This window comes from Streptomyces sp. 2131.1, from assembly GCF_900105515.1.
GTDB lineage: Bacteria > Actinomycetota > Actinomycetes > Streptomycetales > Streptomycetaceae > Streptomyces > Streptomyces drozdowiczii.
In genome coordinates, this window is the sequence record NZ_FNSY01000001.1 from 2,962,055 (window position 1) to 3,017,553 (window position 55,499).

The window sequence follows — 55,499 nt, forward strand, 5'->3', positions numbered from 1 at the left end:
TCGGAGCGCGCGCCCAGCGCGGGGCGCACCACGGGGGCGTCCGGCTCGGACGGCGCCCGCCCCACACCGGCGGGCGGGCCCGGCCGGCCGGCTCCGGGCAGCAGTTCGCCCGGGGGCGGCCCTGGGGCAGGGCCTACCGCAGGAGCGGCGGGCGCGGGCGCGGGCGCGTCCGACTGTGGCCGGACCATCGGGAGGTCCGGCCCGGAGGGCGTCGGCCGGGTGGCCGGGGCCGTCGCGGTGGGAGGTTCGTCGGTGCGCGCGCCCAGCGCGGGACGTACCACGGACGCGGCGGACGCGGACGCGTCCGGCAGCCGCTGGGCGACCGGGCGGCCGGCCTCCGGCCCCGCCCCGGCGGCAGACCCCGACGGGCCTGCCCCGGCGGGCCGTTCGCCCGCACGCGTGGTGCCGGACGCCTCCTGCTGTCGCTGGACCACCGGCAGCTCCGGCCCCGCCGGGCCCGCACCGGCGGGCAGTTCGCCCGGGCTCGCGCCTCGCGAGGGGCGCACCACCGCGGCGCCGGACGCGGGCGCGTCCGCCTGCCGCTGGACCGTCGGCCGACCGGGCCCGGCGTCAGGGCCTGACGGGCGCGCCCGGTGGGGCAGTTCACCCAGGGGATCGCCCAGCGCAGGGCGTACCGCAGGAGCATCGGACGCATCCGCCTGCCGCTGCACCACCGGCAGCCCCGACCCCGACGGGGTTCCCCCGGAGGGCAGGTCACCCAGGGGTTCACCCGGCGCAGGCCGTATCGGAGGAGCATCGGAGACGTCCGGCTGCCGCTGCACCACCGGCAGCTCGGACCCCGACGGAGCAACCCTGGCACCGGGCTCCGGCCCCGACGGGGTTCCCCCGGAGGGCAGGTCACCCAGGGGTTCACCCGGCGCAGGCCGTACCGCAGGAGCGGTGGCCGCACCCGCCCGTCGCTGCACCACCGGCAGCCCCGCCCCCGCGAGCTCCCCGTCCGAGGCGGGCGTCGGACCCGTCCCCGGCGGCGGCGCTCCCCGCGACTCGCCCCGCCCGGTGCGCACCGCACCCGCCCCCGCGACCGGCGCGGGCACCCCGGACGACGGGACGGCGGCCACGGTGCGCGGGGCCGCCTTCGCCGGGCGGCGGGCGATGATCAGCGGGGGCGCCGTGCGGCGGGCCCGTACCGGCGTCGAACCCGGCTCCGGGGATGCCGTCGGCTCGGCGGCCCGCGCCGAGGCGGACACCACCCGGACCGCGCGCCTGGGCGCGCTCGCGCCCCGACCCGTGCGGGGAGCCGGGCTCGTCCCCGTAACCCCGCCGGAAGGCGCGGCGTCGTCCTCCGGGGACGCGGCGGCGGACACCGCGCGGAGCACCAGCGGGGCGCCCTCGGGCGTCCTGCGCGGGGTGCCGGGTGTGCGGGTCACGCCCTGGATGCGGCCCACCGGGGCGGACGGCAGCACCGCGTGGCCCAGGTCGCCGTCGCTGTAGGCCATGTTCTGCCAGGACGCCAGGCGGGAGCGGAAGCGCAGGCCGTCGCTGACGCCGATCGAGGAGCGGGCGACGGTCACCGTCGGCGGCGCGACCCGGCGCCACCCGCCGTCCCAGTCCGCCCCGGGCCCGGCGGCGGACGCCGCTGCCGCGGCGCCCCCGGGCTCGCGGCCCGCGCCGGAACGCGCGCCACTCGGCGCAGCACCGTCCCCGGCCCCCGGGGTACCGTCGGCACCACGGGGCGAAGGACCGCCCGACGCGTCTCCGGCCCCGGGCGCCGGCGAAGGATCACCCGACGCCTCCCCGCCCCCCGGCCCGCTCGCGGGACCCCGACGGAACCAGCCCCTCAACTCCACGCCCTCACCCGCTCTCGTTGACGCGGGTGTTGATCCGCGCTATCTCCCTCACCCACTCCTGTCGCTCACCGTGGGTGAGGTCGAGGATCTCCTCGCGCTGCCAGTGGAAGTGGTAGGCGATGTACGCGAGCTCCTCCCGCAGCCGGGCAGGCGCGTACGTCACTATTCCCCCAGGCGCTCACCCGACAGGTCCACCTCGAACGAGCCGTGGCACAGCGGGCAGGTCACCGCCGCGTGGGTGTGGCCCTCGCTGTTGATCCGGCGGTAGAAGTCCTGGAGGAACGCCACGTCGGTGGCGTACATCCGCTCCACGACCCCCGCGTGCACGTCGGTGATCGTGCCGAGGCGGGTGATCACCTGGCTGAGGAGCACCACGCTCAGGTACGCGGGGTTCTCCTTGACCCGGAGGTCGATCTGCGGGCGCAATTCGTCCCGGGCGGTGGCCAGCCGCATGGACCCGGTCCGGTGGACCCGGCCCTCGTCGTCGACGTACCCGCGCGGCAGCTCGAACTCGAACTCCGTCCGGAGGCCCCCCGGTTCGGGCCGGGGCGAGGGAGCCGGCGCGGGCGCGGGCTCCGCGGGTGCCTCGCGCCGGGCGGGCGCGGCGGCGGCCAGGTCGTCGAGGACCTGGTCGAGGTCGCCGCCGGATACGGTCCTGCGCCTCATTCGACCACGATCTCCTCGAAGGTGATGGTCACCGTCTCGGTCGCCGCGCTGGACTCGCCGGCCTTCAGCGAGGGGCCCTCCCAGCGGCTGGCCCAGCCCTGCATCAGCTGGATGCGGCGGACGGTGTCACCCTTCGAGTCCTTGATCTCGATGGTGAGGTTCTGCCGGGCGGTGTCGACGGCGCCGTTGTTCAGCGTCTCCTTGATCCACTTGGTGAACTCGCTGCTCTTGTCGAGTCCCCGGGTGATCGTGACCTCGCCGGCCTGCCGCGCGCCGGGCTGCTTGCGGATGATCTGCTTGCCGGTGGAGGTCACCTGCCGTACCTCCACCACCTCCTCCTCGACGGTCAGACCGCTGATCTCCTGGATGGACTCCACGAGATAGCCGCCGAGCTGCACGCCGAAGACGTGGGTGGAAAGAGCGTCGCCCTCTGCCATGACTCTGTGTCACCTGTTCCGTTCGCTGTCTGCTGCCTGCTGGGTCACTGCGCGAGAGGGACCGGCGGTCACTCGTCCACGAGGCTGGTGCTGTCGGAGAACTGCGAGAGGCGGAAGACGACGAACTCCGCCGGCTTCACCGGCGCGACGCCGATCTCGCAGACGACCTGGCCCAGGTCGATGGACTCCTGCGGATTGTTGTCCCGGTCGCACTTGACGTAGAACGCCTCCTCGGCCGTGCGGCCGAAGAGCGCGCCCCGGCGCCACTCCTCGGAGAGGAACGCGGTGACGTTGCGCCGGATGCTCGACCAGAGGCGGTCGTCGTTGGGCTCGAAGACGACCCACTGGGTGCCCAGGAGGATGGACTCCTCCAGGTAGTTGAAGAGGCGGCGGACGTTGAGGTAACGCCAGGCCGGGTCGGAGGAGAGGGTGCGGGCGCCCCAGATCCGGATGCCCCGGCCCGGGAAGGCGCGCACGCAGTTGACGCCGATCGGGTTGAGCAGGTCCTGCTCGCCCCGGCTCAGGCGCAGTTCGAGGTCGAGGGCTCCCCGGATGACCTCGTTGGCGGGGGCCTTGTGCACGCCGCGCTCGCCGTCGCTGCGGGCCCAGACACCGGCGACGTGACCGCTCGGCGGCATCAGGGTCTGCCGGCCGGTGGCCGGGTCGAGGACCTTGAGCCAGGGGTAGTACACGGTCGCGTAGCGCGAGTCGTAGCCGGCGTCGTCGTTGCGCCAGGTGCGGACGCGCTGGGCGTTCATCGCGGGCGGGGTGTCCAGGACGGCGACCCGGTCGCCCATCTGCTCGCAGTGCGCGATGAGGGCGAGCTGCACGGCGCGCACGCCCTCGTCGTCGATGTCGCCGCGCTGGTGGGCGCCCATCAGGTCGGGGACGGCGACCATGGTGATCTCGTCGATCGCCTCCAGGGCCGCGATGCCGGTACGGGCCGACGCGTCGCCGACGTACTCGGTGGCCCCGGTGCGGCCGGTGGCAGCCGCGTCCGGGGCGGCCGGCGCGAGGGTCAGGCTCTGCTTCTCGGGGCGGGTCTGGGCGGCGCCGGGCTGCTCGGTGACCTCGATGAGCTTGGACTGGCGGGCCTGGGTGACCAGGTAGCCCTTGACGTTCTTGCGTACGGAAGTGTCGAAGGTCTCCGCGACCTTGCCGCCCTGCCGGACGAGGAGGCGGAAGCGGTCCTCCGGCGGGTTCTCGCCCTCGGCGTCGGCGACCTCGATGGAGATGCCCTCGCCGGCGCCGGGGCGGGCGGAGACCAGGAAGCCGCCGATGGCCACGGAGGGGGCCGTCGCGGGCGCGGAGTCCCGCGGCGCGTCCTCGGCGGGGCCGCCGATCCGCACGATGTACGCGGCGCCGCCGCCGTTGCTGAAGAACCCGTGGACGGCGAGCGTGAGGTACGTGTCCGGGGTGAACGTGCCGAAGGCCGCCACGTACTGGTCCCAGCTCGTCACCAGCGTCGGCCGGTGGAAGGGGCCGGTCTCGGCGAAGCCGACGAAGGCGGCGACCGCGGTGCCGACACCCTCGATGGGCCGGGCTCCGGACTGCACCTCCTCCACGTATACACCTGGGGTGAGGTACGACGGCATGCTCGCTCCTTCGGCTGGTCAGTCGTTCGACCTCCCAGTCTTGCCAGCCGGTGGGCGGGGGCAGTAGGTCTCAAAGTCCTGGCCGGGGGGCAGGGCGAGTGCCTTTCCGGGCCTGTGCGCCCCGTCACACGGCGCGAGGGATTAATTTCAGCCAGAAGCTACTGAACCGCCCTCGCGGGATCGGCTGAATTTGCCCGGTGGTACACGGGAACCGAATGGCGCACAAACCGATCCGGCGCGCACGGCGTCGAGTGGTCCAGTCCATTCACCGCACACGGAAATGACCGGGAATCACCCGGGAAAGGCGCCCGATTCACCCACTGCCCGCACTCCGCGTAATTACGCGTCCAGCCCTTGCGGGTGTGTCCGGGTGTGTGAAGGGACACACCCGGATGAACACTCGGTGGCGCATCCCCGCAGGTGGGAAACCCGTCTGTTCACATGGTCGGAACAGAAGGACAGGAATCCGGCGCTATCGTTCTTCTCGCGCTGCATCGCTCAGCACACCGCTCACATTGAGCACTTGGTGACACCCGGAAGCCTGCGTACCGGTGGCCGGAGTCCCAGGCTTGGAACAGGTCACGGAAACGGTGACCGCCGCCTTCTCCGGAATCTGAATGGGGGTGACCCAGTGATAGTCCTGGTTCCTGAACGTCTCCAGGGCAATCGTGGTGATCTTCCGCTTGCCGAAGGAGATGGTCAGCAGCCCCTCGTCGCCCTGGAAATTGGCCACGACGATGTCCGTGACACCGAAAGTCTTGCCTTCCGGGACCACATACGTGCCGGTCTTCCGGGCCCCCGCGCCCGTCTGGACGTCGATGGTCTCGGAGCTCTGCTCGGGGTTCGCCCCCGCGCCGCCGGTGCCGCCGGTCGAGCCGGAACCGCCCGAGCCGCCGCCGGAGCCGCTCGCGCCGGCCGACGCGTCCTGACCGCCCTGCCCCTCCGGCTGCCCCTGGCCGCCGTCCGCGGTGCCACCGGATGCCGAACCGCCCTGCCGGGGCTGCCGGTTCTCCTCCTGCGCCGCCTTGGCGCCCGCCTCCTTGGCGGTACTGCGGACGGCCGGGCGCACCAGCGCGAACCAGGCCAGCAGCAGCGCGAGGATCGCCGCCAGCAGGATCAGCAGCCACTTCGGGAACAGCGGGAGCTGGGCGAACTCGCCCTGGAGGGGTTCCGGCCGTCCGGCCCTGGCGTCCTCGACACCGGCACCCTCGGTCTCCGGCTCGGCGACGACCACCTCGAACGGCCAGGCGGCGGGCGCGCCGAACCAGATCAGCTTCCGGGCGCGGACCTTCAGGCCCGCCTCCGCGGACTCGCCGGGCTCCAGCCGGCGGCGTTCCGGCGTGAAGGCGAGGCGCAGTTCCTCCCCCTGCTGCCGGCCACTGAGCACCACGTCCGTGGGAGCGTTCCCGCGGTTCTGCACCGCGGTCCTGAACCTGGCCCCCAGCCAGCCCCTGCGCCGGCCCGGCTCCAGCGTGGCCCGCAGCTCGCGGAACGGCTCGACGACCACCGTCATCTCGGGGACGGCCACCGACTCGGGGTGCTCGGCGGGCAGCACCCGTATCCCCAGGGGCATTTCACCTGCCCGGACCTCGTGCGACCGGGGCGGCGCGAAACGCACCGTGACGGTCTCGGAGGTGCCGGGGTAGAGGGAGACCCGCGCCGGCTCGACCGTGGTCCACGCCGCACAGTCGCCGACCACGTCGAGGGTGTACGCCTCGACGATGTCGCCGTCGTTGCGCACGGTCAGCGTGGTCGTCGCTTCGGCGCCGGGCGACACCGTCACCGTGGGCATGTCGAGTTCGGCAGATGTGGTCACGCTGCGACGTTAGGCCGCGCCGCGTCCCCGGCAGCAGGGGCGCGAGGGCAATGTGCGGGCACCGCGAGTGCCCCGGGGGCACACCGGCGCCGGGTGCCCGCACCGCATACCGGCCCGACCCGGACGACACGCCCCAAGGCCAGGTCGCCCTGCCCGCGCGCCCCGTACGCGTACGGCACCGGACGTAACGGAATTCGGCGGAAGCGGCCCAGAAGGACGAGCACATGACGATGACCACGACAGACATGACGACGACCGGTGCGGACGTCCGCACCCTCCCGCCGCCCGGGAGCGCCACGCCCGCCCGGGCGCTCGGACGGATCTCGGTGGCGGTGTACGCGGAGGACCTGATCCTGCGGACCGGGGTGGTCCAACAGCTGCGCCTGCGCCCCGAGATCGAGCTGATACCCGAGGAGGAGGCGGACAGCGCGCAGGTCTCGCTGGTGGTGGTGGACATGGTGAACGAACCCGCCGTCCAGCTCCTGCACCGCCTCCAGCGCAACACCGCCACCCGCACCGGCCTGGTCGTCGGCTACTTCGAGGCGGGCGCCCTGCAGACCCTCATCGAGTACGGGGTCGCGGCCGTGCTGCGGCGCGGGGAGGCCGACCAGGACCGGCTGGTCCACCTCGTCACGGCGGTCGCGAAGGGCGAGGGGGTCCTTCCCGGGGACCTCCTCGGCAAGCTCATCGACCACGTCAGCAGCCTGCACCGCTCGGTGCTGGACCCGAGGGGGCTCTCGCTGTCCACGCTCACTACGCGTGAGGCGGAGATGATCCGGCTGGTCTCGGAGGGCTACGGCACCGCGGAGATCGCCCAGAAGACCTCGTACTCCGAACGCACCGTCAAGAACGTGCTGCACGAGGTCGCGACACGGCTGAACCTGCGCAACCGGGCACACGCGGTGGGTTACGCGATGCGGCACGGGCTCATCTGACGGGCGCGGGCACCGAGGGGCGGTGCCGGGTGAGGGGGCCTGTGCCCGGCCGCCCCCTCGGCGCCCCGGCCGCAAAGGGCACCCGCTCTTCCCCGTCCCGGGTACTCCCGGCCCTGTTGCGCCGCCCCCAGGGGACCGATGCTCGTGGTGGAGAACCATCGACCAGACTGTGAGGTGGACCGTGGGCGGTCCGAGGGGTCCCCGTCTGCGCCGGCTCGGCGGTGCCGTTCTGCTGCTGACGCCGTTGCTGGTGGCGGGGTCCGTGTCCGGGCCACAGGCGCGGCCCGCGGCGGAGCCGGTGGCCGCGGCGGTGTCGGACACCGGACGCATCGCGTTCGCCGGGACGGGGCACCGCAGTCTGGGCCGGGTCACCTCGGAGACCACCACCGAGGACGTGTTCGGCGGCGGCGTGCCCGCCCACTACGACCAGGACGCCTTCGGGCGCGGCCAGGTGCTCGTCTTCACCAGCCTCCGCGACGAGATACGCCCGCAGGTGTACCTGCGCGGCGCCGACGGCACCGTACGCAAGCTGACCAGCGGCATGGACGCGGCGCACCCCGAACTCTCCGTCGACGGAGGGACGGTGGTCTTCGACTCCCCCGGGAACGGCGGCCGCCGTGACCTGTGGTCGGTGGGCCTCGACGGCTCCCCGGCACGGCAGTTGACGGACACGCCCGCCGAGGAGACCTCCCCGACGCTCTCGCCGGACGGCAAGCGCATCGCGTACGCGAGCGACGGCGGGCCCGAGCCGGGTACGCAGGTCTACGAACGGGCCCTGGACGGCGGCCCGGTGACGTGCCTGAGCGACAGCGCCGAGGGCGACGCGGACGAGCCGGAGTGGAACCCGCTGGGCGACTCGGACCACCGCACCCGCGTCTCGTACACGCTGCACGTCGAGCCGACGTCCGACACGGACACCGGGCACCGGCTGCGGGTCACCGACGGGCCCGGCACCGCCCGGCCCGTGCTCACCGGGCTCGGCAACGACTGGGGCAGCCGCTCGTCGGCCTGGCTGCCCGACGGCGAGGGCCTGCTCTTCCTCAGCCCCAACACGGACTGCGGCTGCTCCGTCTACGACCACGTCTACCGGATCGTGTCCCTCGACGACCCGGCCCCGCACATGGTGCTCACCGAGGACCGCGAGGTGGAGACCCCGGCGGTGCTCGGGCCCCCGGGCTCCTGGACCACCGTCGTCACCCGCCGGACCACGAAGGACGCCGCCCTCGTCACGCTCCAGGACATGCGGCGGGACGGCTCCGACCCGCGCGACCTGAGGCTCGACGTGCTGCGCGAGGACCCCAGGGCGAAGACCAACACCAGCGACGACCCCGCCGACGACCCGCTGTTCCACCCGGCCGACGGCTACGACCCGTGGACCGAGCGGCAGACGTACACGCCCGACGGGCGCCGCATCGCCGTGACCCGGTTCGAGACGATCGACGGGCAGCGGGTGCAGCGGATCTGGCTCGCCGACACCGAGGGGACACGCCCGGAGGCGATGAAGCTGGACGGGCGCGGCCCCCGGGACCGTGACACCGACCCCTCCTTCTCGCCGGACGGCACCCGGCTGGCCTTCACCCGCTCCACGCCCGGCGAGAACGGCACCTGGACGAGCCAGGTGCTCGTCGCCGACGCGTCCTCCGGGCGGATCACCGGCAGGATCGTCCCGCCGGCGGGCGAGGTCGTGGGCGCCGACGCGCAGCCCGCCTGGTCCTCGGACGGCACCACGCTCGCGTTCACCCGCGCCGAGGTGATCCGGGGCCTCGGCGGCATCAAGCACGTGTGGACCGCCCCGGTGGCCGCGCTCACCCAGCAGAACGACCTCAGCGTCACCGGCTGCCCCGGCGAGTGCAAGGTCATCGACGACAGCCCCGCGTTCTCGCCCGACGGCAGGTCCATCGCCTTCAACCGCAAGGACCGGGCCGACCAGATCAACCAGCGCGCCAGTGTCGTCGTCACCTCGCCGAAGGGCGAGAACTGCCGGGTCGTCCTGCCCTCCGGCCGGCGCGACGACCCCACCGCGTGCGGCGCGCGGATCCCGGACGTCGAGGCGACCGGCCCGTACCAGCCGCGTGACGTGGCCTGGTCGCCGGACGCCTCCCGGCTGGTGCTCAGCCACCGCCGGGACCGCGCGCCCAGCTCGCCGGAGCAGCTCTCCCAGCTCGACCTGGCCACCGGCACCCTGACCCCGCTCACCTCGGAACTGCCGGGCCGCCAGAAGGAGCCCGCCTTCCAGCAGCAGGTGGACCTGACCGTCACCGCGCCGCCCACCGCCCCGACCGTGGAGACCGGCTCCTCGGTCTCCGTCACCGTCACGGTGACGAACCACGGCCCGGCGCCCTCGCCCGGCACCACGCTCACCGCCGACCTCCCGCCGGGCGTCCGCCTGGAGGACATGACCACCCCCGAGGGCCCGTGCGCCGCCGGGTCGCCGGCATGCGACCTCGGCCTGCTGGCGCCCGGCGCCGAGGTGCCGGTCACCGTGCGGCTGACCGGTGTCACGGACGGGCCCTGGCAGCTCGGCTGGTCGGTCACCGGGGCCGTCGTCGACCCCAACCCCACGGACAACGCCACCGGCACGTCCGTACAGGTCCGCACCACGCCCGCACAGCCCACCCCGACACCCACACCCACCCCGACACCCGCACCGCCCCCGGCCCCGCAGCCGCCCGCGCCCGAGGCCGGTCCCGGCGTCGTCGTCCGCGCGCAGCCGAGCCCCGGCTATGTCGGCGGCCGGGTCGTGGTCACGTACACCGTCCGCAACGGGAAGAACGCCCTGGCCACCGGCCTGCGGCTGCGGCTCGGGCTGCCCGCCCGCATCCCCGTGGCCACGCTCCCGCCCGGCTGCACCGGCGGGGTGTGCGCGGTCTCCGACCTGGCGCCGGGCGCCTCATCGGTCCTGCGCGTCGTTCTCGCCCCCGACCGCGCGCTGCGGACCACGATCACCGGCACGCTGACGACCACCGGCACCGACGCGGACAGGGGCGACAACGTCTCCCGCATCCCGCTGCGCATCCTCCAGCCCCGGATCATCTCGGTGCCGGAGATCGGCAAGCCCGGCTTCGTCACCTCGGTGCGCGGCAAGGACTTCCCGCCCGGCGCGCCGGTGAAGCTCACCTGGCACCCCGGGATCACGGCCGCCGCCGCGCCCACCCTGCCGGGCCGTGACGGCACGTTCACCGCCCAGCTGCTGATCATGGTGAAGGACCGGACCGGACCGCGCACCATCACCGCCTCCGGGCCCGGCTTCTCGCCGGTGAGGACCGACTTCCTGGTGGTGACGGGCAACCTGGTGCCGCCGGACGAGATGGGACGCCGGTGATCCACGAAGTCGACGAGGGCCTGCGGCTGTTGCTGGTCGACGCGGGCCTGGAGGACAGCGGCGTCGAGCTGGTCTTCGACGCCCCGACGAAGGACTGGTCGGCCCGCCGCAACGCGCCCACGGTGAGCGTCTTCCTGTACGGCATCCGCGAGGACGCGACGCGCCGCCGCAGCGGCACGGCCGAGGAGTACGACGCCGAGGGCGTGGTCACCGGCCGCCGGACGCCGCCGCGCTGGTTCGAGCTGACGTACCTGGTCACCGCGTGGACCAACCGTCCGCAGGACGAACACCGCCTGCTCTCCGAGGTGTTGCGCTGCCTGATCCGCACGCGCGCGCTGCCCGCCCGCATGCTCACGGGCAGCCTCGCCGGCCTCGGCCTGACGGTAGAGATGGAGGCGGCCTCGGCGGGCACCGGCGACCGCCCGTCCACGGTGGACGTGTGGTCCGCGCTGGGCGGCGAGCTGAAGGCCGCGATCGACGTACGCGTCTGGGCCCCGCTCTCCGGCGAGGTGGAGCCGGCCGGGCCGCCGGTCACGGAGGGCCTTCTCGTACGGACCTCGCCCGCCGTGGACGGCGGGGCGACGGAGCCGGGGCGGCGGCTGCGGTACGAGGACGGCGCGACGGACCCGGCGGGCGAGGGCTTCGCGGCGGAACGGGAACGGCAGCTGCCGCCGGGGCGGCGCAGGCGCGGGGGCGGGGTGCGATGACGGCCGTACGCGCGCACCGGAGCATGGCGGGCCGCCTCCGGAACGCCCCGACCGCCCCCGGGCGCCCGCGCGGGGGTGCGCCCCGGTGACCACCGCACAGCAGCTGCCGGACACCGCCCTCGCCGACCTGTGGGAGCGGCTCGGGCACATCGAGCACCGGGTACGGCTGGCCGTCGCGCTGCGGCGCGAGGACGACCCGGAGCCGGACGACCCGTTCCGGGGGCAGTACCTCACGCCCGCCGCCGCCGAACGGGTCCTGGACTCGCGCGACGCGTTCCACCCGGTACCGGACCTCGGCCCCGACGCCCCGCCCGAGCGCGGCAGGCTCGCGGAGCTGGCCGCGCGGTTCGGGCTGGCCTCGCCCGACCTCGACCTCCTGCTCGTCGCCATGGCGCCGGACATCGACGCCCGGTTCGAGCGGCTGTACGGGTATCTCAACGACGACCTGACCCGGCGCCGCGCCACGATCGGCCTCGCGCTCGAACTGTGCGGCCTGCCCGGCGCGGGCCCCGGCCGGTTCCGGTTCTCGCCGTCCGCGCCGCTCGTCGCCTCCGGTCTGGTGGAGGTGCTGGAGCCCGAACGCCCCCTGCTCTCCCGGATCCTGCGCGTCCCGGACCGGATCACCGCGCATCTGCTCGGCGACGACGAGGTGGACGCGCGGGTGCACGGCCTGGTCCGGGTGGCCGGGCGGCGGGAGGAGCCGGACACCGGCCAGGTCACCCTGCGCATCGCGGCGGCGGCCGGCACCGGCAGCGGTCTCGTGCACCTGCTGGACCGGGGCGGCGACCCGGCCCGCCTCGCCACTGCCGCGCTCGCCTCGGCCGGGCTGCGCCCGCTCGTCGTGGAACCTGCGGCCCTGGCGGCGGCGCCCGAACCGGAGCGCGCCGTCCGCATCCTGGCGACCGAGGCCCGGCTGAGCGGCGGCGGTCTCGTCCTCGGCCCGCTGGAGACCCTGACCCCGGAGCAGCCCAAGGGCGCCGCCCTGCTCGGGGCGCTGTGCGCGGCGGTCGGCGGCGGCTCGCCCCTGATCCTGTACGGCAGGAAGCACTGGGACCCGCTGTGGGCCGCCGAGAGCCCGGTGACGGTCCGGGTGCGCCCGCCGGACCCGGCCGACGCGGTACGGCGGTGGCGCGGCGCGCTCGCCGATGCGGGGGCGTCCGACGCGCCGGAGGCCGACGACCGCCTCGCGGAAGCCACCCGGGCCTACCGGCTGGACTCCGGGCAGATCCGTCGGGCCGCCTCCGTGGCCTCCCGGCTGGCCGCCCTGGAGGGCCGCCCGGTGGCGCCGGATGACCTGCGGACCGCCGTCCGCGCGCAGAACGGCGCCGGGCTCGCCCGGCTCGCCCGCCGCATCGAGCCCGCGGTCGGCTGGGACGACCTCGTGCTGCCCCCGGCGACCCGCCGCCAGCTCTCCGACCTGGCTCTGCGCGCCCGCCACCGGGACCAGGTGCTCGGCCGGTGGGGGATGCGGCCGGGCGGCGGCCGGGGGCGGGGCATCGTCGCGCTGTTCGCCGGGGAGTCCGGGACCGGCAAGACCATGTCGGCGGAGGTGGTCGCGGCGGACCTGGGCATGGAGCTGTACGTCGTCGACCTGTCGTCCGTGGTCGACAAGTACGTCGGCGAGACCGAGAAGAACCTGGAGCGGATCTTCGTGGAGGCGTCGGACGTGAACGCGGTGCTGCTGTTCGACGAGGCGGACGCCGTCTTCGGGAAGCGTTCCCAGGTCAAGGACGCGCAGGACCGGCACGCCAACGTGGAGTCGGCCTACCTGCTCCAGCGCGTCGAGTCCTTCGACGGCATCGCCGTGCTCACGACCAACCTGCGGGCCAACCTGGACGAGGCGTTCACCCGCCGGCTCGACGTGGTCGCCGACTTCCCCGTACCGGACGCCGAACAGCGCCTGGCCCTCTGGGAACGCTGCCTGGGTACGGAGATCCCCCGCGCCCCGGGCCTGGACCTGGCTACGTGCGCGGAGCGCTTCGAGCTGACGGGCGGCTCGATCCGGGCCTGCGCGGTCACCGCCGCTTACCAGGCGGCGGAGACGGGCCGCCCGCTGGACACGGAACAGCTGGTCGCGGCGGTCCTGGCGGAGTACCGGAAGCTCGGACGCCTTGTGCTGGAGAGCGAGTTCGGCCCCTGGATGGAGCGCACCCGGCGGCGCTGACAGGAACGGCTAGAGGGGTCGTACGGTGAGGATCTGCTCGGCGCGGCCCACGGGCCCGTCGACGTCGTGCAGGACCGTGCTGGTGAGGCCCTGCCCGGTGGGACCGAAGACCACCGTCGTGTCGAGCCCGGTCCAGCGGCCCTCGGGCTGCCGGTGCAGATGGATCGTCAGGTCCACGTTGGGGAACATCCACTCGGTCGGCTGCTCGCGTACGGCGATGCCGTTGGCGGTGTCGACGAGCGCCACGTACGAGGCCAGCGGCCCGGCGGTCTCGCCCGCGACCAGGTCGAGCGGCGTGGAGATCCAGGCGGTCGTGCGGCCCGGCAGCGGCGGGGCGAGCGGACGGACGTCCAGGGACGCGATGTAGCCGCCGGGCCAGAGGTCGGCCATCGGCCAGGGCGCGAGCGCCTCCGGCGGGGTCAGCCGGTCGTCCTCGCCGTCCGCGACCTCGGTGGTGTCCACGGGGGCGAGCGACCAGGCCCTGGCCCGTACGGCGGGACGGCCCGCGATGAGCGCCACGGCCTCCACCAGCTCGATGGTGCGGCCGGGGCGGACCGTCTGGACGCGGATCTCGCACTCGTCCAGGGCGAGGCGGCCGAGGATGTCGAAGCTCACCCGTGACAGCAGCAGCCGCTCACCGGGCCGGTCCGCGAGATGGCCCTCGATGGCGTGCACGAGGAGGCCGCCGAGCGGGCTGAAGTGCACCTCGTCCGTGCTCCACGCACCGCTCGCGTGCGCGGTCGGCTTGTAGTGGTGTGCGTCGATGCGCTCGTAGTAGCTGCCGGTACTCAACGGATGCTTCCCTCACGGCCGTACGGTTCGGGCACCCCCAGCGTGCCACCGGGGCCGGGGCGTCCGGCGACCGGGGGCCCGCACGTCAGCGCCGCCGCTCCTCCGCCGCGTCCAGCGCCGGGCCGAGCGCGGCGAGCGCGTCCCGGAGCAGCGAGGGCAGCGAGCCCGCCGGGACGACCAGCCGAGCCTCATGAACCGCGGTCTCCTGGAGGGCGGCAGCGCCGAGGAGCGGGTGGGCCTGCTGCTGGCCGACCCCGTCGGCCGGCGGGAACGGCTCGCCGCGGTGGGCGTCCGCCTCAACCCCTTCCTCCGCGAGGCGGTGGCCGCGGTCCGGGCCCGGTTCGGCGGCAGGGTCACGTACGCGGCCGTCCAGTTCGAGGGCGTGGACTGGGATCTGTTCGACGTCATGACCTTCGAGCTCATCCGGTCCGCCGAGGTGGCCGACGTCTTCCGGGAGGGCGTACGCGCCCTGACGGCCGGGGACAAGCCGGTCGCCGTCACTGTACGAGGACCGGGACGGCACCACGTACCCGGGCCTGCCCTGGGAGCCGAAGGCCGCGTTCGGCGCGGTGGCCGCCCACTACCGCGCCTGACGCGGTCCGCCGCTCCGGGAGCGTGATCGATTCGCAATCGATTCCGGTCTTGACCGAGACCCATCAAGGAGTCACGCGATTACGCTCCGAAGCATGTCCGACAGCGCACCTACCGCCGGTAGCTCCCCGGCCCCCACCGACCTCACCGAGGACCGCCCCGTCTACGTCATCGGCGGCGGCCCCGGCGGACTGGCCGCCGCGGCCGCCCTGCGCGCGCGGGGCGTCCGGGCCGTCGTGCTGGAGAGGACCGGGAGCGTCGGCGCGTCCTGGCGGGGCCACTACGACCGGCTGCACCTGCACACCACCCGCCGCTGGTCCGCGCTGCCGGGGCTGCCGATGCCCAGGAAGTTCGGCCGCTGGGTGGCCCGCGACAACGTGGTGCGCTACCTGGAGAAGTACGCCGAGCACCACGAGCTGGAAGTGATCACGGGCGTCGAGGTCTCCCGTATCGACCGGGCGGCGGACGGCAGCGGCTGGCGGCTGAGCGCGAGCGGGGGCCGTGAGCTGACCGGCCGCGCCATCGTCGTCGCCACCGGCTTCAACCACACCCCTCACCTGCCCGACTGGCCCGGCCGCGAGACGTTCACCGGCCGGCTCCTGCACGCCTCGGAGTACCGCTCCCCCGCCCCGTACACCGGCAAGGACGTCCTGGTCGTCGGCGTCGGCAACACGGGCGCGGAGATCGCCGTCGACCTCGTGGAGGGCGGGGCGTCGCGCGTACGGCTCGCGGTGCGCACCGTCCCGCACATCGTGCGCCGCTCCACGGCGGGCTGGCCCGCGCAGGCCACCGGCATCCTGGTCCGCCGGCTGCCCGTGGCCCTGGTGGACCGGGCCGGCCGCCTGATGGCCCGCGCGGCCGTCCCCGACCTCTCCGAACACGGGCTGCCCCGCCCCGACACGGGCCTGTACTCCCGGGTCAAGGAGGGCGCGATCCCGGTCCAGGACGTCGGCCTGATCGACGCGGTGAAGAGCGGCCGGGTCGTCCCGGTGGCGGCCGTCGAGTCGTTCGACGAGGACGCGGTGGTCCTCGCGGACGGCACCCGGGTCACCCCGGACACGGTGATCGCCGCGACCGGCTACCGCCGCGCCCTGGAACCGCTGGTCGGCCACCTCGGGGTCCTGGACGGCCGGGGCCGCCCGGTGGTCCACGGCGCCCGCACCCCCAAGCAGGCCCCCGGCCTCTACTTCACCGGTTTCACCAACCCCATCAGCGGCATGCTCCGCGAACTGGCCCGCGACGCGGAGAAGATCGCGAAGCGGGTTTCCCGCAAGGGGCGTTGAGGGTCAGCGGGTGAGGGTGTACCAGTGCGGGTCGTCGGCGTCGCCGTACTGCGCGTTCAGCTTCAGGCCCTCGGACGTACCGCCGATCCGCCAGCCGTCGAGCTCCCCGAGCTCGCAGTCCGCCAGCTCCAGGCTTACCCGCTGGTCCCAGGTGGACGTGGAGTCGTCCCACTCGTAGGACCACGTGCCCGTGCCGGTGCAGCGGTACTTGGCGCGGGCCACGTCGGCGTCGTCCTGGTAGGCGGCCTCGTGGTCCTTCAGGTTCTCGGCGCGGGCCGTGCCGTCGGGCGAAAGGCGCAGGGTGCCGCCGTGCCCGTCGTTCCAGGTGCCCGCGAGCCCTGCCGCGTCCGCCTGCGGCGGGGTGTACTCGGTGACCAGGCCGGCCGCGAACACCCCCGCCCCCACGACGAGTACGGCCACCATCGCCATGGCGCCGTACCCGAGGGTCCGCAGCAGCCGGGGGCCGTGCAGCGCGGAGTCCCGGGCGATCAGGGCGGCCCCGGTCAGCAGCGCGGCACCCGTCAGCCAGGTGACGGCCAACGGGCCGGCCGCGGGGCGCCATATCCCGGCGACGGCGGTGACGACGAGCGCCGCCGGGGCCGCGACGGCCGGCACCCACCACCAGACGTCCCGCCCGGTCAGGCGCCCACTCAGCCGGCGGGCCGCCCACACCAGCGGCAGGACGACCGCGAGGCTGCCCCACAGCACGGCCGGGACGCCGTAGCAGGCCATGAACGGCACGACGAGCACGGCTCCGCCGGGCCCGTCGGCCGGGGCGGGCGACTCGACGGCCGTGCCCACCAGGCCGTATACCTCCAGGGCGAGCACCGTCCCCATGAACAGCGCGCCCGCCCCCGCGACGATCGACCGCCCCGACCACACGGGCGGCGGACCGTCGGACGACTCCGCCCGTTCCCGTACCCGCCACGCGGTGCTCCTCGCCATAAGGACCCCCTCCCGCGTGCATTCTGGCGCTACGCCGCCAACGCCGCCCCGGCGGGCTCCCTTACGCGCCGGATCACCAGCACCATCAGCGCCGCCACCGCGCACAGCGCCCCCGCCGCGTACCAGACGACGTCGTACGTACCGAAGTAGTCCCGCGCCACCCCGCCCAGGAAGGCGACCAGCGCCGCGCCCACCTGGTGCGAGGCCAGCACCCAGCCGAAGACGATCGCGCTGTCCTCCCCGTACTGCTCGCGGCACAGGGCCAGGGTCGGCGGGACCGTGGCGACCCAGTCCAGGCCGTAGAAGACGATGAAGAAGACCATCGGCGGCTCCACCGTGGGCTGCATCAGGAGCGGCAGGAAGAGCAGCGAGACCCCGCGCAGCGCGTAGTAGACCGCCAGCAGGCGGCGCGCGTCGAAGCGGTCGGTGAGCCAGCCGGAGAAGATCGTGCCGATGATGTCGAAGATCCCGATGACCGCGAGGAGCGAGGCGGCGGCGGTGATCGGCATGTGGTGGTCGTGCGCCGAGGGTACGAAGTGCGTACGGATCAGGCCGTTGGTGGAGGCGCCGCAGATCGCGAAGGACCCGGCCAGCAGCCAGAACGGTCCCGTACGGGCCGCCTCGAACAGGACCCGTACGGTACGGGCCGCCGCCCCGCGCGTGGGCGCCGGCTTCTCGACGTGATCGCCGCCGTACGGGGCGAGCCCCACGTCCGCCGGGTGGTCCCGCATCAGGAGCCAGACGAACGGGACGACGACCAGGGCCGCCAGCGCCACGGTCACCGAGGCCGGGCGCCAGCCGTGCCGGTCCACGATCCACGCGCAGAGCGGCAGGAAGACCAGCTGCCCCGAGGCCCCGGCGGCGGTGAGGATACCGGTGACCAGGCCGCGCCGGGCGACGAACCAGCGGTTGGTGACCGTCGCGGAGAACGCCATCGCCATGGAGCCGGTGCCGAGGCCGACGAGGAGGCCCCAGTAGAGCATCAGCTGCCAGGCGGCCGTCATCCACACACTGGCCAGCGCCCCGGCCGCGACCATGCTCAGCGCCACGGCCACCACCCGGCGGATGCCGAACCGGTCCATCAGCGCGGCGGCGAACGGGGCGGTGAGCCCGTACAGCCCCATGTCGAGGGAGACGGCGAGGCCGATCTGGCCGCGCGACCAGCCGAAGTCGTCCTGGAGGGGGTCGAAGAGCAGACCCGGCAAGGAGTTGAAGGCGGCGCCGCCGATGATCGTCACGAACGTGACGGCGGCGACGATCCACGCCCGGTGGACGCGCCGTCGGCGGGGCGCGTCGGGAGCGGTCGGCAGCGGGGCGACGGGGGCGGCGCTCTCGGTTGTCGGATTCACCCGCCCAGCATCCGGTCGCGGGCCCCGGCCCCACGAGTGGCCCGAGGGACATGGTTCGCAAGGATCGGGCCACCTGCCCGGCGCCCGTATGCGCGTACGATCTGCACCGCCCGGCGGCCGCACCCGCGCGCACGCCGCACCGTCCATGTCCTCGGGGGACTTCATGCAGTGGGCCGAACGCCAGTACTTCAACCACGGGTCCTCGCTGATGCAGGGCTGGGGTGCCCTGCTGCTGCTCGTCGCCTGCGTCCTGTGGGCCTGGCTGGGCTTCCTGATCTGGGACACCGACGACTCGCTGTACTGCTTCCGCGCCTCGTCCATCTGCGAGATGGACACCACGATGCCCAAGCAGCTGACCCTGCTGGGCATTTCGACGCCGCTCTCGGTGGCCGGCACTGGCCTGCTCGTCGCCGGAAGCGTGCGCCGGCAGACCAGCGCACACGTCCTGCGGGTCATCGAGATGCAGCAGTCCGAGGAGCGGGCGCGCAAAAAGTAGCGCCCGGGGTCAGCCGATCCGCTCCAGGCGGCGGATCGGACGGGCCGCCAGCAGGACGCCCACCACGGCGAGGTTGATCACCGCACCGGCGATCAGCACCTCGCCGGTGCCCAGCCGGTCCGCCACCGGGCCCGCCAGCGCGCGGCCCGCCGCGACCATCAGCAGCGAGCCGGCCACGTCGTAGGCGTGCAGCCGGTTCAGGGACTCCGGCGGTATGTGGGTCTGGACCGTCGTCGACCACATCACCAGCCAGAACGCGGAGGCCGCGCCCGCCACCAACTGACCGGCGCCCAGGGCCGCCACGGGCAGCCCGAGGCCCAGCACGACCAGGTTCACGCACACCCCGGTCAGCGCCACGGCCCCCGCCGCGAGCGGGCGTCGCGGGCGCAGCCGCAGGGCGAGCAGGCCGCCGACGACGCTGCCCGCGCCGCTCACCGCCATCATCGCGCCGTACGTCCCCGAGCCGTGCGCCTCGGTGACCCGGACGGCGGTGAGCGGGAGCATCGGGCCGAGCACGGCGAAGCCGTACACCGTCCAGACGGCGATCACACCCCACAGCCAGCTGCGGGCGGTGAACTCCTTCCAGCCGTCCACGAGTTCGGCCACGAAGGAGCCGTGCGGCGCCTCGTCCGAGGGTGCCGGGGCCAGCCGGAGCAGGAAGAGGCAAGCCCCCGAGACCAGGAAGGTGGAGGCGTTGGCGGCGTAGACCGCGCCGGCGCTCGCCAGACCGACGAGGACACCCGCGAACGCCGGGCCCGCCATGGTCATCAGCGCTTCGGAGACCCGCAGCGTGGCGTTGGCGCGCTGGACGTCCGAGGCCACGCGCGGCACGGTGGACGCCACGCCCGGCTGGAACAGCGCCGCCCCGACACCGGCCACCGAGCTCAGCGCGTACACCGCCCACAGCGGCGGGTTGCCGGCGGCGAAGGAGACGGCGAGCACGGAGGCGCCGATCAGCCGCAGCGCGTCGGCGATGATCATCATGCGGCGCGGGGTGAACCTGTCCGCGAGCACGCCGCCGAAGAGCACGAACACGGCGAGCGGGCCCATCCAGCAGGCCAGCGCGTAGCCGACGGACGAGGCGGGACGGCCGGCTCCGAGCAGTCCGGCGGTGAGCGCGACGGGGATCATCCCGTCGCCGAAGACGGCGGCGGTCCGGGCGACGAAGAACAGCCTGAAGTTACGGTTCCAGAGCTGCCCGCCGGTCTCCTCGAAGAGCGGCGGCAGGGGCGGGAGAGGGGACGGACCGCCGTGGGCGGCCTCGGGGTCCGCGGCGGGAATGCGCACGGGGTCTGCTGACTTTTCCTTCACACCGATGACATGTATCAGCTTATGGTCTATACCAGCTAGGCACTTTCGCCGACCGGAACGGACCGAAGGGAGTCCGCTGTGCCGCACCGGGTCGTCGTCCTCGCCCTCGATGGGCTGATCCCCTTCGAACTCGGCATCCCTCAGAGGATTTTCGGGATGGCCCGCCCGCTGGAGCCGCAGGACCGGGAGCGGAGGCTGTACGACGTCGTGACCTGTTCGGTACGCCCGCCGGGTCCGGTCCGCACCGACGCGGACTACACGATCACCGTCGGCCAGGGACCCGAGGCGCTCGCCACGGCGGACACGGTCGTCGTCCCGGCCAGCTACGAACTGGGCCCGGTGTACGACGAGGGCCGGCTGACCGACGAACTGGCGGCCGCTTTCGCGCACGTCCGGCCGGGCACCCGGATGGTGTCCATCTGCACCGGCAGCTATGCCCTGGCCGCCGCCGGGTATCTCGACGGGCGCCCCGCCACCACGCACTGGGCCCACGCCGACCACTTCCAGCGGCTGTTCCCCGCCGTGCGGGTCGACCCGGACGTCCTGTTCGTCGACGACGGCGACGTGCTGACCTCCGCCGGGGTCGCCGCCGGGATCGACCTCTGCCTGCACATGGTGCGCCGCGACCACGGGACGGCCGTCGCCAACGACGTCGCCCGCCGCACCGTCGTGCCGCCGCACCGCGACGGCGGGCAGGCGCAGTACATCCAGCGGCCCGTCCCGGACACCGAGTTCGCCACGACGACGACCGCACGGGCCTGGGCGCTGGCCCGGCTGGAGCGGCCGATCCTGCTGCGGGACATGGCCCAGCAGGAGTCGATGAGCGTACGCACGTTCACCCGGCGGTTCCGCGAGGAGGTCGGCGTCAGCCCCGTGCAGTGGCTCACCCAGCAGCGGGTGGAGCTGGCGCGCCGGCTCCTGGAGTCCACGGACCTGTCCATCGACCAGGTCGCCCGGGACGCCGGCTTCGGCACCTCCACGTCGCTGCGCCAGCACCTCCAGGCGGCCCTGGGCGTCTCGCCGACGGTCTACCGGCGGACGTTCCGCTCGACCGCGGGGAGCCGCGCCTAGGGGACTGCCGGCTCGGCGCCGTGGGCGCCGGGCTGGAGCTGGACCTGGATCAGCGGGACGCTCCGGTCGACCTCGCACCAGATGCGCTTGCCCGCGCCTTCCGGCTGCCAGCCCCAGCGGTCGGCCAGGCCGTCGACCAGCTCCAGGCCCCGGCCGCCGGTGTCCTCACCGCGCGCGTGCCGCTGCTGCGGCGGGCGGCAGCTGGCATCGGCCACCTCGACCCGCACGGTCCCGGCCCCGGCCGGCGAGCCCGACAGGCCGAACAGCATGCGCAGCACGGCCGGACAGCCGGTGTGTACTACCGCGTTGGTGACGAGTTCCGAGATGAGCAGGATGAGGGTCTCGGCCAGCGGCTCGTCGTCCCGCACCCCGGACCCGGCGAGCCGTGAGCGCGCCCATCTGCGAGCCCGTCCGACCTCCGCGGGGTCGGGCCCGACCTCCAACTGAACCTGAAGCACCTGCACCGCTCACACCATCCGAACCGGCGGACACATCGCCTCGCGCCTCCTCAGGGTCACGGAACGTGATTCCCTTGCACGACAGCATGGTTGACGTACAGTCACCGCAACAAGCGCTTCGGGCATATTCCAGCGCGAAGGAGTACGCGTAGTGCATACTGTGCGACGCACATTGCGGAGAGTCGAACAGTGACGCCGCACGCGCCGGGGAACCGCCGTCCCGGCAGGCCCGGCCCCGCTGCGCCGATCGCGAGCGGCACACCTCGCGCGGACCCGGGGCGCCGCACAGGCCGCACCCGGACCGCCAGGTTCCAGAACCACTCGCATCCCACGGAGGGTACCTGAGGCGGGCGCCGACTCCACCCCGTGACGAATCACGCAAAGGACACAAGCCGGTATCGGTGACGAGCCGTCGCTCTGTGTGACGCCCAGGGGCGGGGTGCCCCCGGGCCCCACCGGCTAGTCCGGTTCGATCACCGTCACGTACGTCGCGAGCGCGGCCACCGCGTCCTCCTCGACGACCCCGCCGTCCCGGTCCGTGTCCAGGCTCTGCGCGGCGAACGCCGCCGCGTCGGGGCTCGCGCCGAGGACCTTCAGCGCACGCTCCACGGCCGGTACCGGCGCTCTGCCGTCACCGGTCGGACCGGCCGCCACGGCGAGTGCCGCGCGGAGGAACGGGCGGGCGATCTCCGCGAACCGCTCCGGGTTGTCGCGCAGCCGCTTCACCGCCCCGCCGACGAACTCCTCGCGGGTGACGCGCTGGTCCCCGTCCACGTCGGCGATGCCCGCCATGCCCTGCCAGAACGCCTCGGCGCCGCTGTAGAGCGCCTGCCCCTTGTCGCAGCGGGCCGTCGTACCGAACTCGGTGAGCAGACGGGCCGCGGCGGCGTTGAAATCCGCGCGATCGATGTATCCGTTGCCGTCCTGGTCGAAGGCGGCGAAGCGGAAGGCGATCTTGCGCTCATACTCTGCGCTGTCCATGCGGGGAGCGTACGACGCGTTCAGGCGTCACGTGTCACTTACCGGGACCAGCCCTGTGACAGCCGCGCATCAAGCGGACCGCGACGACGGTTTCAGGCCGTCAGCGGCTCGGCCTCCTCGTCGACCGCCGCGTCCCAGTCCGGGTAGACCTCGAACAAGCGGCGCACGCCGAGGGCGGCGAGCACGCGGTTGACGTGGGAGCCCTCCTCCGCGCCCCGGGCGGGCAGGATGAGGCGCAGCCGGCCCCCGCAGGACCGCATGAGGCGGCGGAGGGCGATGAGCACCCCGACCCCGCTGGAGTCGCAGAACTGGACTCCGGACAGGTCGAGGACGACGTCGTGGCGGCCCACGGCGACCACGTCGTGCACGGACTGGCGGACGGTGGCCGATGTGAGCAGGTCCAGTTCCCCGCCTATGTGCAGCACGGTCCACCCGCCCCGCTCGGTCTCCGAGACTTTCAGGGTCACGTGACTGGGCCTCTCGTTCCGGGGATTCCGGGGAACCCGATGATCCGGAGGTCCGGGTTCCTCCTTGGCGGCTGCCCCCGCACGCCCCTCGCGAAACACCGGCCTCGGAAGGACGTCGTGTCCGAGGAACGTACTTGTCGCAAAGGGGCGTGCCCGGCCGGGGCGGACGACTACATTCGGACAGGACGAGCAGGAGCTGAGAGGGCCGGCCAGGCCCGGGGCCGACAGCGGAGGGGGTGGAGGGCCGGATGGCCAAAAACGCACCACCGCGCTGGGACCGCAAGATGCAGCAGCGGCTGTCGCGCGGCGAGGCGGCCGCGCTCGGCGAGATGTACGACCGGTTCGCCGCCCTCGTCCACAGCCAGGCCCACCGGATGCTGGACGACGAGGACGCCGCCGACCTGGTCACCCGCGAGGTCTTCGCCCACGTCTGGGAGAACCCGGACGCCTACGACCCCAAGCAGGGCTCCATGCGGGCCTGGGTGGCCCATCTCACGCACCGCGAGTCCGTGCGCCGGCTGCGCCGGGGCGCGGACGAGGACCGCGACGACCCCGACGGTCCCGACGGCCTGGAGGAGCGGGTGCGCCGGGCCACCGCGGCGGCCCGGGCCGACTACATCGTCTCGTCCATGCCCGCACCGCTGCGGGCCGCCCTGGAGCTGGCGTACGTCCGCCGCCGCGACTACCGGCAGGCCGCGGCGGACCTCGGGGTCACCGAGGACGAGGCGCGGCGCCGGCTGCGGCTCGGGCTGCAACTGCTGTCCACCGCCCGGACCCGGCCCCTGGAGGGCGCCCCGCCGCCCGGTTACGGGAGGGTGTTGTGAGCGACGGCGCCGACGGCCGGGACGAGGAAGGCCGCGACGACGAGGTACGGGGCGCCCCGCGCATACCGGGCCCCCGCCCCGCCGCGGACGACTTCGCCGACCTGACGCCCGTACCGCCGCCCGGGCCGATGCCGGAGCCCGCGCCGGAACCGGAGCCCGAACCCGTACCCGAACCGGAGCCCGAGCCGGAACCCGAACCCGTACCTGAGCCGCAGCCGAGGCCCGCGTCGGCCGGGGCGGAGCCGGAATCCGCACCGCCCGCCCTGGTCCTGCCGCACCGCGTGCTCCAGGCGCTCCTGGGTGCCTGGGCGCTCGCCGCGTGCTCCGCCGAGGAGACCGCGGCCGTCGAGGCGCACCTGACCGAGTGCGCGCCCTGTGCGGACGAGGCGCTGCGGCTGCGGGACGCCGTCGGGCTGTTGCACACCGACCGCAGCCTGGACCTGGACCCGCTGCTGCGGTCCCGGGTGCTGGAGAACTGCCTGAACCGGCGGCCCGCGAAGATCCCGGTGCCCGACTGGGCCGCCCCGTACGACGCCGAGACGGCGCGGCTCGACGCGCTGCTGCGGGACATCGGGAGCGCCGAGTGGCACGCCCCGGTGCGGTTGCAGTGGTTCGAGGGCGAGCGGGAGGCCAGCCGCCGGACCACCGTCGCCGGGGTGATCGGGCACCTGATGACCGTGGACGGCCTGGTCGGCGCCGCCCTCGGGCTCGACGACCCGCTGCCCGGCCCCCTCTCCCCCACCGCGCGCACCGAGTCGTACTGGTCCGCCACCCGGGTTCCGCCGACCCGGGCCGTGCGCGAACCGTGGCGGGAGCAGAGCCACACGCTGATCCGGACGGTGTCGTTCGCCGGGCGCGGGGTCGAGGATCTGTCCGTGTCGTACGGGGACTTCGCGCTGCCGCTGCAGGACGCCCTGCTGGACCGGGCCTTCGAGTGCTGGGTGCACGCGGGGGACATCGCGAAGGCGGTGGACTACCCGTACGAGCCGCCGTCCGCCGGGCATCTGCACCGGATGATCGACCTCGCGGCCCGGATGCTGCCCGCCGCGCTGGCGGTGCGGCGGCGGTCGGGGCTGGCGGGACCGGCCCGGCAGCTGGTGACGGCCGGTTCGCCGGGGCGCTCGCTGCATCTGGAGATCGAGGGCTCGGGCGGCGGCGACTGGTACGTGGCGCTGGACTCGCCCGCCGCGCTCGGCTCGGCCGAGCACACGGTGGCGCAGGTCGCGCTGGACGGCGTGGAGTTCTGCCGGCTGGTGGCGGGGCACGTGCCGCCCGTGGAGGCGGCGGCCGGGCAGCGCGGGGACCGCGAGGCGATCCGCGACGTGCTCTTCGCGGCCGCCTCGCTCAGCCGGCTCTAGGTCCTGTCTGGAGTTCCCGCTCCGTCTCAGTCGAAGACGACCGTGCGGCGGCCGTTGAGCAGGATGCGGCGTTCCGCGTGCCACTTCACCGCGCGGGCCAGCGCCTGGCACTCCACGTCGCGGCCGATGGCGACCAGCTGGTCGGGGGTGACGTTGTGGCCGACGCGCTCCACCTCCTGCTCGATGATCGGCCCCTCGTCGAGGTCGGCCGTCACGTAGTGGGCGGTGGCGCCGATGAGCTTCACGCCGCGCGCGTGCGCCTGGTGGTAGGGCTTGGCGCCCTTGAAGCTCGGCAGGAAGGAGTGGTGGATGTTGATGATCCGGCCGCTGAGCTGCTTGCACAGGTCGTCCGAGAGGACCTGCATGTAGCGGGCCAGGACGACCAGCTCCACGTTCTCCTCACGGACCAGCTCCAGCAGCTCCGCCTCGGCCTGCGCCTTGTTGTCGCGGGTCACAGGGATGTGCCGGAAGGGCACGTCGTACGAGGCGACCAGCTCGGCGAAGTCCGGGTGGTTGGAGACGACGGCGGCGATCTCGACCGGCAGGGCGCCGATCCGGGACCGGAAGAGCAGGTCGTTGAGGCAGTGGCCGAACTTGCTGACCATGAGCACGATCCGCATCCGCTCCGACGAGCGGTGGATCTGCCACTCCATGGCGAAGGAGTCACCGATCGCGGCGAAGCTGGCCCGCAGCTTCTCGACGGTCACCGGCGTGCCCGCCGAGAAGTGGACGCGCATGAAGAACAGGCCGGTGTCGTGGTCCCCGAACTGCTGGCTGTCCTCGATGTTGCAGCCGGTCATGAAGAGATAGCTCGACACGGCGTGCACGATGCCCTGTTTGTCCGGGCAGGACAGCGTGAGGACGTACTGGTCGGGGGCGGTGTCGGCAGGCTGCGGCGCGGTCATCCCCGTAGCGTGCCACAACGGCGCGGCTTCAGGCGGACCTGGTCAGAATGCGGAGCACGTCCAGGGAGCGGGGCGGTACGTCCGGGTCCTCGCCGTCGTTGGCGGACAGCCGCACATGGGCCTCGCGGGCGGCGGCGACCGCCTCCGGCCAGCCGTGGTGCTCCAGGTAGGCGGAGACGGGGGCGTCCGCGCCGACCTGGTGCATGATGCGCAGCACCCGCAGCACGGCGGCGTCCACAAGGGCGGCCTCGCCGGCGTCGCGGAAGATCGTGCCGACGTACTTCTCGGCGGACCAGTTGTCGAGCCAGGTGTCCTCGACCAGGCGGTACACGGCGTCGGTGACGTCGCCGTACCCCTCCCGGCCGGCCAGCCAGCACTCGTGGTGGAAGACGGGGTCGGAGAGCATGTGCAGCGCCGAGCGCACGTTGCTGCGCCAGCGCCACCACGGAAGGTCGTTGAGCGGCATGCCGCCCATGGTGGAGGAGCGACGGGCGCGACGGGAAGAGTTCTCGGAACCTTGCTGCACGGTTGTCGATCGTACGTTCCCTTTTCGTCACCCCGGACCGGCCCCCGGCGTTCACCGGGACGTCACCCGGCGTTGAGAGAGGGCCACCACTGCGTTACCCCGGGCCGGGAAGGCTCTGGGGCCATGACCGGACGGCGACGCCCCCCTTTCCCCCGCCCCTTCGGAACAGTCACCGGTGCGGTGGCGGCCGGGGCCCTGCTGCTGACCGGCTGCGGCGCGCTCCCTGGAGCCTCGGGGGACTCCAGGGAGCCCGTCACCGTCGTCACCTGGGCACCGGGCGACGGCGCCTCGGCCCCGGACGCCGTGAACATGGCGGGGATGACCGCGATGGCGCAGGCGTACGCGCGCTCGGTCAACGCCGCCGGCGGGATCGACGGGCACGAGCTGCGCGTCGTCACCTGTGACGAACAGGACACCTCGACCGGCGCGGGGGCCTGCGCCCGCCGGGCCGTGGAGGAGAAGGCGGTCGCGGTCCTCGGCTCGTACAGTCGGCACGGACGGGCGGCCCTGACCCCGCTGGAGGTCGCCGGCATCCCGTACATCGGCGGCTACGGGGCCTCCGAGGACGAGTTCCGCAGCTACACCTCCTACCCGCTGACCGGCGGCCAGTCCGCGCTGCTCGCGGGCACCGCCGAACGGCTCGCGCAGGGCTGCGACCGGGTCTCGCTGGTGCGCCCGGACACGCTGGAGGGCGACAGCCAGTCGTGGCTGCTGCACACCGGGCTCAAGGGCGCGGGCCGGTCCCCGCAGCTCGACATACCGACGGCGGAGGGTGCCACCTCGTACGACGGGGAGGCGCGGCGGGCGCTGTCCGGCGCGGGCGCGGACGGGGGATGCGTGACATCGGTGCTCGGCGACCGCACGGAGACGTTCTTCGACTCGTTCCGGCGGCTGGAGCCGGCGGGCGCGGACGTGCGGGTGGCGTCCGTGCTCGGCAGCGTCGAACAGCCGCTGATCGACCGCACCGGGGGCCGGAACAGCCCGTTCGAGGGGGCGTACGTCACCGGCTGGTACCCGGCCCCGGGCGACGACCGGTGGAACCCGATGCGCAAGGTGATCCGCGAGGAGGCCTTCGGCGACAACCGGATCGACCCGGACGACACGGGCGTGCAGACCACCTGGGTCGCGTACACCGCGCTGAAGTCGCTCGTCGAGTCGATGCACGAGTCCCGGATCACCGCGGCGAAGGTCACCAAGGCCCTCAAGGAGGGCGTCAGCGCGGACACCGGCGGCCTCACGCCCGTGCTGCGCTGGCGTTACGAGGACATGATCGGCTCGCAGGCGTATCCGCGCATCGTCAACAGCAAGGTGACGTTCCAGGTGGTGCGGGCCGGGCGGCTGGTCGCCGAGCGGAAGGGCTTCGTGGACGTCACGGAGACCCTCGTCGACGCCAGCGCCACCCGCTGAGCCGGCCGCCCCGATCGGGGCGGAAGGCCCTCAGAGCGCGGTCGCCTCGCGCCGCGTCAGACCGTACTTCTCCGCGATCTTGTTCCACAGCCCGGACGCCTGCCGCTTGGCCGTGCTGGCCTCGCCGCTCTTCACGGTCGCCTGCTGGGTGTGCGAGGTCGTCCGGGCGTGGCCGTGCTTGCAGACCTTCTTGCTCTTGGCCTGCGCCGCCCACGCCGCGTAGTGGTCGTCGGCGGACGCGGACGCCTGCCAGGCCCTGGTGAGCGAGGCCGTCAGCTGGTCGTGGTTCGGCAGCTTGTCGACGGACAGGTCCTGGAGCCGGGTGACCAGGTCGCGGCGCTGCTTCGCGGCGCCCTTGAGGTCGGAGACGGCCTTGTCCAGATCGGTGCAGTTCTTGGTCTTCTCGACCGCGCCGATCACCGCCGCACGGCTGTTGTTGCTGTCCGCGAGGAGCTTGTCCAGCGCCTCGGCCTGCGGCTTCGCCGGGTCGGCCGCGGGCTGGTCCTTCTCCTCGGACGGGTCACCGGCCGGTGAACTGGCGGATGCGACCGGCTGCTTGGCGTCCTTGTCGTCATCGTCGCCGCCGCTCATCAGCGCACCCGCGCCGAGCCCGATGACCGCGCATCCGACGACGACCGCCGCGATCAGCGGCACCGCGCCGGACCGCTTGCGCCGCCCGCCGCCGTCCCCGTCGTCCTGCGGACCGCTGTACGGGGGCGGCTGCTGGAAGCCCTGCTGCGGCGGCGGACCCGCCTGGTACGGCTGCTGCTGCGGGCTCTGCTGGTACGGGGGCTGCTGCCGGGCCGGGTCGAACCGGGGCATCTGCTGCGTCGCGCCCTCGGGCTCGTCGCTGCGGAAGAGGTTGTCGAACTCGGCCGGCGGCTGCCGCTCACCGGGGGCACCGGGCCGGATGCCGTACGGGGCGCCGCCGGGCACCGGGGGTATGTACTGCGTCGCGTCGGCGTCCCCGCCGCCCTGGGGCGCCTGCGGGGCGTGGCCCAGGAACCGGGTCGACTCCGCGGGGTTCTCCGGCGGCAGCCCGCCGGGCGCGGGGCCCCCGGGGATCGGCGCGATGTACTGCGTGGCGTCGGCGTCACCGTGGGGAGCCGCGCCGTGCCCGTGCCCGGACTCGGGCGGCAGCGGCTGCGCGTAGGGCTGCGGCTGGGCGGGCGGGAGCGCGCCGCCCCCGTCCTGGCCGTAGGCGCCGGGCTGCTGCTGCCCCTGGCCGTACGCGTCCTGGCCGCCGTACTGCTGCTGTCCGTACGGGCCCTGCTGCTGCGGGGGCTCCTGGTACGGCTGCTGCTGAGGGTAGCCGTAGCCGCCCTGGCCGCCGCCGTCCCGCGGGCCCCAGGGCTGTCCCCACGGCTGCCCGCCGGCCGGGGCCGGCCGGTCCGCGGCACCCCCCGGCGTCCAGGGCTCGCCGCCGTCCGAGGGCAGCACGACACCCTCGTGTGCGGGCCGTACAGCAGGGGGCTGCTGCTCGTCGCCCTGTCCGCTCTGTGTCACCGGGACTCCTACGCGTCAACTATGGAATCGTCGGCTCACGCTATCGGGTGGCAGCCGCCGTTCGCCAAGTGCCCACTGTCCCCCGCCTACCCGTGACACCGGGTGTAACACCACGCCCCCTCCGCACGCAGTTAACGGACGCGGTTGACGGTCCTCCTCGCCCGCTGCCCGGGTTCCCTCAGGCCGCCTGGAGCTCCAGGCGCGCGCCGAACTCCCTTACCGCGGGCTCGTCCCCGTACGGCAGCAGACGCTGCTGGAGGTCCTCCAGATACTCCGCGCCCCGGCTGGAGCGCACCGTGCCCAGCAGCTCCATCGCCCGCGTCCCCGTGTGGCACGCCTGCTCCACCTCCCGCATCTGCACCTGGGCCGTGGCCAGCAGCGCGAGCCCGATGCCCCGGCGGCGGGCCCGGGACTCCGGGTGGCCGTCCAGGGACTCCTTCGCCCGGCGCGCGGCGGCCTCCGCCTGCCCGAGGTCGCGGTGGCAGTGCGCCAGTTCGTCCGCGAGGTAGGCGTGGTCGAAGTGGGCGATCCAGTCGGGGTCGTCCCCGGTGTCCGGCGCGGCCTGTTCGAGGGCGGCCTCGGCCCGCCCCGCCACCTCCAGGCAGGCACGGGCGTCGCCGAGCAGGGCGTGGCCGCGCGCCTCCGCCGCGTAGAACATCGCCTCCGCGCGCGGCGTGACCCGGCCGCGCGCCCCCTCCTGCGCGGCCCGCGCCAGCTGGGCGATCTCGCGCGGGTTGCCGAGCTGGGCGGCGAGGTGGCTCATGGACGCGGCCAGTACGTAGCCGCCGTAGGCGCGGTCGCCCGCCGCCTGGGCGAGGCGCAGGGCCTGGATGTAGTAGCGCTGGGCGAGGCCGGGCTGGCCCGTGTCGACGGCCATGTACCCGGCGAGTTCGGTGAGCCGGGCGACCGCGCCGAACAGCTGGCGGCCGGTCGATTCGCGGTACGCCCCCGAAAGCAGCCCGGAGACCACGCTGTTGAGGTAGTGCACGAGGACCGGGCGCACATGGCCGCTGCCGAAGCGGTGGTCGAGGTCGACCAGCGCGGCCGTCGTCGCCCGCACCGCCTCCACGTCCGACATCCCGACCCGGGACCCGGCCGCGCGGGCGACCTGCGGGTCGGCGCCGGTGATCAGCCAGTCCCGGCTGGGCTCCACCAGGGCGGAGGAGGCGACCGTGGAGCCCGACAGGAAGTCGCGGCGGCCGACGTCGCTGCGCCACAGCTCGCAGACCTGCTCGATCGCCCCGACGACCGTGGGAGCGAACTGGAGGCCGACGCCGGAGGCGAGGTTCTTGCCGTTGGCCATGCCGATCTCGTCGATCGTGACCGTACGGCCCAGCTTGCGGCCCAGCGCCTCGGCGATGGTGCCCGGCGCCCGGCCGCGTGGCTGCTGGCCGCGCAGCCAGCGGGCCACGGAGGTCTTGTCGTAGCGGAGGTCGAGGCCGCGCTCGGCCCCGACCATGTTGACGCGGCGGGCCAGGCCCGCGTTGGAGCATCCGGCTTCCTGGATGAGCGCCTGGAGCCGTTCGTTCGGCTGACGTGCGACGAGTGGCCTGGCTGCCATGTGTATCCCCCTGAGGCCGCGGTGATAGGTGGCCGGATCACTGCCCGACATATGCCTGAGAAATGCGCAGATTCATCGTGTTGGTCACTTTCCGTGCGACTCACCTCATTCGTCACGGCGAGTACCTAAAATGCCGCGCCGAACCGCACCGCCCGGAGGTCCCGTAACCAGTTACCCGCCCGGGGCCCGTGCCTCTCCCGCGCGCCCCCGCCCATGCACCCGTGCGCCCCGTATGCGGATCCGCGCGACGGGCGGCCGTAACTCTTCGTGAAGCCCGTAGTTGAGCCGGGCGTGGAAGAGCCCATCGGAGTCATGGAAACCGCGCAGGTCCCCCGGCAGCGCGCGGAGCAGCTGCTCGACGCCGCCGTGCGGTACACGGAGGAGAGGCACTGGGACGTCTGCCCCGGCACCTGGCTGGAGCCGTCCGGCGGCGGCCGGTGCTCGTGCGGCGAGGACGGCTGTGCCGCGCCCGGCGCCCATCCCGCCGGCGACGGCTGGGCGGACGGAGCCACCGGCAGCGGCGCGGCGGCCCGCCGGATGTGGACCCAACACCCGGGCGCGGCCGTCCTGTTGCCCACGGGGCGCACCTTCGACGCCGTCGACGTACCGGAGTCGGCGGGCTTCCTGGCGCTCGCCCGGATGGAGCGGATGAGCCTGCCGCTCGGCCCCGTCACCCGCACCCCGGACCGCCGCATGCAGTTCTTCGTGCTGCCCGGCGCCGCCGCCAAGACGGAGGACCTGGTGCGCCGGGCCGGGTGGAACGCCGCGTCGATCGGCCTGCGCGGGATCGGTGAGGGCGCGTACGTCGTCGCGCCGCCGACCCGGGTCGGCGGCGCGGGCGCGGTCCAGTGGGTGCGCAACCCCACCACCGCCAACCGGTGGCTGCCCGAGGTGGAGGAGCTGGTCGGCCCGCTCGCGTACGCCTGCGGACGGGCCAGGGCGGACGCCCGCGACGGCCTTTCGTAGGGTGGTCCCCGCGTACGTACGGGGACTTCGAAGGGCGTGCAGATGCCGGACCGGGTGGAACACGACGGGACAGAACGGCCGCGGGAGGCACCGCCCGCGGTGCGCGTCGAGGGGCTGTGGAAGCGGTTCGGTGAGCAGACCGCGGTCGCCGGCATCGATCTGGAACTGCCCGCGGGGAAGTTCATCGGCCTGGTCGGGCCGAACGGGGCGGGGAAGACCACCACCCTCTCCATGGTCACCGGTCTGCTCCGCCCGGACCAGGGCAGGATCGAGGTCGGCGGGCGGGACGTCTGGCGCGACCCGGTCGAGGTGAAGTCCCGGATCGGCGTCCTGCCCGAGGGGCTCCGCCTCTTCGAGCGCCTCTCCGGCCGCGAACTCCTCGCGTACACGGGCCGGTTGCGCGGACTGCCGGGCCAGGAGGTGGACAGCCGGGCCACCCAGCTGCTCGACGTGCTGGACCTGGCCGGATCCCAGCACAAGCTGGTCATCGACTACTCGACCGGAATGCGCAAGAAGATCGGGCTCGCCGCCGCCCTGCTGCACAACCCCGAAGTCCTCTTCCTGGACGAGCCGTTCGAGGGTGTCGACCCGGTCTCCGCGCAGACGATCCGCAAGGTCCTGGAGCGCTACACGCGTTCCGGCGCGACCGTGGTCTTCTCCAGCCATGTGATGGAGCTGGTCGAGTCGTTGTGCGACTGGGTGGCCGTCATGGCGGCCGGGGCGATCCGGGCACAGGGCCCGCTGGCCGAGGTGCGCGGCTCGGCGACCTCCCTGCAGAACGCCTTCCTGGAGCTGGTCGGCGCGGGCGACCGCGACACCGGCGAGACCCTGGACTGGCTGGGCGGCGACCGATGAGCGTGCTCGACGCCCCGGCCGGCTCCGGCCCCAGGACCGGCACCGCGGACAGCCGTACGGCCCTGATCCCCGTCTTCGCCCGCCTCAAGCTGGCGTTGCTGCGCAACGGGCTGCGCCAGTCCTCCGGGCGGCGGGCCGCCTACATCGCCTCGGTCGTCGGCGCCCTGCTGATCGCCGCCGGCCAGCTGCTCGGGCTGATCCTGCTGCGCGGCAACGCCCACGCGGACTCGGTGGTGGTGCTGCTCACCGCGGTCGTGGCCCTCGGCTGGGCGGTGATGCCGCTGTTCTTCTCCGCCGGGGACGAGACCCTGGACCCGACCCGGCTCGTCATGCTGCCGCTGCGGCCCCGGCCGCTGATCGTCGCGCTGCTGGTCTCCTCGCTGATCGGCCTGGGCCCGCTGTTCACGCTGTGCCTGGCGGCCGGCTCGGTGGTCGCGCTGGCCCACGGGGCGGGCGCGGTCGTCTTCGCCGTGCTCGCCGTGCCGCTGACGCTGCTGGTCTGCGTGGCCCTGGCCCGCGCGGTCGCCGCCGCCAACACCCGGCTGCTCACCTCCCGCAAGGGCCGCGACCTGGCGGTCCTCAGCGGCCTGGTGATCGCGGTGGGCATCCAGGTCGTCAACTTCGGCGCCCAGCGCCTCGGGCAGGCCGGCGGGCTCTCCTCGCTCGACCCGGCGGCGGACGTCCTGCGCTGGGTGCCCCCCGCGTCGGCCGTCGGGTCCGTGGGCTCCGCGGCTCAGGGGGCGTACGGGCGTGCCGTCGTCCAGCTGCTGCTGGCCGTCGCCGCTCTGGTGGCGCTGCTGTGGCTGTGGCAGCGCACCCTGACGAAGCTGATGACCTCGCCGGACGGTTCGACGACCGCCGCCGCCGGGCCCGGACGCGACAAGGCCGGGCGGACCGGCGCCGGCCTGTGGGCGCTGCTCCCCGAGGGCCGCACGGGCACGGTGATGCAGCGGTCCCTGCGGTACGTGGCACGGGACCCGAAGACCAAGGCCGCCTGGGTGACCGCGCTGGCCGTCGGGCTGATCGTGCCGCTGATCAACGCCCTCCAGGGCCAGGGCTCGGTGTACTTCGCCTGCTTCGCCTCCGGGATGCTCGGCATCCAGATGTACAACCAGTTCGGGCAGGACACCTCCGCGTTCTGGATGGTCGCCCAGACGATCTCCTCGCCCCGGGACGCCTACCTCGAACTGCGGGCGCGGGCGCTGGCGCTGCTGCTCATCACCCTGCCGTACACGGTGCTCGTCGCCGTGGTGACTGCGGCGCTGCTGGGCGACTGGCCCGTGCTGCCCGGGGTGGTGGGCCTGTCGTTCGCGCTGCTGGGCGCGATGCTGGCGACGGGTGCGACGGCCTCGGTGCTCTTCCCGTACTCGGTGCCGCAGGAGGGCGCGTTCAAGAACGTGGCGCCCGGGCAGGCCGGGCTCGCCTGGATCTCCATCCTCGGCGGGATGGTCACGGCGGCCGTGCTCAGCGCCCCCGTGATCGCCCTGACCATCACCCTGCACGTCACCGGCCGCACGGACTGGCTGTGGCTGCTGGTGCCGGTGGGGGCCGCGTACGGGGTGCTGACCGCCTGGGGCGGGGTGCGGCTGGCGGCCCCCCGCATGGCGGCTCGGCTGCCGGAGATCATTTCCGCGGTCAGCAAGGGCTGAGGTTCCGGGGCGTGTCCGTGAAGTCCGGGCGGACTGGACTCCACGACGCGCCCTACGGGGAGACGGGCTCGCGGTCGTCCTGCGCGTCCTCGGCCAGCTGCTGGAGGAAGGGCTCGACCGCGGCGCGCCAGCCGTCCGGCTGGTCGAAGTGCACGAGGTGGCCGGCGTCGGCCACCTCGGCGTACTGCCCGCGCGGCAGGACCCGGACCATCTCCTGGGCCTCCGCCCGGCCCAGCTCGCCGTCCAGCCCGCGCAGCACCAGCGTCGGGCATCCGACCTGGGCCAGCTCCTCCCAGTGCGCGTCGAACACCCAGGTGGCGCGGGACTCCAGCATCTGCCGCCGGGAGAAGACGGGCCGCCATCCGTCGGCGCGCTCGGCCATCACCTCGGCGTAGAACGCGCCGCGCGAGGCGCTCGGCCGCTCGGTCCAGGGGTCGTCCTCGCCGAACCACCGCCGTACGGCGTCGGGCGATGCGAACGGGAGCGGCCAGGACCGGAACCAGTCCTCCCATTCGCGCTGCGATGCGGCCCCGAGCGCGGAAGCGCGCATGTCGCAGATGACCAGCGCGCGGACCAGGTCGGGGCGCTTGGCAGCGAGCTGCCAGGCGGTGAGCGCGCCCATGGAGTGGCCGACGAGCGTGACGGGGGCGAGACCCAGCTGTTCGATGACCGCCTCCGCGTCCGCCACGTAGGCGTCGCGGGTGTAGGGGCCGTCGGCGGGCTTCTCGCTGTCGCCGTGGCCGCGCTGGTCGAGGCCGACCGGCCGGTGCCGCTCGGCGAGCCAGTCGGCGGTGGACGCCCAGTGCGAGGCCCGGCCCATCAGGCCGTGCAGCAGTAAGACGGGGGCGCGGGTGCCGTCCGCGCCGCCCGTGGGCGGATCGGCGAACTCCCAGGCCGCGAGGCGTACGCCGTCCGCTCCGGTCACTTCGATGCGCCGCGCCATAGCTTCTGGCACCCCCTTCTCTCCCTGAGTCACCGGGTTGGTCATGTCGGCCAGACTATCGAACCTTTATTCGAAAACGGCGATCTGCCAGCCAACACCGCTCGTTCGAGTGACTGCTTCCCAGGATTGACGGCGACAGCTGCGGGGAGATCTTCTCCGGGAGGCGGGCCACTCGGGGATGAGGGCTCGCGGGACCGACCTCGAGAGCTCGGGGCTCCAGGTCGGACATCAGGGGAGGACAGGCCCCGGTGCCTTGCGGCGCCGGGGCCATCCGCTTCGGTACGTACGACGGGGCGTTCCCGTACGACGGGTGCATCGCAGCTCCCCTCCCCGGCCCGGCGGCCGACACGCTCAGCGACCCCTCCGCCACAGCCTGGCACGCTCCGCGCCGGAGCGCTGCGGTTCCGTACGGAAAAAGAGAGACCGGGCACCGGCGCCGCCGATGCCCGGTCTCCCGGAACGCTCTCCCCGGAACGGGGGCCGCACGCGTCTGCCTCTTCGTCTACCTCTTCGCCACGAAGACGTGCGAGGCGACCTCGGAGTCCAGCTCCGCCGCCTCACCGCTGCTGCCGACCAGCACGCCGCCGGGCGACTGCGTCACGCTGACCACCGAACCGGGCTGCACGCCCGCCCGCCGCAGCGTGTACATCAGCTGGGCGTCCGTCTGGATCGGCTCACCGATCCGGCGGACCACCACGGTCTTCCCCTCGCTGCCCGGGTCGAGATCGGACAGGCTGACCATGCCCTCGTCGAGGAACGGGTCGGCGCCGGCCTTCTCGCCCAGCTCCTCCAGGCCCGGGATCGGGTTCCCGTACGGCGACTCCGTCGGGTGGCGCAGCAGCTCCATCACCCGCCGCTCGACCGCCTCGCTCATCACGTGCTCCCACCGGCACGCCTCGGCGTGGACCTGCTCCCACTCCAGGCCGATCACGTCGACCAGCAGACACTCGGCCAGCCGGTGCTTGCGCATGACGCGGGTCGCCAGCCGGCGGCCCTCCTCGGTCAGCTCCAGGTGCCGGTCACCCGCGACCTGCACCAGGCCGTCGCGCTCCATCCGCGCCACGGTCTGGCTGACGGTCGGACCGCTCTGGTCCAGCCGCTCCGCGATCCGGGCGCGCATGGGGACCACGCCTTCCTCTTCGAGTTCGAGGATGGTGCGGAGATACATCTCCGTTGTGTCGATCAGTCCGGACATTCGTGCCCCTCGATGCAGTCGTGCGCTGGCCCTGCACCAATTCTGACGCATCGCGCGCGGAACCGTGCCGCGCGGTGCCCGCCGGGGTCCTGCGGTATTGACATGTCACTGGTCCAGACCGCAACGTGATCGGCGGTACGGACGCCCCATGGACATCTCACCCCGCCGGAAAGGTCCTCCCCGATGAGCGAAAGCAAGCTGGCCGATCAGTTCTTCGATGCGGCGATCGGCCTGCTGGGGAGGGTGCGCGACGAGGAGGCCGGCAACATCGCGGCCGCCGGTGCCGCGATCGCCGACACCGTCGAGGCCGGCGGCCGGCTCTTCGCCTTCGGCGCCGGGCACTCCTCGCTCGCCGCGCAGGACGTCGTCTACCGCGCGGGCGGGCTCGCCCTGATGAACCTGATGGCCATCCCCGGCACCCTCGGCGTCGACGTCATGCCCGCCACCCTCGGCTCGGCCCTGGAGCGCGTGGACGGCCTCGCGGGCGCGGTCCTCGACTCCAGCCCCGCGAAGTCCGGCGACGTGCTCGTGATCATCTCGCTCTCCGGCCGCAACGCCCTGCCCGTCGAGATGGCGCTCAACGCCCGCGCGCTGGGCCTGAAGGTCATCGGCGTCACCTCGGTCGCGTACGCGGAGGAGACCCGGTCCCGGCACAGCTCGGGCGGCTTCCTGCGGGACCACTGCGACATCGTCCTCGACAGCAAGATCGCGATCGGCGACGCGGAGCTGGAGGTGGACGGCATCGAGGCACCGTTCGCGCCCGCGTCGACCGTGGTCACCAGCGCGATCATGCAGGGCATGATGGCCGCGGCGGCTGAACGCCTGCTGGAGCGCGGCATCGAACCGCCGCTGCTGCGGTCCGGGAACGTCGACGGCGGCCACGAGTGGAACGGGCGCGTGATGACGCAGTACGCGGACCGGATCTTCTACCGGCACTGAGTCGTACGGGCCCGCACGCCGTCCCGGTCCGGAGGGGCGCCGTTCCGCGCGGCGACGGTTCCGTCATCAATCGCCGGACGGGCCGGGACCGCCGCCGGACGGGCCCGACAGGTGCAGGTCCACCGAGGCCGCCACCCGGGCGGCCACGCTCTCCGCGTACATCGCGTCCGGGCGTTCGAACGCGGCGCGGTGGGCCGAGCGCAGGAACGTCACCACACCCAGCGTCCGCCCCCGGCTCCGCAGCACCGTGCACAGCGCGTGCACCGCGTCCGGCGGCCACTGCCGCTGCCGCGCCCACTCGCCGTCCGTACGCCCCGCCCCCGCCGAGGTACGCACCGAACCCGTCCGCTCCACCGCCTGGAGGGCCGGGTGCCCCGGCGCGTACCGCAGCGGGATGGCACCGCCGGCCACCGGCAGGCAGGGGCCCGGCGCGTCGGCCGGGGTGGCGGCGGCCCGGACCAGCCGCTCCCCCGCCGCCAGGTCCACCACCACGTGATCGGCGAACCCGGCCAGCGCGAAGTCCAGCGACGACGTGGCCGCCTCCATCGGGTCCTCGCACTCGGCGGCCGACCTCGCGGCGCGGTGCAGCTGGTTCGACCGGAAACGCAGCCGGTCCGCCTCCTGGGCCGCGAGCTTCGCCGCCGTCACGTCCTGGAAGACCCAGCCCGCGCCCAGCGGCACCGGCTCCTCGGTGAGCGGCGAGGCCAGCCGCAGGAATCCGCTCCGCCAGCACCGGCGGCGGGCCCCCTCACCGCCGCGCAGGGTCACCCACAGCTCGGCGGACGCGTCGGGCGCCCCCTCGGCCAGGACGTGCTGGAGCGCGCCCTCCAGCTCCTCCACCCCTTCGGCGATCACCTCGCCGAGCGGCCGTCCGAGGAGCGTCGTACGACCACCGCCCAGGGCGCGGGCCGCGTACGCGTTGACGACGGTCGGCCGCAGGTCCACGTCGACCAGGACGACGCCCCAGGAGGCGTCCTCGAACAGCGCCTCGCTGAGCGCGATGGCCCGTTCCAGGTCGATCTGCGCGTGGACCTCGCTGAACGCGCAGTACACCCCGGCGGGCCTGCCGTCCGCGCCCCGCACCCCGGCGGACTGCGTACGGACGAGGACGCGCCCGCCGTCCTTTCGCAGCAGCGCGAACTCGTGCACCTGCCGCCCCGGCGCCCCCATGACGGCCATCAGCCGCCCCTGCACCTCGTCCGCGTCGGCCCGGCGCACCGCCCACCCGGCGAGCCCGGCCCGCCCGACGGCCTCCTCGGCGGACCAGCCGAGAACGCGCTCCGCCTCACGGTTCCAGTGAGTGACGGCCCCGTCCGCGTCGAAGGCGCAGAGCGCCGCGTCCATCCCGTCGAGGAGAGCCGCGAGCAGCTCCGCCCCGGGAATGGCACCGGCCGTCCCCCTGCTCGTGGAAGCGCTCATCCCGAACCCCCTGCGAGACGTGTCCGCAATAGCCGCACGTCAGACCATTGAACTCGAACGTGACCCAGCCCACAGCGAGTTCCCCGAAATCAATCCTCCGATTAATTCGGTTGTGCGGGCCCGGAGGCGGTTCCTAAGCTGTCCGTACACGTTGAAAGGAGGTGATCCGAAAAGTGCAGTCTTATCGGATTCGTGAGGTGGCTGCGGGCTGACAGCCCGTCGTCGCACATCGTGCACCTCGGCGGACTGTCTGCCGAAACCCAAGCAGTCACCGACCCGCAGGCTCGCCGGTAAGTCCGGCCGGCTCCTCCGCAAGGAGGGACCAGAGCCTGCGGGTTCTGCTTTTCTCAGGCCCCGTGAGGCTTACGGGCACAGCCGCTCCACGCGCCACCCGGTGTCCTTGCCGCCCTCGCGGACGTACCGCAGCCGGTCGTGGAGGCGGTTCTCGTGGCCCTGCCAGAACTCGATCGTGTCGGGGACGACGCGGAAGCCGCCCCAGTGCGGGGGCGCCGGGACCTTCGCGCCCTCCGGGTAGCGGGCCGACAACTCCTCGTAGCGTGCGGTCAGCTCCTCGCGGCTGCCGATCACCGCCGACTGGTCGCTCGCCCAGGCGCCGAGCTGGGAGCCGTGCGGGCGGGTGCGGAAGTAGCCGGCGGTCTCCTCGCGGGCGACGCGGGCGGCGGTGCCGGTGACGATGACCTGGCGGGCCAGCGGGTGCCAGGGGAAGAGCAGCGAGACGTACGGGTTGGCCGTCAGCTCGCGGCCCTTGCGGGAGCCGTAGTTGGTGAAGAAGACGAAGCCCCGGGTGTCGTACATCTTCAGCAGGACCGTACGGGAGGAGGGGCGGCCCTCGGGGGTCGCGGTGGAGACCACCATGGCGTTCGGCTCGTGGAGCATGCCGCCGGCGGCGACCTGCCGGAACCACGCGGCGAACTGGTCCATCGGGTCGGCGGCGAGCGAGTCCTCCGTGAAGGACTCGGAACGGTACTGCTCGCGCATCGCGGCCGGATCGGTGGTGGAATCGAAGGAGGAGTCTGCGGTGGGCACGGGGCCATCCTGCCGCAGCGGCCGGACGGGCAGGTGGTCCGCCCGCCGTTGCACGGGGCACGGGTGGCTGTGCGGGATGTCACCTTCCCGGCCCCGGTGGAACCCGCCAGTATCGGGGGTGGGCCTCCGGGCCCGCCGCAGCCGTCGATCCGAGGGAGCCGCCTGATGTCCGACTTCGTACCCGGACTCGAAGGAGTCGTCGCGTTCGAGACGGAAATCGCCGAACCCGACAAGGAAGGCGGTTCGCTCCGGTACCGGGGCGTCGACATCGAGGAACTCGTCGGTCACGTCTCGTTCGGCCATGTGTGGGGGCTGCTGGTCGACGGGGCCTTCAAACCCGGTCTGCCGCCGGCCGAGCCGTTCCCGATCCCGGTGCACTCCGGTGACATCCGGGTCGACGTGCAGGCCGCGCTGGCGATGCTCGCGCCGGTGTGGGGCCTGAAACCGCTGCTGGACATCGACGCGGAGACCGCCCGCGAGAACCTGGCGCGGGCCGCCGTCATGGCGCTGTCGTACGTGGCGCAGTCGGCGCGCGGACAGGGCCTGCCGATGGTCCCGCAGCGCGAGATCGACAAGGCGGAGTCCGTCGTGGAGCGGTTCATGATCCGCTGGCGCGGCGAGCCCGACCCGCGCCATGTGAAGGCCGTCGACGCGTACTGGACGTCCGCCGCCGAGCACGGCATGAACGCCTCCACGTTCACCGCCCGGGTCATCGCCTCCACCGGCGCCGACGTGGCCGCCGCGCTGTCCGGCGCGGTGGGCGCCATGTCGGGCCCGCTGCACGGCGGCGCCCCGTCCCGGGTACTCGGCATGATCGAGGAGATCGAGCGGACCGGCGACGCCACGGCGTACGTGAAGAAGGCCCTGGACCGGGGCGAGCGGCTGATGGGATTCGGCCACCGCGTCTACCGGGCCGAGGACCCGCGCGCCCGGGTGCTGCGGCGTACCGCCGAGGAGCTGGGCGCGCCCCGCTACGAGGTGGCGCGGGCGCTGGAGAAGGCCGCGCTGGAGGAGCTGCACGCGCGCCGCCCGGACCGGGTCCTGGCGACGAACGTGGAGTTCTGGGCGGCGATCATGCTGGACTTCGCCGAGGTCCCGGCGCACATGTTCACGTCGATGTTCACGTGTGCCCGTACGGCGGGCTGGTCGGCGCACATCCTGGAGCAGAAGCGGACGGGTCGCCTGGTGCGCCCGTCGGCCCGTTACGTGGGCCCGGGGCCGCGCAGCCCGCGCGAGATCGACGGGTTCGACGAGCTGGCGGACCTGGGGAACTGAGCGGGCGGCGTCCGGCGCCCTCCGGGTCAGGCGCGGTCGAGCGCCCAGGTCTGGAGGGCGTACGGGCGCCCCTTCTCCTCGCCCTCGATGAGGGGGACGCCGAGCAGCCGGAAGCCGGTCGCGGTGGCGACGGCGACGCTGGCCGCGTTCTCCGGTTCCAGCTCCAGGATGACCCGTTCCGCGTCCAGCTCCTCGAAGGCGTACGCGGCCATCACGCGCACCGCCCGGCCGGCGAGCCCCTGCCCGCGGTGGGCGGGGCCGACCGCGTATCCGAGTTCCGTGCCCTCGGGGGCGCGCCGCAGCATGACCTCGCCGAGCGGGGCCCCGCCGTCCAGGGTGATCGCGAGCAGGACGGCCGTGCCGTCGGCCCGCAGCTGCCGGGCCCTGTCGAGCCGTGCGCGGGCGGCGGCGTCGTCGAACGGGGAGACGATCGGCGTCCAGTACGCGATGTCCGGGTGGTCGAACAGCTCCGGCATCGCGGCGAGGTCGTCCTCGGTCCAGTCGCGCAGTACGAGCCCTTCGCCCGTGAGTTCGACGTGCTCGGGAAAGGGGGGCGTGGCGCTGCTGCTCATGCTGCGGACCCTATCCGTGCGTTCCCCTGACACCAAGGCGTTTCCTGCGCCACACTCTGGCTCCCGGACCGTGACAGACCGGTCCGTACCAGGGGAAGACGGGGCGCACATGCTCGACGACATGCGGCAGTTGGGGAAGTTCGTACGAAGACGGGACGTGCTCAGGTACGGCGGGATCGGCCTGATCACGGTCGCCCTGGCGGCCTGCGGCCGGGACAAAAACTCCGACGGTCCGACGGATGCCCCCGGGGCGGAGGGCCGCCCGGCCCCCGGGCCGTCGGTGACCGGGGCGGCGGTCGCGGCCTTCGCGCGCGGCACCTGGAACCTCTCGTACGAGCCGCAGGGGCAGGCCAACTACGAGTACAGGCGGATCGAGATCACGGGGAACCGCTGGAGCCTGGACGGGGACGACGAGAGCGGCTCGTTCGAGGTCGCCGGGAGCGGTCTCGTGGTCCGCATGGACGGCCGGGACACGGACAACGTCTGGGCCGCTTCCGGCCTGCCCGCCGCGGTCGGCGACGAGGCCGCGCTCACCCTCCAGTGGGGCCATGACACGGAGTCGGGCCTCGATGACGGCCTTCCGCCGGACACGACACCGGACCCGCTGCCGGTGGTGTGGGACGGGAAGACGCTGCGGATCCGTACGAAGGACGGCTTGCGTATCACGGCGGTACGGGCCTGAGCGGCTTGCCTCGGCCCGGCGCCGCTCAGCCCAGCGCCTCGTCCAGGAGCTCCGCCCATTGGGCGACCACCTTGCGGCGGCGGGCGGTGTCGTCGGTGAGGACGTTGGCGAGGCCGAGTCCGCGGGCCATGTCGAGCAGCCCCTGCACGGTCTCGCGGACGCCGGGCCTGGTCTCGTCGGCGCGCAGGAGGTTGACGGCGATGCGGTGGGTCTCGCGGCCGACGCGCGCCTCCAGCTCCGTGACGCGCGGGCGCAGTTGCTCCTCGTTGGAGGCGGCGACCCAGAGCTGGAGGGCGGCGCGGAAGAGGGGCCCGGTGTAGAGGTCGACCAGGGCGGCGACGACGGCGGCGCGGTCCTGGTCGGGGACGGCGCGCAGGGCGGCGGAGCGTTCCTCGGCGACGTACTCGACGGCGGCGGTGAACAGGTCCTCGCGGGTCGGGAAGTGGTGCTGGGCCGCGCCGCGCGAGACGCCGGCCCGTTCGGCGACGACGGCGACGGTGGACCCGGCCCAGCCGTGTTCGGCGAGGCAGGCGACCGCGGCCTCCAGGAGGCGCCGGCGGGTGGCGCGGCTGCGGTCCTGTTTGGGGCCGGGGCTGCTGCCGCCCGGAGTCACAACACCCATGCGGGGTCCCGTCGTTCGAGGAAGGCCGTCATCCCCTCCCGGGCCTCGTCGGAGGCGAAGAGGCGGGCGGAGCGGGCGATGAGGTCTTCGGCGTGCTGGTCGAAACTCTGCAGCACAGTAGCCGTGACCAGCGCCTTGGAGGCCGCCAGCCCCTGCGGCGAGGCCCGGCGCAGCCCGTCGAGTACGGGCGCGAGCGCGTCGTCGACGTCCTCGGCGGCCAGGGTGACCAGCCCGATCCGCTCGGCCTCCTCCACGTCGAAGCGCTCGCCGGTCAGGTAGTACCGCCCGGCGGCCCGGGGGTCGATGCGCGGGATGAGCGGCATCGAGATGACGGCGGGCGCGAGCCCGAGCCGTGACTCGGTGAGCGCGAAGGACGCCCCGAAGCCGGCGACCGCGATGTCGCACGCCCCCAGCAGCCCGAGCCCCCCGGCCCGGACGTGCCCGGTGACCCGGGCGACGACGGGCTTCGGCAGGGCGACGATCCGCCGCATGAGGGCGACGAACGCGTGCGGATCGGCCGGGGCGCGGAGGTCGGCGCCCGCGCAGAAGGTGGTGCCGGTGTGGGTGAGCACGACGGCCCGCACGGAGGCGTCGCCCGCGCACGCCTCCAGCGCGTCGGCCAGCTCGGCGACGAGCCCCGCACTGAGGGCGTTGCGGTTGGCGGGCGAGTCGAGCGTGAGGGTGGTGACGCCGCGGTCGTGGACGGGCGGTGCGAGGTGACTCATCCGCGTGCTCTCCTTCTCGGCCGGCATGTGGGGACGAGGGTGGCACCGAGGGCAAGAACAATCAAGCGTGCTTGCATGATTTTGGGTTGCCGGCATCCGTGAGGCTAGTCGGCGGCGTGCGCGCGGTCCGCGGTGACCAGCCACGACGTGCTGCGCAGCCGGACCGCACCGTCCGCCGCCTCGTGGGTGCGGAGGTGGTCCGCAAGGGCTTCGCGGGCGCGGGTGCGGGACGTGGCGTCGGCCTGCTGCATCAGGTGGCGGCCGGGGCCCGTGCCCAGCAGGAAGTCCGCCGCGTCCTCGGCGTCCGTGCCCCAGGTCCCGTACGCCTGGTCCTCGTCGACGGCGATACGGGAGAAGCCCGCCGCCGTGAGGATCTCGCGGACGCGGTCCGGGGCGGACAAGGAGAACATGCCCGGCAGTCCGGGCCGGCCGAAGTCGCCGACCGGAAGGAAGTCGCGGAGGGTGGCCATCGCCGTCACCCAGTCGTTGAGCGCGGCGTCGGCCGGGCAGACGAAGGCGAGGCGCCCGCCGGGGCGCAGGGAGCGGGCGACGTTGCCGAAGGCCGCTTCGGGGTCGGCGAAGAACATCACCCCGTAGCGGCTGATCGCCGAGTCGAACGTGCCCGGCTCCAGGGGGTGCGTCTGGGCGTCGCCCCGTATGAAGGTCGCGTTGCCGACGCCCTCCCGCTCCGCGCACGCCCGCGCCTCGGCCAGCATCGGCCCGGACAGGTCGAGGCCCGTCGCGCTCCCCCGGGGCGCCCGGAGGGCGGCGAGGCGTGTGGTCTGCCCGGTGCCGCAGCCGAGGTCGAGGGTGCGGTGGCCCTCGGTGATGCGGGCGGCGTCGAGGAGGGGGCCGTTGAAGCCGCCGTTGACGGCGTTCCAGCGGTCCTGGTTGCGGGCCCAGTGGGTGCCTTCGGGGCCGTTCCACGCCTGCGCCTGCTCGGTGTTGACGATCTCGGACATGGGTGCCTCCTGGGGTGGGCGCCGGGAATGGGCGTAGGCCCAAACAGTATGGGCGTGCGCCCAAACCCGCAATCCCGGTTACCATCCACAGCGGTCGCGCCCACGAGGGGCGGAGCCGACGGAACGGAAGAAGGCCCATGTCACCGCGTGGAGTGGCGACGCCGGACGTGCGCGAGCGGCTGTTCGCGGCGGCCGAGCGCGTCGTGGAGAGGGACGGGCCCGGCGCGCTGACCAGCCGGGCCGTCACGACGGAGGCGGGCTGCGCCAAAGGGCTTCTGCACACGCACTTCGCGGGGCTCGACGAGTTCGTGGCGGAGCTGTGCCTGGACCGGTTCGCCCGCACGGCCGCCAAGGCCCGGGCGCTGCCGGAACTCGCCGGGCAGGGCACCGTGCCGGAGAACCTGGAGGCCGTCGTCCTCGCCCTGTTCGCTTCCGGCGGCCCCGCGATCTCGGGCCTCGCCATGACCCGCCCCGCCGCCACGATCCGCGTCCGCGAGGCCCTGGAGGCCGGCGCCCCGGGCTTCACGGCGATCCAGGAGGCGATCACGGACTACCTCGTGGACGAGCAGGGCCGGGGCAGGGTGCCGTCGGCGGTGGACGCCCCCACGGCCGCCCTCGCGCTCGTCGGCACCGCGCACCACCTCCTGATGACGACCTGGCCGGGCGCCCCGGACCCCCGGCCGGCGATGACACGGCTGGTGGCGGCGCTGGTGGTGGGCTGAGGAGCTACGGCGTGTCCGGAAAGTCCTCCACGAAGTAGCTGTCGTGGCGGATGCGGAACTCCTTGAGCTCCTCCCCTCCCCGCTGTGCCATCTCCGCGACCTGCTCGAAGTACTCCTCGCGCGGCCCGCCCGGGGTGAAGAGGAGGAGCATCGACGCGGGGTCCGGGGAGGCGTTCCTGAAGGCGTGCAGGCCGCCCACGGGCACGTACAGGAAGTCGCCCGGACGGCACGTGACCCAGCGCTCGCCGTCGAAGATGGTCACCTCGCCGTCGAGGACGTAGAACGACTCCGAGATGGCGCGGTGGAAGTGGGTGCTGGGCCCGGGCGCCTTCGGCCCCATCTCCACCTTGTAGAGGCCGAATTCGCCGTCCGTCCGGGCCCCGGTCGCCAGGTAGTGCGTGGCGCCGTTGGCCGACGAGATCTCGGGCGGCGCGCTCACGGGCCGGTAGGTGGCGTTGATCTCGCCCTTCTCACCGAGGTAACGGGGTTCGGGGTACGACATGGCTGCTCCCGCTCGTAGGGCGGCACGCCTTCGGTACGGCGCGCCGGGCATACGTAGACCGTGCTCCCTCAAGCTTGGTTGAGGTCAAGCGCGGGCCGGCCGCCGCGCCACAGCACCTCCGGCGTCGGGACCGGCGCCGCGGCCATCGCCGCCGCCTCGGCCCCGATCCGCGCCGGGTCGGCGTCCACCTTCAGGAGCATGTCACCGACGCGCAGGGTCGTGCGCTCGGAGTGGGCGACGACGACCTCGACCTCATCCATGGCGCCCAGTGTTCCGGTCAACGACCGTGGGCCGCAGCCGGTTTGTCCGCGCGGCCCGCCTCGGCCCCGACTGGAACCCCTACCGCCCCCTCGCGTCACCGCCCGAGCGGCCCCGCCCCCGTCGCCGCGACGGACAGCTCCCACAGCCGCGCCGCACCCTCGGGATCGACCGCGTACGCACGGACGCCCCCTTCGTCCATGGGCGTACCCGGCGCGGAGACGGAGGCGATCTCGCAGTCCTCCAGATAGACCCCGCCCCGGTCCGCCAGCAGTGGCGAGGTGGCCGCCCACAGACCGGTCGCGGCTCCCTGCGAGGCCGCCTTGAAGCCCTCGCCGACCACGTTGCCGTGCGCGTCCACCCAGCCCAGGTCGATCTGCTCCTGGAGCTCCATCTCCCGTTGCAGCCCGGTGATGATCTTGCCGGGGTGCAGCGGGAAGGCCCGGACGCCGTCCTCGCGGCCGAGGGCGTCGAGGTGGACGGCGAAGAGCACGTTGGCCGTCTTGGACTGGCCGTACGCCGCCCACTTGTCGTATCCGGTACGGAAGTGCGGGTCGTGCCACCGGATGTCGGTGAGCGTGTGGCCGGCGGAGCTGTTCACGACGACGCGGGCGCCGTCGGGGGCGGCGGCGAGCAGCGGGTACAGCTCGCAGGCGAGGACGAAGTGCCCGAAGTGGTTGGTCGCGAGCTGGCTCTCCCAGCCGGGCCCGACGCGCCGTTCCGGGGTGGCCATGACACCGGCGACCGCCATCAGCAGGTCGAGCCGGGGCAGCGCCTCGCGGATGTGCGCGGCCGCCGCCCGTACGGTCCCGGGGTCGGCCAGGTCCATGGGGACGACCTCGGTGTCGCCGGGCACGTCGGCGAGGGCGGCGCGGGCGACATCGGGTCGCCGCGCCGGGACGACCACCCGTGCCCCGGCGGCCGCGAGCGCCCGGGTCGTTTCGAGGCCGAGCCCGGAGTAGCCCCCGGTCACGACGGCGTTCCGGCCGGAGAGGCCGCGCCCGGCGGTGACCTCGTCGGCGGTGGTGGCGGCGGAGAAGGGCGAGCCGAGCGGCTGCTGATCGGTGCGGTTCATGACGGCGACGGTACGAGCTGGAGTGCGCTCCAGCTCAAGTCCGGCATTCGGGACCGCCCACGACACGCCGGGCGCCCGCCCCCGATCTCCTTGCCGCACCGCACACCGCAACCGCACAGTTGTGCGGCTCCGCACGGGCGGGGCGTCGGGGAGCGGTACGGCAACGGGGGCTGGCGATGACGGTCGACACGCTGGAACAGGGGAACGGCAGAGCGGAGCCGGTGCGGATCTACGAGGGACGGGACATCGAGGAGATGCGCCAGGTCGTCGGAGGGCGGCTGTCCCCGCACCGGCTGACCGTGCTGGGGGCGCAGCGGACGCCGAGCAGGTTCCGCGCCTTCCACGAGGGGGCCGTGGGGCTGTACGACCTTGTCTACGGCGCCCCGGTGCGGCTGCTGGTGCAGGAGCTGCCCGACTTCTACAACGTCGTCCTGCCGCAGGCGGGCGCGGGGCTGCTGGTCGTCAACGGCACCGCCCTGCCGTCCCCGTTGTGCGTGGCGGGGCCGGGGGACGTGGTCTCCATGGACTGGGACCACCGGGCGGTCAACGGGTCGCTCGCCATGTCCCGGGCCGTCGTCGACGAGGTGACCTCGGTGCGCCTCGGCGACGTACCGCGGGAGCCACTGCGCTTCCGCCGGCCGCATCTGGACCGGGCGGACCCGGCCGTACGCTCCTGGCTGGCGCTCGTCGGCGCTTTCCGGCAGTTCCTGCTTTCGCCGCTGGCGCTCCGGCCCGGCCCGGGCGTACGGCACTTCGAACGCCTCCTGGTCGACACCCTGCTCGACGTACACGTCCATTCCTGGAACGACGAGGTGCCCGGCCTCGGCACCACGATGCTGCCGAGCGCCCTGCGCCGGGCGACGGAGTACTGCGCGGACCACGCCCACGAGCCCGTCTCGGTCTCCGACATCGCGCAGGCCGCGCGCGTGGGCGTACGGACGCTGCGCGAGGGCTTCCGTACGCACCTGGACACCACGCCCCTGGCGTACCTGCGCAGGGTCCGGCTCGACCGCGTCCACCACGACCTGACGGCCCTCGCCGCGGGCCGCGCCACCGGATCGGTCACCGAGGTCGCCTGCCGTTGGGGCTTCACGCACCTCGGCCGCTTCAGCGCGGACTACCGGCGGGTGTACGGGCGGCTGCCGTCGGATACGGCGAAGGGGCGGCGCTGACTATCCGCAAACGCGGCCGGCTCCCGCCCCCGAAGCGGATAGTGCGCGGGGGCCGCCCGGGCGAGTCTGGATCCCGACGGGGGCCCATGCCGCCGTCGGGACCGAACGACGAAGGGACCACAGTCTCCATGGCTACCAAGACCGGCAAGGGCCGACGCAGCGGTGTCCTCGCGAAGATGGCGGGCGTGACCGCCGGGCTCGCGCTCCTAACCGTCGGCACGGTCACCCAGGCCCAGGCGTCCACCACCGCCGGCTACATCGGCGACGGCTACGCCAACAACACCCACGGTGTGTGGTGCGTCCAGCACCTCCTGAACGACGTCGCCTCCGACCAGGGCTATGGCCGCCCGCTGTCCGAGGACGGTGTCTGGGGTCCCAACACCCGTGCCTGGGTGCAGTGGTACCAGCGCACCGCCCCGTCCCTCTTCGGTCTCACCGTGGACGGCATCGTGGGGAAGGGGACCGGCGGTTACCTGCTGGTGGAGGGCGACCAGTACTACGGCGGCAAGAACTACTGCTACTCGTACGTGCCGTCGAAGTTCTGACGGGCGCCGCACGGGCCGAAGCCTCTCCGGAGTGCTTCGGCCCGTGCGCCACACCGCGTCCGCCCGGTGGCGGGCCCCGTCAGCGCCCCGTGCCGCGCTCGTCGTCCCAGTCCGGGACCGTCGTGGTGCCCGACTCCCAGTCGCGGCGCAGGATCGCGTACCCCACGGAGTCGTGGACGGTGCCGTCGGCGGACGGCCACGCCTCGCGGTAGTGCGCCTCCTGCACGTATCCGCACCGGCGGAACGTACGCCGCATCGCCGCGTTGTCCTGCCGCGTGTTGCCCTCGACCCGGCGGACCTTCGGGAACTCCTCGAACACGTACCGCGTGAGCCAGGTCAGGGACTGCGCGCCGAGACCGCTCCCCCGGTGCCCGGAGCGGATGCGCAGATCGAAGAGGGGCGCGTTGTCGCACAGGTCCATGAGGCGTACGAAGCCGGCGTGTTCACCGGCCCGCGTGATCCAGAACGACCGGTTGTCGTCGCCCCCGAAGCGGCCCTCGTCGATCCACCGCCGGGCCTCGTCCGGTTCGACGGTGTCACGGCCGTGGAACGGCCAGGTGTCACCGGAGAGGAAGGCGACCAGCTCGTCCGCGTGGGCGGGCCCGAAGAGTTCGTACGTGATCTCTGTGTCCACGGGCGCACTGTAGTGACGCAACCGGAACCCCGGCACCGATTTATTTCCGGTCCCCCTGGGCGGGCAGGCACTCGGCGAGCAGGCCGACGACATCGTGCCAGGCCCGTCGCGCGTGCCGTGGATGGTGGCCGACTCCGGGGGGCGCGGCGTGGTCGACCGGCGGGTGGTGGAAGGCGTGCAGGGCGCCGCCGTAGACCACGAAGCGCCAGTCGACGCCCGCGGACCGCATCTCGGCCGTGAACGCGTCCCGTTGCGCGGGCGCCATGATCGGGTCCTCCGACCCGACCCCGGCCCACACCGGGCAGCGGATGCGCGCGGCCTCGCCCGGCCGGCCGGTGTTCAGTCCGTTGACGGTTCCGATCGCACGCAGGTCGGCACCGTCGCGCCCGAGTTCCAGCGCGATGATGCCGCCGGTGCCGTAGCCGACGGCGGCGATCCGGTCGGGGTCGGTCCTCGGTTCGGCGCGCAGCACGTCGAGCGCCGCGTGGCCGATGCCCCGCATCCGGTCGGGGTCGTCGAGCAGCGGGAGGCAACGGGCCAGCATCTCCTCCGGTTCGCCCAGGTAGCGTCCTCCGTGGAGGTCGAAGGCCAGCGTGACGTAACCGAGTTCGGCCAGCGCGTCGGCCCGGCGGCGCTCGACGTCGCTGAGCCCCATGCCCTCCGGTCCGAGCAGCACGGCGGGCCGACGGCCGGTACCGGCCGGGAGGGCGAGGTGCCCGACCATCGTCAGACCGTCGGCCTGGTACTCGACCGTGCGCGTGGTGAGCGTCGTCATGGGACCGGACGGTAGTGGGCGGCGGGCCCGAGCGGGCCGGGGTTCACCGCCGGCGGAACGGCCGCACGCGGTCCGCGCCACGACGCCTCCCGGGCCGCGACCGCCCGCCGCCCGCTCCGGACGTCCCCGTGGCCGTGGCCGTCAGGCCGGGGCGTCCTCGCCCGCCGCGTGCCGGCGCCGGTAGTGGCGGGCCGCCCGGGCGCGGTTGCCGCAGGACGGTTTGCACCACTCCTGGCGGCCGTGGGTCTTGACGAAGTAGCGCACGCAGCGGGGCGCGGTGCAGGAGCGCAGTTGCGCGCGCTGCGGGCCGGTGAGGAAGTCGATGGCGGCTCGGGCCAGGGCCGCGAGCAGCCGGACGCGCGGATCGTCCTCCGCGGACAGCAGCCCGGCGGCGGGGGTCCCGCCGTCGGGCCAGTCGAGCTGCGGGGCGACGGGTTCGCGCGCCGCGGCCGTGTTGAGGCGGGCCACCGCCTCGTCGGCGGCCATCAGGCGGTGGGCGTCCGCCGGGCTGGGAGGGGCAGGGCTGACCGCTCGGGCGAGCAGGGCGCGGACCGCCTGCCGGAGCCCGACGAGGTCGAGGCGGAGCTGTTCGTCCGCCACGAGGCCACCGGCCGGCAGCTCCTCCTGGTCCTGGAGCCACCGCGTCGCGCCCTGGACCGTGGCGAGGTCGTCGGCGACTCCGCCGTCCCCGTCGTGGCGGATCGTGCTCGCCAGTTCCAGCGCCGGCCAACGCTCCACTTGGCGCCCCTTCCTCTCCCGGTTTCCGGTCACCGCCCACTTGAACGCACCTCTGCGCGCACCCTAAAGTCCCTAACGGCAAAAGACGAAACTTCCGTTAGATCTTGTGGCCCGCCCGGGAGGCGACTGCGCATGACCCTGCTCGCACAGATCAGTGACCTGCACCTGGACGGCAGTACGCGGGCGACCCGCCGCGCCACCCGCGTCATGGACCACCTGCGCGCCCTCCCCCGACCGGTCGACGCGCTCCTGGTCACCGGGGACATCGCCGACCACGGCACGGAGGCCGAGTACGAGGAAGCGGCCCGGATCCTGGCCGCCCCCTTCCCCGTACTGACGTGCCCCGGCAACCACGACGCCCGACCGGCGTACCGCAAGGCCCTCCTCGGGGAGGCGCCCGGCGACGGCCCCGTCAACCGGGTCCATCGCATCGGCGGCACCACCGTCCTCATGTGCGACGCCACCCTCCCGGGCCGCAACGAGGGGCGCCTCGACGCCGGGACGCTGGCCTGGATCGACCGCACGCTCACCGAGCTGCCGCGGGACGCCCCCGCGCTGATCGCCTTCCACCAGCCGCCGGTCGAGCTCCACCACCCGCTGCCCGACTCCTGCATGCTCGAAAACCCGGAGGACCTGGCCGGCCTCCTCGCCGCACACCCGCAGGTCGTCGCCGTCCTGACGGGACACGCCCACACCGCGGCCGTGTCCGCCTTCGCCGGGCGGCCGCTGATCGTCGGGCCGGCGGTCACCTGGACCATGCGCCTGCCCTGGGAGGGCTCCGAGCCCGCGGACCGCGACCAGCCGCCCGGTCTCGCGTTCCACGTGCTGTCCGACGACCACCGCCTGACCACCCACTACCGGGTCGTGCTCTGATCCCCGTGGTCCGCCCCGTCGGCGTCGCCGGGTTCCTGGTGGCGGTCCTTCCCCTGATCGCCACCCCGGAGCCGGCCTGGCCCTGCTGGTCCAGCACGTCACCGACGGCGGCCGCCGTCGGGCGCTTCCCGTCGTACTCGGTACCGTCACCGGCCTGTACGTCCACGCCGCGCTCGCCGTGGCCGGTCTGTCGGCCCTGGTCATGCACTCCAGCGTGGCCTTCGCGGTCGTCAGGCTCGTCGGCGCGGTCTACCTCATCGGCCTGGGCCTGTGGACCTGGCGTTCCGCCTCGGCGCACGCGGAACCCGCCCCGCGCCGCCGGTCCCGGCCGAGGGGCACGGACTCCGTGTACGCCCAGGCGCTGCTGGCCAACGTCCTCAACCCGAAGGCCGCGTCCGTCTACCTGACCCTGGTCCCCCAGTTCGTCGAGCCCGATCGGCCCATCGGCGGCCAGCTCCTCACCCTGGCCACCGCCCACGCGCTGCTGATCGCGCTCTGGCTGACCGCCTGGACCCTCCTCGTCCTGCGCGCCTCGCACGCCCTGCGCACCCCCCGCTTCAGGCGGACGGCGATCAGGACCACCTCGGCGGTCCTGATCGCCCTCGGCATCCGGAGTGCCGTCGCGTAGAACGATCCCGGCGAGGACGCCGGGGTCCGGGAACCGCCAGCCGGTCTCGGACGCGAGTGCCGTACGCAGCCGCTCGTAGCTCGGGGCAAACCGGCGCAGGAGCTCGGTCATCGGCCGTGACGCCGTCCGTCGGCCCGTGCTGGATGATCGTGGCCGCCAGCGGGACGCCGGGCACCTCGGCCGTAGGCAGGTCACCCGCATCCCCGGCGGCCGGGATCCCGGCCGGCACGGTGATCGTGTCCTCGCCGGGTTCTCCCTCGGCCACCCGGACCGGGGGAGGGGACCGCGCGTCCGCCCATCGCCCCGGCGTCAGCCCTTCCCCGCCTCCCGGTCCCGCAGCTCCCGGCGCAGGATCTTGCCCGACGCCGCCCGGGGCACCGCGTCCGTGAACTCCACGCTCCGCACCTTCTTGTACGGGGCCACCCGCTCCGCCACCCAGGCCATCAGGGCGTCCACCGTCAGGTCGGCGCCCGGGCTCCGGACCACGTAGGCCTTCGGGATCTCGTTGCCGTCGGGGTCGTACACGCCGATCACCGCCGCGTCCGCCACCGCGTCGTGGCCGAGCAGCAGCGCCTCCAGCTCCGCGGGGGCCACCTGGTAGCCCTTGTACTTGATGAGCTCCTTGACGCGGTCGACGACGAAGAGCCAGCCGTCCTCGTCGACCCGGCCGATGTCGCCGGTGTGCACCCAGCCGTCGGGGTCGATCATCGCGGCGGTGGCGTCGGGGCGGCCGAGGTAGCCCTTCATGACCTGGGGGCCCCGGATCAGGATCTCGCCGGGCTCCCCGGCCGGGGCGTCGGCGGACGGGTCCTCCAGCGACACGATGCGCATCTCGGTGCTCGGGAGGAGCGTGCCGACGGCCCCGGGCGGCGGGTTCTCGGCGGCCAGCGGGACGACGTGGGTGCCCGGGGACAGCTCCGTCATGCCGTACGCCTGGCGGACCGGCGGCAGTCCGAGGCGGCGGGAGCAGGCGGCGGCCAGGTCCGCGTCGAGCGGGGCGGCGGCGCTGACGATGTACTCCAGCGAGGACAGGTCGTAGCGGTCGACCACCGGGTGCTTGGCGAGGGCCAGGACGATCGGCGGGGCCACGTACAGGCCGTTGATGCGGTGCGTCTCGATCGCCGCCAGGAACTGGGCGAGGTCGAAGCGCGGCAGGACGACGACCGTGGCGCCGGTGCGCAGCGGGGCGTTCATCAGGGCCGTCAAACCGTAGATGTGGAAGAACGGGAGGACCGCCAGAATGCGATGCCCCTCGCCCAGCGGAACGAACGGGCTCAGCTGCTCCAGGTTGGTCGCCATCGAGCGGTGCGTGAGCATGACGCCCTTCGGGGCGCCGGTGGTGCCGGAGGAGTACGGGAGTGCCGCGACGTCCTCGGCCGGGTCGACGGCGACCATCGGTTCCGGGGCGCTCGTGGTGAGCATGTCGAGGACGGAGGCGTGCCCCTCCGCGTGGTCGCAGACGAAGATCTCCTCGACGCCGCCCACGAGTTCGGCGGCCCGGCGGGCGACCGCGAGCAGCGGGGACACGGTGACGACCCAGCGCGCGGAGGAGTCGCGGAGCTGCTTGGCGAACTCCTCCGCCGTGGCCAGCGGGTGCACGGTCGTGACCGTGGCGCCGGCCCGGGTGGCGGCGTAGAAGACGGCCGGGTACGCGATGGTGTTGGGGCTGTGCAGGGCGAGCACGTCGCCCTTGACGAGCCCGGCGGCGGCGAATCCGGCGGCGATCCTGCGGTGGAAGGCGTCGAGCTGGGCGTAGGTGAGGCGGCTGCTGTCGTTCGTGCCGTCGACCAGGGCGACGGTCTCCCCGAACCGCTCGGTGGCGTGCCCGAGCACCGCGTCGTGGATGGCGGTGTCGAGGGGCTGGACGTCGGGGTAGTCGCTGCGGAACACGTGCGCCATCTCGGTCCCTTCGGTGCGCTGGGGTGGGGCGGCGGCAGGACGCCGCCGCCCGTACAACAGTGACCCGGTCAGTACGACTTGGGGAGTCCCAGGGTCTGGTGGGATATGTAGTTCAGGATCATTTCCCGGCTGACGGGGGCGATCCGGGCCACCCGCGCCCCCGTGATCAGCGAGGCGAGCCCGTACTCGCGGGTCAGGCCGTTGCCGCCCAGCGTGTGCACCGCCTGGTCCACCGCCTTCACGCACGCCTCGCCCGCCGCGTACTTCGCCATGTTCGCCGCCTCGCCCGCGCCGAGGTCGTCGCCCGCGTCGTACAGGCGGGCAGCCTTCTGCATCATCAGGCGGGCCAGTTCGAGTTCGATGTGGGCCTGGGCCAGCGGGTGGGCGATGGCCTGGTGGGCGCCGATGGGCTCCTTCCAGACCTGGCGGGTCTTCGCGTAGTCGACGGCCCGGCTCAGCGCGTAACGGCCCATGCCGATACCGAAGGCGGCGGTCATGATGCGTTCGGGGTTGAGCCCGGCGAACAGCTGGAGCAGCCCCGCGTCC

54 protein-coding genes and 2 pseudogenes (2 of these 56 running past the window's edge) are annotated in these 55,499 nt (G+C 73.8%); 23 read left to right on the plus strand and 33 right to left on the minus strand.

The window, feature by feature from the left end; translation table 11 throughout:
* On the minus strand, positions 1-434 hold the 5' portion of the coding sequence (locus BLW14_RS13255) for a hypothetical protein (RefSeq protein ID WP_093707368.1). It extends 1,444 nt beyond the left edge of the window; the window shows 434 of its 1,878 coding nt (coding positions 1-434); the start codon lies at positions 432-434; its stop codon lies beyond the left edge, outside the window.
* Positions 435-900: 466 nt separating this feature from the next.
* On the opposite strand from BLW14_RS13255, the gene BLW14_RS13260 reads away from it, so the two are divergent.
* Positions 901-1,452, plus strand: a complete 552-nt coding sequence (locus tag BLW14_RS13260; protein ID WP_093707370.1) for a hypothetical protein — start codon at positions 901-903, stop codon at positions 1,450-1,452.
* Between the two features lie 360 nt (positions 1,453-1,812).
* Here BLW14_RS13260 and BLW14_RS34470 read toward each other — a convergent pair whose 3' ends face one another.
* From BLW14_RS34470 to BLW14_RS13280, 5 genes are all read right to left on the minus strand, one after another.
* A complete protein-coding gene (locus BLW14_RS34470) occupies positions 1,813-1,971 on the minus strand; it encodes a DUF6760 family protein (protein ID WP_018519429.1) in 159 nt (52 codons plus the stop codon).
* Complete coding sequence (locus tag BLW14_RS13265; RefSeq protein ID WP_093707372.1) at positions 1,971-2,474, minus strand: hypothetical protein; 504 nt, start codon at positions 2,472-2,474, stop codon at positions 1,971-1,973. Before BLW14_RS13265 ends, BLW14_RS34470 begins: the two co-directional genes overlap by 1 nt.
* Positions 2,471-2,911 (minus strand): phage tail protein, encoded by a 441-nt coding sequence (locus BLW14_RS13270; protein WP_018101393.1) that lies wholly within the window; start codon positions 2,909-2,911, stop codon positions 2,471-2,473. Before BLW14_RS13270 ends, BLW14_RS13265 begins: the two co-directional genes overlap by 4 nt.
* A gap of 68 nt (positions 2,912-2,979) precedes the next feature.
* Entirely contained in the window at positions 2,980-4,506 is a 1,527-nt protein-coding gene (locus BLW14_RS13275) for a phage tail sheath family protein (protein WP_093707374.1), read from the minus strand.
* A gap of 472 nt (positions 4,507-4,978) precedes the next feature.
* Complete coding sequence (locus tag BLW14_RS13280; protein WP_093707376.1) at positions 4,979-6,298, minus strand: COG1470 family protein; 1,320 nt, start codon at positions 6,296-6,298, stop codon at positions 4,979-4,981.
* A gap of 248 nt (positions 6,299-6,546) precedes the next feature.
* Here BLW14_RS13280 and BLW14_RS13285 point away from each other — a divergent pair, with 248 nt between their 5' ends.
* The 4 genes from BLW14_RS13285 (at position 6,547) to BLW14_RS13300 (ending at position 13,450) form a co-directional block, all read left to right on the plus strand.
* Positions 6,547-7,257 (plus strand): helix-turn-helix transcriptional regulator, encoded by a 711-nt coding sequence (locus BLW14_RS13285; protein ID WP_093707378.1) that lies wholly within the window; start codon positions 6,547-6,549, stop codon positions 7,255-7,257.
* Between the two features lie 181 nt (positions 7,258-7,438).
* Positions 7,439-10,579, plus strand: coding sequence for a DUF11 domain-containing protein (locus BLW14_RS13290; protein ID WP_093707380.1), 3,141 nt, complete (start codon positions 7,439-7,441; stop codon positions 10,577-10,579).
* Entirely contained in the window at positions 10,576-11,286 is a 711-nt protein-coding gene (locus tag BLW14_RS13295) for a Pvc16 family protein (protein ID WP_093707382.1), read from the plus strand. The genes BLW14_RS13290 and BLW14_RS13295 overlap by 4 nt, the downstream gene beginning before the upstream one ends.
* 85 nt (positions 11,287-11,371) lie before the next feature.
* Positions 11,372-13,450, plus strand: coding sequence for an ATP-binding protein (locus BLW14_RS13300; protein WP_093707384.1), 2,079 nt, complete (start codon positions 11,372-11,374; stop codon positions 13,448-13,450).
* A gap of 9 nt (positions 13,451-13,459) precedes the next feature.
* Here the strand turns inward: BLW14_RS13300 and BLW14_RS13305 are convergent, their stop codons facing one another.
* Positions 13,460-14,242 (minus strand): thioesterase family protein, encoded by a 783-nt coding sequence (locus tag BLW14_RS13305; protein WP_093707386.1) that lies wholly within the window; start codon positions 14,240-14,242, stop codon positions 13,460-13,462.
* A gap of 190 nt (positions 14,243-14,432) precedes the next feature.
* Between BLW14_RS13305 and BLW14_RS13310 the strand changes: the two genes are divergently transcribed.
* Complete coding sequence (locus BLW14_RS13310) at positions 14,433-14,861, plus strand: hypothetical protein (RefSeq protein ID WP_256333040.1); 429 nt, start codon at positions 14,433-14,435, stop codon at positions 14,859-14,861.
* Between the two features lie 67 nt (positions 14,862-14,928).
* Positions 14,929-16,116, plus strand: coding sequence for a flavin-containing monooxygenase (locus BLW14_RS13315; protein WP_093707388.1), 1,188 nt, complete (start codon positions 14,929-14,931; stop codon positions 16,114-16,116).
* A 3-nt stretch (positions 16,117-16,119) separates the two neighbouring features.
* Here BLW14_RS13315 and BLW14_RS13320 read toward each other — a convergent pair whose 3' ends face one another.
* Positions 16,120-17,061, minus strand: a complete 942-nt coding sequence (locus BLW14_RS13320) for a hypothetical protein (RefSeq protein ID WP_256332758.1) — start codon at positions 17,059-17,061, stop codon at positions 16,120-16,122.
* A gap of 29 nt (positions 17,062-17,090) precedes the next feature.
* Positions 17,091-18,410: an MFS transporter gene (locus tag BLW14_RS13325; RefSeq protein WP_093707390.1), complete on the minus strand. Its 1,320-nt coding sequence runs from the start codon at positions 18,408-18,410 to the stop codon at positions 17,091-17,093.
* A gap of 88 nt (positions 18,411-18,498) precedes the next feature.
* Here BLW14_RS13325 and BLW14_RS13330 point away from each other — a divergent pair, with 88 nt between their 5' ends.
* The gene (locus tag BLW14_RS13330) at positions 18,499-18,906 is read left to right on the plus strand and encodes a hypothetical protein (protein ID WP_256332759.1); all 408 of its coding nucleotides are present in this window, start codon (positions 18,499-18,501) and stop codon (positions 18,904-18,906) included.
* A gap of 9 nt (positions 18,907-18,915) precedes the next feature.
* On the opposite strand, the gene BLW14_RS13335 is transcribed toward BLW14_RS13330, so the two are convergent.
* Entirely contained in the window at positions 18,916-20,193 is a 1,278-nt protein-coding gene (locus tag BLW14_RS13335; protein WP_093707392.1) for an MFS transporter, read from the minus strand.
* 102 nt (positions 20,194-20,295) lie between these two features.
* Here BLW14_RS13335 and BLW14_RS13340 point away from each other — a divergent pair, with 102 nt between their 5' ends.
* Positions 20,296-21,288, plus strand: coding sequence for a GlxA family transcriptional regulator (locus BLW14_RS13340; RefSeq protein ID WP_093707394.1), 993 nt, complete (start codon positions 20,296-20,298; stop codon positions 21,286-21,288).
* Here BLW14_RS13340 and BLW14_RS13345 read toward each other — a convergent pair.
* From BLW14_RS13345 to BLW14_RS13355, 3 genes are all read right to left on the minus strand, one after another.
* Complete coding sequence (locus BLW14_RS13345) at positions 21,285-21,752, minus strand: ATP-binding protein (RefSeq protein ID WP_028444338.1); 468 nt, start codon at positions 21,750-21,752, stop codon at positions 21,285-21,287. The two genes, BLW14_RS13340 and BLW14_RS13345, sit on opposite strands and share 4 nt — an antisense overlap.
* A gap of 453 nt (positions 21,753-22,205) precedes the next feature.
* Positions 22,206-22,727 (minus strand): EF-hand domain-containing protein, encoded by a 522-nt coding sequence (locus BLW14_RS13350; protein WP_093707396.1) that lies wholly within the window; start codon positions 22,725-22,727, stop codon positions 22,206-22,208.
* Between the two features lie 92 nt (positions 22,728-22,819).
* The gene (locus BLW14_RS13355; protein ID WP_093707398.1) at positions 22,820-23,194 is read right to left on the minus strand and encodes an STAS domain-containing protein; all 375 of its coding nucleotides are present in this window, start codon (positions 23,192-23,194) and stop codon (positions 22,820-22,822) included.
* Positions 23,195-23,442: 248 nt separating this feature from the next.
* Here BLW14_RS13355 and BLW14_RS13360 point away from each other — a divergent pair, with 248 nt between their 5' ends.
* Entirely contained in the window at positions 23,443-24,018 is a 576-nt protein-coding gene (locus BLW14_RS13360) for an RNA polymerase sigma factor (RefSeq protein ID WP_093707400.1), read from the plus strand.
* Positions 24,015-25,376, plus strand: a complete 1,362-nt coding sequence (locus BLW14_RS13365) for a zf-HC2 domain-containing protein (protein WP_093707402.1) — start codon at positions 24,015-24,017, stop codon at positions 25,374-25,376. Before BLW14_RS13360 ends, BLW14_RS13365 begins: the two co-directional genes overlap by 4 nt.
* 26 nt (positions 25,377-25,402) lie before the next feature.
* Here the strand turns inward: BLW14_RS13365 and purU are convergent, their stop codons facing one another.
* The gene (gene purU / locus BLW14_RS13370) at positions 25,403-26,281 is read right to left on the minus strand and encodes a formyltetrahydrofolate deformylase (protein WP_093707404.1); all 879 of its coding nucleotides are present in this window, start codon (positions 26,279-26,281) and stop codon (positions 25,403-25,405) included.
* Between the two features lie 28 nt (positions 26,282-26,309).
* On the minus strand, positions 26,310-26,756 hold the full coding sequence (locus tag BLW14_RS13375) for an SCO4402 family protein (RefSeq protein ID WP_018519453.1): 447 nt from the start codon (positions 26,754-26,756) through the stop codon (positions 26,310-26,312).
* A 174-nt stretch (positions 26,757-26,930) separates the two neighbouring features.
* Between BLW14_RS13375 and BLW14_RS13380 the strand changes: the two genes are divergently transcribed.
* Positions 26,931-28,214, plus strand: coding sequence for an ABC transporter substrate-binding protein (locus BLW14_RS13380; protein ID WP_093707406.1), 1,284 nt, complete (start codon positions 26,931-26,933; stop codon positions 28,212-28,214).
* Positions 28,215-28,244: 30 nt separating this feature from the next.
* On the opposite strand, the gene BLW14_RS13385 is transcribed toward BLW14_RS13380, so the two are convergent.
* Entirely contained in the window at positions 28,245-29,654 is a 1,410-nt protein-coding gene (locus BLW14_RS13385) for a hypothetical protein (RefSeq protein ID WP_093707408.1), read from the minus strand.
* A 244-nt stretch (positions 29,655-29,898) separates the two neighbouring features.
* The gene (locus tag BLW14_RS13390; protein ID WP_093707410.1) at positions 29,899-31,281 is read right to left on the minus strand and encodes an NsdA family TPR-like regulatory protein; all 1,383 of its coding nucleotides are present in this window, start codon (positions 31,279-31,281) and stop codon (positions 29,899-29,901) included.
* 312 nt (positions 31,282-31,593) lie between these two features.
* Here BLW14_RS13390 and BLW14_RS13395 point away from each other — a divergent pair, with 312 nt between their 5' ends.
* Genes BLW14_RS13395 through BLW14_RS13405 form a run of 3 tightly spaced genes read left to right on the plus strand, consistent with a single transcriptional unit; the run spans position 31,594 to position 34,751 of the window.
* A complete protein-coding gene (locus BLW14_RS13395) occupies positions 31,594-32,247 on the plus strand; it encodes a bifunctional DNA primase/polymerase (protein ID WP_093707412.1) in 654 nt (217 codons plus the stop codon).
* Positions 32,248-32,289: 42 nt separating this feature from the next.
* Positions 32,290-33,102, plus strand: a complete 813-nt coding sequence (locus BLW14_RS13400; RefSeq protein WP_093710715.1) for an ABC transporter ATP-binding protein — start codon at positions 32,290-32,292, stop codon at positions 33,100-33,102.
* On the plus strand, positions 33,099-34,751 hold the full coding sequence (locus BLW14_RS13405; protein WP_093707414.1) for a transporter: 1,653 nt from the start codon (positions 33,099-33,101) through the stop codon (positions 34,749-34,751). The genes BLW14_RS13400 and BLW14_RS13405 overlap by 4 nt, the downstream gene beginning before the upstream one ends.
* Before the next feature lie 52 nt (positions 34,752-34,803).
* On the opposite strand, the gene BLW14_RS13410 is transcribed toward BLW14_RS13405, so the two are convergent.
* Positions 34,804-35,694 (minus strand): alpha/beta fold hydrolase, encoded by an 891-nt coding sequence (locus BLW14_RS13410; protein ID WP_093707416.1) that lies wholly within the window; start codon positions 35,692-35,694, stop codon positions 34,804-34,806.
* 502 nt (positions 35,695-36,196) lie between these two features.
* Positions 36,197-36,889, minus strand: a complete 693-nt coding sequence (locus BLW14_RS13415; RefSeq protein ID WP_093707418.1) for an iron-dependent transcriptional repressor DtxR — start codon at positions 36,887-36,889, stop codon at positions 36,197-36,199.
* A 183-nt stretch (positions 36,890-37,072) separates the two neighbouring features.
* On the opposite strand from BLW14_RS13415, the gene BLW14_RS13420 reads away from it, so the two are divergent.
* Positions 37,073-37,828: an SIS domain-containing protein gene (locus BLW14_RS13420; protein WP_093707420.1), complete on the plus strand. Its 756-nt coding sequence runs from the start codon at positions 37,073-37,075 to the stop codon at positions 37,826-37,828.
* 66 nt (positions 37,829-37,894) lie between these two features.
* Here BLW14_RS13420 and BLW14_RS13425 read toward each other — a convergent pair whose 3' ends face one another.
* Both BLW14_RS13425 and pdxH read right to left on the minus strand, forming a co-directional pair.
* The gene (locus BLW14_RS13425) at positions 37,895-39,247 is read right to left on the minus strand and encodes a PAS domain S-box protein (protein ID WP_093707422.1); all 1,353 of its coding nucleotides are present in this window, start codon (positions 39,245-39,247) and stop codon (positions 37,895-37,897) included.
* A gap of 363 nt (positions 39,248-39,610) precedes the next feature.
* Positions 39,611-40,246 (minus strand): pyridoxamine 5'-phosphate oxidase, encoded by a 636-nt coding sequence (gene pdxH, locus BLW14_RS13430; RefSeq protein ID WP_093710716.1) that lies wholly within the window; start codon positions 40,244-40,246, stop codon positions 39,611-39,613.
* A 213-nt stretch (positions 40,247-40,459) separates the two neighbouring features.
* Between pdxH and BLW14_RS13435 the strand changes: the two genes are divergently transcribed.
* Positions 40,460-41,569: a citrate synthase 2 gene (locus BLW14_RS13435; protein ID WP_093707424.1), complete on the plus strand. Its 1,110-nt coding sequence runs from the start codon at positions 40,460-40,462 to the stop codon at positions 41,567-41,569.
* A gap of 26 nt (positions 41,570-41,595) precedes the next feature.
* On the opposite strand, the gene BLW14_RS13440 is transcribed toward BLW14_RS13435, so the two are convergent.
* Positions 41,596-42,141, minus strand: coding sequence for a GNAT family N-acetyltransferase (locus BLW14_RS13440; protein WP_093707426.1), 546 nt, complete (start codon positions 42,139-42,141; stop codon positions 41,596-41,598).
* 109 nt (positions 42,142-42,250) lie between these two features.
* On the opposite strand from BLW14_RS13440, the gene BLW14_RS13445 reads away from it, so the two are divergent.
* Complete coding sequence (locus BLW14_RS13445) at positions 42,251-42,823, plus strand: DcrB/PsbP domain-containing protein (protein WP_256332765.1); 573 nt, start codon at positions 42,251-42,253, stop codon at positions 42,821-42,823.
* Positions 42,824-42,848: 25 nt separating this feature from the next.
* Here the strand turns inward: BLW14_RS13445 and BLW14_RS13450 are convergent, their stop codons facing one another.
* From BLW14_RS13450 to BLW14_RS13460, 3 genes are all read right to left on the minus strand, one after another.
* Positions 42,849-43,445, minus strand: a complete 597-nt coding sequence (locus BLW14_RS13450) for a TetR/AcrR family transcriptional regulator (RefSeq protein WP_093707428.1) — start codon at positions 43,443-43,445, stop codon at positions 42,849-42,851.
* Complete coding sequence (locus tag BLW14_RS13455; protein WP_093707430.1) at positions 43,433-44,170, minus strand: enoyl-CoA hydratase family protein; 738 nt, start codon at positions 44,168-44,170, stop codon at positions 43,433-43,435. Before BLW14_RS13455 ends, BLW14_RS13450 begins: the two co-directional genes overlap by 13 nt.
* A gap of 104 nt (positions 44,171-44,274) precedes the next feature.
* Positions 44,275-45,132, minus strand: a complete 858-nt coding sequence (locus BLW14_RS13460) for a class I SAM-dependent methyltransferase (RefSeq protein WP_093707432.1) — start codon at positions 45,130-45,132, stop codon at positions 44,275-44,277.
* 137 nt (positions 45,133-45,269) lie between these two features.
* On the opposite strand from BLW14_RS13460, the gene BLW14_RS13465 reads away from it, so the two are divergent.
* Positions 45,270-45,854, plus strand: coding sequence for a TetR/AcrR family transcriptional regulator (locus tag BLW14_RS13465; protein ID WP_093707434.1), 585 nt, complete (start codon positions 45,270-45,272; stop codon positions 45,852-45,854).
* A gap of 4 nt (positions 45,855-45,858) precedes the next feature.
* Here the strand turns inward: BLW14_RS13465 and BLW14_RS13470 are convergent, their stop codons facing one another.
* The 3 genes and pseudogenes from BLW14_RS13470 to BLW14_RS13480 all read right to left on the minus strand — a co-directional run bounded on the left by BLW14_RS13470 (position 45,859) and on the right by BLW14_RS13480 (position 47,689).
* Entirely contained in the window at positions 45,859-46,356 is a 498-nt protein-coding gene (locus BLW14_RS13470) for a cupin domain-containing protein (protein WP_093707436.1), read from the minus strand.
* A 104-nt stretch (positions 46,357-46,460) separates the two neighbouring features.
* Positions 46,461-46,616: pseudogene (locus BLW14_RS13475) on the minus strand (aminoglycoside phosphotransferase family protein); the annotation flags it as partial.
* A gap of 95 nt (positions 46,617-46,711) precedes the next feature.
* Entirely contained in the window at positions 46,712-47,689 is a 978-nt protein-coding gene (locus BLW14_RS13480; protein ID WP_093707438.1) for an SDR family NAD(P)-dependent oxidoreductase, read from the minus strand.
* A 176-nt stretch (positions 47,690-47,865) separates the two neighbouring features.
* Here BLW14_RS13480 and BLW14_RS13485 point away from each other — a divergent pair, with 176 nt between their 5' ends.
* Together BLW14_RS13485 and BLW14_RS13490 are read left to right on the plus strand one after the other, a co-directional pair.
* Positions 47,866-48,861 (plus strand): AraC family transcriptional regulator, encoded by a 996-nt coding sequence (locus BLW14_RS13485; protein WP_093707440.1) that lies wholly within the window; start codon positions 47,866-47,868, stop codon positions 48,859-48,861.
* 128 nt (positions 48,862-48,989) lie between these two features.
* Positions 48,990-49,406, plus strand: coding sequence for a peptidoglycan-binding domain-containing protein (locus BLW14_RS13490; protein ID WP_093707442.1), 417 nt, complete (start codon positions 48,990-48,992; stop codon positions 49,404-49,406).
* A gap of 79 nt (positions 49,407-49,485) precedes the next feature.
* On the opposite strand, the gene BLW14_RS13495 is transcribed toward BLW14_RS13490, so the two are convergent.
* From BLW14_RS13495 to BLW14_RS13505, 3 genes are all read right to left on the minus strand, one after another.
* Positions 49,486-50,040, minus strand: coding sequence for a GNAT family N-acetyltransferase (locus BLW14_RS13495; protein WP_256332766.1), 555 nt, complete (start codon positions 50,038-50,040; stop codon positions 49,486-49,488).
* A gap of 40 nt (positions 50,041-50,080) precedes the next feature.
* Positions 50,081-50,815 carry a dienelactone hydrolase family protein gene (locus BLW14_RS13500; RefSeq protein WP_093707446.1) on the minus strand — a complete coding sequence of 245 codons (735 nt, stop codon included), beginning with the start codon at positions 50,813-50,815 and terminating at the stop codon, positions 50,081-50,083.
* Positions 50,816-50,956: 141 nt separating this feature from the next.
* Positions 50,957-51,553, minus strand: coding sequence for a CGNR zinc finger domain-containing protein (locus BLW14_RS13505; RefSeq protein WP_093707448.1), 597 nt, complete (start codon positions 51,551-51,553; stop codon positions 50,957-50,959).
* Between the two features lie 132 nt (positions 51,554-51,685).
* On the opposite strand from BLW14_RS13505, the gene BLW14_RS13510 reads away from it, so the two are divergent.
* Positions 51,686-52,426 carry a metallophosphoesterase gene (locus BLW14_RS13510; protein WP_093707450.1) on the plus strand — a complete coding sequence of 247 codons (741 nt, stop codon included), beginning with the start codon at positions 51,686-51,688 and terminating at the stop codon, positions 52,424-52,426.
* 5 nt (positions 52,427-52,431) lie between these two features.
* A pseudogene (locus tag BLW14_RS13515) lies at positions 52,432-53,054 on the plus strand (LysE family translocator).
* A gap of 309 nt (positions 53,055-53,363) precedes the next feature.
* Here BLW14_RS13515 and BLW14_RS13520 read toward each other — a convergent pair.
* The gene (locus BLW14_RS13520) at positions 53,364-54,953 is read right to left on the minus strand and encodes a 4-coumarate--CoA ligase family protein (protein WP_093707452.1); all 1,590 of its coding nucleotides are present in this window, start codon (positions 54,951-54,953) and stop codon (positions 53,364-53,366) included.
* Between the two features lie 68 nt (positions 54,954-55,021).
* On the minus strand, positions 55,022-55,499 hold the final stretch of the coding sequence (locus tag BLW14_RS13525) for an acyl-CoA dehydrogenase family protein (RefSeq protein ID WP_093707454.1). The gene runs 683 nt beyond the window's last position; only the last 478 of its 1,161 coding nucleotides appear in the window; its start codon lies beyond the right edge, outside the window — the gene reads right to left on this strand; it ends in the stop codon at positions 55,022-55,024.

Excerpts from the sequence above, each read along its gene's own strand:
- BLW14_RS13265 (WP_093707372.1), bottom strand. The coding sequence starts at position 2,474 with ATGAGGCGCAGGACCGTATCCGGCGGCGACCTCGACCAGGTCCTCGAC.
- BLW14_RS13270 (WP_018101393.1), bottom strand. The coding sequence starts at position 2,911 with ATGGCAGAGGGCGACGCTCTTTCCACCCACGTCTTCGGCGTGCAGCTC.
- BLW14_RS13275 (WP_093707374.1), bottom strand. The coding sequence starts at position 4,506 with ATGCCGTCGTACCTCACCCCAGGTGTATACGTGGAGGAGGTGCAGTCC.
- BLW14_RS13280 (WP_093707376.1), bottom strand. The coding sequence starts at position 6,298 with ATGCCCACGGTGACGGTGTCGCCCGGCGCCGAAGCGACGACCACGCTG.
- BLW14_RS13285 (WP_093707378.1), top strand. The coding sequence starts at position 6,547 with ATGACGATGACCACGACAGACATGACGACGACCGGTGCGGACGTCCGC.
- BLW14_RS13310 (WP_256333040.1), top strand. The coding sequence starts at position 14,433 with ATGAACCGCGGTCTCCTGGAGGGCGGCAGCGCCGAGGAGCGGGTGGGC.
- BLW14_RS13315 (WP_093707388.1), top strand. The coding sequence starts at position 14,929 with ATGTCCGACAGCGCACCTACCGCCGGTAGCTCCCCGGCCCCCACCGAC.
- BLW14_RS13320 (WP_256332758.1), bottom strand. The coding sequence starts at position 17,061 with ATGGCGAGGAGCACCGCGTGGCGGGTACGGGAACGGGCGGAGTCGTCC.
- BLW14_RS13330 (WP_256332759.1), top strand. The coding sequence starts at position 18,499 with ATGCGCGTACGATCTGCACCGCCCGGCGGCCGCACCCGCGCGCACGCC.
- BLW14_RS13350 (WP_093707396.1), bottom strand. The coding sequence starts at position 22,727 with ATGGACAGCGCAGAGTATGAGCGCAAGATCGCCTTCCGCTTCGCCGCC.
- BLW14_RS13360 (WP_093707400.1), top strand. The coding sequence starts at position 23,443 with ATGGCCAAAAACGCACCACCGCGCTGGGACCGCAAGATGCAGCAGCGG.
- purU (WP_093707404.1), bottom strand. The coding sequence starts at position 26,281 with ATGACCGCGCCGCAGCCTGCCGACACCGCCCCCGACCAGTACGTCCTC.
- BLW14_RS13375 (WP_018519453.1), bottom strand. The coding sequence starts at position 26,756 with ATGGGCGGCATGCCGCTCAACGACCTTCCGTGGTGGCGCTGGCGCAGC.
- BLW14_RS13380 (WP_093707406.1), top strand. The coding sequence starts at position 26,931 with ATGACCGGACGGCGACGCCCCCCTTTCCCCCGCCCCTTCGGAACAGTC.
- BLW14_RS13390 (WP_093707410.1), bottom strand. The coding sequence starts at position 31,281 with ATGGCAGCCAGGCCACTCGTCGCACGTCAGCCGAACGAACGGCTCCAG.
- BLW14_RS13395 (WP_093707412.1), top strand. The coding sequence starts at position 31,594 with ATGGAAACCGCGCAGGTCCCCCGGCAGCGCGCGGAGCAGCTGCTCGAC.
- BLW14_RS13400 (WP_093710715.1), top strand. The coding sequence starts at position 32,290 with ATGCCGGACCGGGTGGAACACGACGGGACAGAACGGCCGCGGGAGGCA.
- BLW14_RS13405 (WP_093707414.1), top strand. The coding sequence starts at position 33,099 with ATGAGCGTGCTCGACGCCCCGGCCGGCTCCGGCCCCAGGACCGGCACC.
- BLW14_RS13410 (WP_093707416.1), bottom strand. The coding sequence starts at position 35,694 with ATGGCGCGGCGCATCGAAGTGACCGGAGCGGACGGCGTACGCCTCGCG.
- BLW14_RS13415 (WP_093707418.1), bottom strand. The coding sequence starts at position 36,889 with ATGTCCGGACTGATCGACACAACGGAGATGTATCTCCGCACCATCCTC.
- BLW14_RS13420 (WP_093707420.1), top strand. The coding sequence starts at position 37,073 with ATGAGCGAAAGCAAGCTGGCCGATCAGTTCTTCGATGCGGCGATCGGC.
- BLW14_RS13425 (WP_093707422.1), bottom strand. The coding sequence starts at position 39,247 with ATGAGCGCTTCCACGAGCAGGGGGACGGCCGGTGCCATTCCCGGGGCG.
- pdxH (WP_093710716.1), bottom strand. The coding sequence starts at position 40,246 with ATGCGCGAGCAGTACCGTTCCGAGTCCTTCACGGAGGACTCGCTCGCC.
- BLW14_RS13435 (WP_093707424.1), top strand. The coding sequence starts at position 40,460 with ATGTCCGACTTCGTACCCGGACTCGAAGGAGTCGTCGCGTTCGAGACG.
- BLW14_RS13440 (WP_093707426.1), bottom strand. The coding sequence starts at position 42,141 with ATGAGCAGCAGCGCCACGCCCCCCTTTCCCGAGCACGTCGAACTCACG.
- BLW14_RS13445 (WP_256332765.1), top strand. The coding sequence starts at position 42,251 with ATGCTCGACGACATGCGGCAGTTGGGGAAGTTCGTACGAAGACGGGAC.
- BLW14_RS13450 (WP_093707428.1), bottom strand. The coding sequence starts at position 43,445 with ATGGGTGTTGTGACTCCGGGCGGCAGCAGCCCCGGCCCCAAACAGGAC.
- BLW14_RS13455 (WP_093707430.1), bottom strand. The coding sequence starts at position 44,170 with ATGAGTCACCTCGCACCGCCCGTCCACGACCGCGGCGTCACCACCCTC.
- BLW14_RS13460 (WP_093707432.1), bottom strand. The coding sequence starts at position 45,132 with ATGTCCGAGATCGTCAACACCGAGCAGGCGCAGGCGTGGAACGGCCCC.
- BLW14_RS13465 (WP_093707434.1), top strand. The coding sequence starts at position 45,270 with ATGTCACCGCGTGGAGTGGCGACGCCGGACGTGCGCGAGCGGCTGTTC.
- BLW14_RS13470 (WP_093707436.1), bottom strand. The coding sequence starts at position 46,356 with ATGTCGTACCCCGAACCCCGTTACCTCGGTGAGAAGGGCGAGATCAAC.
- BLW14_RS13480 (WP_093707438.1), bottom strand. The coding sequence starts at position 47,689 with ATGAACCGCACCGATCAGCAGCCGCTCGGCTCGCCCTTCTCCGCCGCC.
- BLW14_RS13485 (WP_093707440.1), top strand. The coding sequence starts at position 47,866 with ATGACGGTCGACACGCTGGAACAGGGGAACGGCAGAGCGGAGCCGGTG.
- BLW14_RS13490 (WP_093707442.1), top strand. The coding sequence starts at position 48,990 with ATGGCTACCAAGACCGGCAAGGGCCGACGCAGCGGTGTCCTCGCGAAG.
- BLW14_RS13500 (WP_093707446.1), bottom strand. The coding sequence starts at position 50,815 with ATGACGACGCTCACCACGCGCACGGTCGAGTACCAGGCCGACGGTCTG.
- BLW14_RS13510 (WP_093707450.1), top strand. The coding sequence starts at position 51,686 with ATGACCCTGCTCGCACAGATCAGTGACCTGCACCTGGACGGCAGTACG.
- BLW14_RS13520 (WP_093707452.1), bottom strand. The coding sequence starts at position 54,953 with ATGGCGCACGTGTTCCGCAGCGACTACCCCGACGTCCAGCCCCTCGAC.